Raw genomic sequence first — 57671 nt, forward strand, 5'->3', positions numbered from 1 at the left:
TCATTTTTGTCTAAAGGGGGCTAGGCCGACTGGCTTTTCTGCGCACCACGCATCTCTTATGGGTCTTTTGTGAAATAAGCCTTAGCTTAATGAGCTGAAGAAAAAGTGCTGGTATGCCACTAAGCGCCGAAGAAAAGCGTAACTCGTGTTGGCCCAGTATGCCTAGAGAGAATCATTAAGCGGAAATGATAGATCAGGTGATGAGAGGAATCATCGCCTGCGCCAAGTGCAAGAGCCGGCTTGCTCATAAAGCAGGATCTTCGCTGACTTGTAACAATCATGCGAGAGGATAGAAGATTTATATTATATAATGTGAATATATTCACAAACAATACGGTCGTTCGCAAGACCTGTTCTTTTCATCTGAAGTTTTGAGACCCTGCCCTATCGATTCAGCTGGAGAAGTGCTGTCCTTTTAGTAAATGCTTTTTATGCTTAGACAAGGTCAGCTGGGGGAAAAGAGCTGGAGAGGAATCCATTTATAGGATTAGTCGAGGGGCTAGGAAAGGAGAAGTACAAATGAAAGAGACAATCGATGCCTTTGCAAACACAGCCGTTTTAAAAGTTCAGAACTTGAATGCAAGCAAAAGCAAATCCATCACGATGTCGATGCTGGCAGGAGCTTTCGTCGGTATAGGAATTATCTTTATTTACTCAATCGGCGGCTTATTGGCGCCTTCTCAATTTGCCGGAACCAAAATTGTGATGGGGGCATCGTTTGGAATTGCCCTTAGCCTCGTCCTTATGGCAGGAGCCGATTTATTCACCGGCAATAATATGACGATGACCATTGGAACGATGATGAAGAAGACGACATGGCTGGAAACGCTCCGTGTCTGGTTTTATAGCTATGCAGGAAATTTTGCAGGCTCTGTCCTGATTGCGTTCTTGTTTTTCTATTCTGGTTTGGCGGCAGGCGGGACGGCTGATTTTATTACAAACGCAGCCGATGCAAAAATGAATGCTCCCTTCATGGAACTATTCGTGCGCGGAATTCTATGCAATATTTTGGTATGTCTGGCTGTTTGGAGCTCTGTAAAATTAAAAAGTGATACTGCAAAGCTGATTATGATTTTTTGGTGTTTATTCGCTTTTATCACATCAGGCTTTGAACATAGTGTAGCGAATATGACATTACTGTCGATCTCACTTCTTGTCCCGCACCCTGAAACAGTTACGCTTATGGGTATGGCGGCCAATTTAATTCCCGTTACATTTGGAAATATTGTAGGAGGGGCAATCTTTGTCGGTGCTGCATATACATACGGCAACACCGTTATTAGAGAAACAAAATGAAAAGGTCAGGTAGACAAAGGGTTGGAAATCGAATCGATTTCCAACCCTATTCTATTTAGCGGTCGTTCCGAATACGCCGTCTGGTTGGTTCGCTGAAAGATCGCGAGGGCACTTGAATTTTAAATAATCAAATAAATGACTAGACTTTTATATTTATATGAATATATAATTACTTTAGCAAACGTTACAACTTTTTAAGTAAATCAGCTCTTTATAGTCATCATGTCTACTTCGCTCATAAAATGGAAGGGCTTTCTTCGGGAGGTGTGCAACAGAAAAAACGAAAAATTGACGAAAGGGGAGAGCAGGTATGAAGAAATTCCGGAAAGGTTTTATCGTGTTCGCAGTGTTCTTGCTGCAGCTGTCAGTAATCATGCCGGCCTTTGCTGATGGAGAGCCGGCCAATAAGAGCAACAAAAAGTTAGAAGTTGATTTGGTAGACCGGAAGGCCACGGACCGAACAAAGTCTCTTTTTGCTTATTTGCAGAATGTGCAGGGGAAAGCAATTTTATTCGGGCATCAGCATACGACAACCGAAGGAGCAACCATTACGACAAATGACGGAACCGAATCTGATGTAAAAAATGCCGTCGGTGATTTCCCTGCCGTTTATGGTTGGGATACGCTGAGCCTTGAGGGAAAAGAGAAGCCTGGTAAATGGGAAGGGTCCATCGAAGAAAACAGGGATGCTCTTGTGGACGTCATGAAAAAAGCGTACGAACGCGGAGGAATCCTTAACTTGAGCGCCCATATGCCAAACTTCGTCACTGGGGGAAGTTTTTATGATACGAGCGGCGATGTAGTTCCGGCGATTTTGCCCGGAGGAGACAAGCATGAGGAATTCAATCAATACTTGGACATGATTGCTGATTTTGCTCACCATTTAAAGGATGATCAGGGAAAGGACATTCCTGTCGTCTTCCGCCCATTCCACGAAAATAACGGAAGCTGGTTCTGGTGGGGGGGCCGCGTTTACTACACCGGCTCAGTATAAAGAATTATTCCGGTACACGGTTGAGTATTTAAGGGACAAAAAAGAGGTTCGAAACTTCTTGTATGCGTTCTCACCGGGCAGCCCTTTTAACGAGGATAAAGCGAAGTATCTGCTTACCTACCCAGGCGATGAATATGTAGATATTCTCGGTTTTGATACGTATAACAATGGGGAAGGGACAGACCAGTGGTTGAAGCAGGTCGTCCAAGATGCCAGCCTGATTTCAAAAATCGCCGATTCAAAAGGGAAAGTTGCAGCTTTCAATGAATTTGGCTATAGCAATATGCAGGTTTCAGGAAACAAAGATACCGAATGGTTTACCAAATTGTTGAACGCACTGAAGTCGGATCCGGATGCCAAAAGGATGGCTTTCATGCTGACATGGGCCAACTTTAAAACGGAAGAGGCGTTTACGCCATTTAAGGGTCATGCAACATACGGCGACCATGAATTGCTTCCAGACTTTCAGGATTATTATAACGACAGCTATACAGCCTTTCAGAAAGATATCCGTGGAGTATATGATCTGAAAGTGAAAACAGTGAAGGAAACAGGCGTGATTCATACTGTATCACCAACAGAGGATGAGATAATTAAAACAGCCAATACGACGATTCGTGTCCGGGCGGTAAATCAGCCGGTTTCAAAGGTTGTCTATTCTATTGAAGGAAGCGCTGAAGAAAACGAACTGGTCTACGATCCGAAAGTGAACTATTACATGGCTGACTGGAAGCCGCTACCAAACCAAAATGGGAAGAGTATTGTGCTGACAGTAAAGGCGTACCTCGGAAATCAAGTGGTCTATGAAGAACCTGTCACCGTTCATGTTGAGGCAAAGGATATCCCGGTCAAGTCTTACTCTTTCTCGTCATCGATAGAGGGAATGGAATCAATTGGAACGTATCCTGATTCCATTTCCATGTCAATCGGGCATGCAAAGTGGCAGGAGGAGGGTGCAATAAAAATTAATGTTTCTATTCCAGATTCGAGTCAATCATGGCAGGAGCTAAAGCTAAAAGTAACGAATGCCGACTTACAGCTTGTGAATAAGCTGAAATACGATGTCTATATCCCGATTGAAGGAAACGAAAATGCATCCATTCAAGGCATTGCCATGATCCCGCCAAATTGGGAGGACAAATACGGTTCGGGACAGCCGGAAACTTTATCGGACTTGGAAAAAGTGACGATTGGCGATACTGTATTCGGGAAATACACGGCTGAAGTGGATATGAGCTCATCTAAAGTGCTTCTTGAAGCAGATGAGTTGGCCTTTTCTGTTGTCTTCAGTCACTTACGCTATACCGGTCCTATCTATATAGACAATGTCCAACTGCTGAATAGTTTTGAAGAACCTATTTTGGATCCGTTCGTGGTAGACAGCTTTGAAATCTACAACGGGAACCAGTCTAAGCTGAAAGCAAAATATACTGTAGCTTCTCAAGGAGACTCCGTCAAAGTTTCACTAGATGAAGAGAATAAATCCTCGGGTGACTATGGACTGAAATATGAATATGAACTGGGGGATTCCGGGTATGCCGGGGTAACCAGACAGCTTGGCGGGGTTGATTGGTCCAGTCAGAATACATTGAATTTCTGGTATGTGCCGGATGGAAAAGATCAAAAGCTTGTCATTCAAATCAAGGCGAATGATATTGCTTTTGAGGCATACCCATCATTATTGGGTACGGAACCGCAAGTAGTGGAGATTCCATTCAGCGAATTTACTGTTGCCGCATGGGATACGTCTCATGCTGGTTCGCAATTAGATGCGGATAATGCAAAAAAGGTACAAGAGTTCTCCATTTACGTGAATGCAAAACAACTAGGAACACGATTATCAAGTGTCCTTCATTTTGATGACATTCATGTCAGTCAATAAGGAGCTACCTTAGCAGAATATCGTAAATACCAAAGGACTTCACCGATCACGGCGAAGTCCTTTGGTAATTATAGACAGGGTTACAGTGGGAGAGGATGTGTTTTTACTTTCGATTCATTTGATTTAACATATTTTCATTTTACATATTCATTTACATAAATAAGTATATACATTATAATGAAAGCGGATAATTAAATAAGAGGTGTTCTCATGCAAATAGAACAAATCGTCGACCAATATAAGAATTATGGAGGAAGCGGAATCAAGCCCGTTGATTTTGACGACTTCTGGGACAAAGAGCTTAAAAAGCTGGAAAAGCTTCCACTGGACTATGAATTGGAGAAGGTTGAAATTCCTTCCCGTGTGGCCGATTTTTATAATCTGTATTTTGTGGGGGATGGCGGGGCAAGAGTCCGTTGTCAATACGCCCGTCCGAAGAATGTCAAAGGGAAATTGCCGGGAATGCTCATGTTTCATGGTTACCATGGGGATAGCGGCGATTTTGGTGACAAGGCCGGCTGGGTTGCCGAAGGATTTTCCGTTTTGGCAATGGATTGCCGCGGCCAAGGAGGGCTCTCCGAGGATAGGACTACCGTCAGAGGGACAACAATGAAGGGATTGATCATCCGCGGCGTGGAAGAAGGCCCGGAAAGTCTGTATTTCCGCTCCGTTTTCCTGGATACCGTCCAAGCTGCCAGAATCCTGATGTCGATGGATGAAGTGGATCAGGAAAAGATTTATGTGCAAGGAGCCTCACAAGGGGGCGCTTTGTCACTCATCTGCGCAGCATTGGAGCCGAGGGTGAAGAAGGTGGTCACACAATATCCGTTCTTGAGCGATTATCGCAAGGCGTTTGATTTCGATATAACGACTTCTGCTTATGAGGAGCTTCATTATTGGTTCCGCTTCCGTGACCCTATGCATGAGAAGGAGAAAATGTTTTTTCATACGCTCGAATACATTGACTTGCAGCATTTTGCGCCGAGAATCAAGGCTGAGGTAAAGTGGGCGATCGCATTGGAGGATACCATTTGTTATCCAGCCCAGCAATTCGCCGTTTACAATAATATCAATTCCCCGAAAGAGATGATTTTCTTTCCGGAATACGGACATGAGTATTTGCCGAAGTTCGGGGATAGGGTAAAGGGGTTTTTGTTAAATGAGTAATTTGATCTGTGTTAACGAAGACAAGTTGGAATTCCATTTAACAAATGGAAAGGTCAGCTATTTGTTTAGGGTAATGGAGAAAATCAATCAGTTGGAGCATCTTTATTTTGGAAAAAGCATTCAGCACCGCAACAGCTTTGAATATTTGATTGAGCGTGAGGTCCGGCCATCAAATAACCAATTTGAAGGTGATCATACTACCTCACTGGAGCATATCCGCCAAGAGTATCCGACCTTCGGAACGTCAGATTTTCGTTTTCCGGCTCAGCAGGTCCGTTATCCGCTTGGGGACCGCATCTCAAATTTTGTATATGACAGTTACCGGATCCTGGATGGGAAGCCGACATTGGAAGGATTGCCGGCCACATACACGGAAACTGCGGATGAGGCCCAGACACTGGAAATCATTTTGAAAGATACGTACTCGGAGCTCTCCTTGCACTTGTTTTATACGATTTTCCGGGGGCGTCCGGTAATTGCAAGAAGCGCACAGTTTAAAAACAATGGCCAGGATGATTATCAGCTTGAAACTGCGATGAGCATCAGCATTGATTTCCCACATGACGATTTTGAGCTCGTTCATTTAAACGGAGCTTGGGCTAGGGAGAACCATGTCGAGAGAAAACCGGTCATTAGAGGCGTCCAATCGGTTTCGAGTGCACGCGGAGCGAGCAGCCATGCTCATAATCCATTTATGGCATTGGTTCGTCCGCAAACAACGGAACATAGCGGTGAAGCATTCGGTTTCAGCTTGATTTACAGCGGCAATTTCTTGGCGCAGGTAGAAGTGGATACATACAATGTCACCCGTGCAATGCTGGGAATCAATCCGTTTCAATTCAGCTGGAAGCTTGAGCCGAACGGCAGTTTTCAGACACCGGAAGCTGTGCTTGTTTATTCGGAGGATGGCTTGAATGGGATGAGCCAGGCATTCCACAGCTTATACAGGAACCGTTTGGCAAGAGGAGAATGGCGCGATAAAGAGCGGCCGATCCTGATTAATAACTGGGAAGCGACCTACTTCAGCTTTAATGAAGAGAAAGTCGTCGAAATCGCCCGGACAGGTGCAGAGCTGGGAATGGAATTATTCGTCTTGGACGACGGCTGGTTCGGAGATCGCCAGGACGATACTTCTTCTTTAGGTGACTGGTTTGTAAATACGGAAAAACTGCCGAACGGAATGAAAGGCTTATCCGATAAAATTCATCAGCTGGGGCTGAAGTTCGGGCTTTGGTTTGAACCGGAGATGATGTGCAAGGATACCGCCCTTTTTGAAAAACATCCCGATTGGCTGATCCAAGTTCCAGGCAAAAGACTTTCACACGGCCGCAACCAATTTGTGTTGGATTTTTCCCGTGAAGAGGTTGTCGAGAACATCTATCAGCAAATGGATGAGATTCTATCAGAATGCCAAATTGACTATATTAAATGGGATATGAACCGTTATATTTCAGAAGCCTTTTCCGCAGCACTGCCGGCAGATCAGCAGGGTGAGATTTGGCACCGCTATATATTGGGTGTTTACTCCCTTTATGAGAGATTGATAGAAAAGTATCCGCATATTTTGTTTGAATCATGTGCCGGAGGCGGCGGACGCTTTGACCCGGGTATGCTGTATTATGCGCCGCAAGCATGGGCAAGCGATGATACCGATGCGGTGGAACGCCTGAAAATCCAGTATGGCACGTCAATGGTCTACCCATTGTCCAGCATCGGCAGCCATGTATCCGCTGTTCCCAACCATCAGGTCGGTAGAACGACAAGCATGGAAATGCGGGCAAATGTCGCCTATTTCGGTACGTTCGGTTATGAACTGGACATTACACTCCTGTCAAATGAGGAAAAAGAACAGATCAAGAAGAACGTCGCCTTTTTCAAAGAGTATCGTTCTCTCATCCAGCAAGGCATATTTATTCGCCTGAAGAGTCCGTTCGATGGGAATGAGACAGCGTGGATGGTCGTTTCTAAGGATCGGACAGAGGCGATTGTCGGCTATTATGAAGTTCTTTCAAAGCCGAACCGTCCATATGAACGTTTATTATTGAAAGGCTTGGCTGAGGAAATGCAATATCAAATCAATGGGAACGGCGTAAGATTTGGTGATGATCTCATGCAAATCGGCTTATTATTTGGCGAAAACTTCACCGGAAGAGCCGATGAATATTGGGCGAAAGAGAAAGTCAAAGATTACAACAGCAAATTGTTTTATTTACAAGCAATCGATAAAGCGTAATAGGAGATGCAATCATGAAAAAGTTTCCAGAAAATTTTTGGTGGGGAGCCGCAACGTCCGGCCCCCAAAGCGAAGGGCGTTTCAATAAAAAGCACGCCAATGTATTTGATTATTGGTATGAGATTGAACCGGAAGAATTTTACAGCCAAGTAGGACCGGATACTGCTTCGAATTTTTATAACAGCTATGTAGAAGACATCCGATTGATGAAGGAGATCGGTCTCAATTCGATAAGGACATCCATTCAATGGACAAGATTAATCGATGATTTTGAGACGGCTTCTGTCAATGAAGATGGCGTCCGTTATTATAATGCGATCATTGATGAATTTATCAAGCAGGGAATCACTCCAGTTATGGCACTGCATCATTTTGACTTGCCGGTCGAGTTGTACCAAAAATACGGCGGCTGGGAATCGAAACATGTCGTCGACCTGTTTGCGAAGTTTGCCGGCAAATGCTTCGAGTTATTTGGGGACCGCGTCAAGCACTGGTTTACGTTCAACGAGCCGATGGTGATTGTCGACGGCCAATATTTATACGAATTCCATTACCCAAAAATTGTTGACGGAAAGAAAGCTGTACAAGTAGCATATAACCTCAATCTTGCTTCTGCGAAGGCGATCAAAGCTTTCCGGGAGATGGATATGCAAAAGAAGGGAGCGAAAATCGGGACCATCCTGAACTTAACTCCTTCTTATCCTGCAAGTGACAGCGAAGAGGATGTTAGAGCAGGCAAAATTGCCGACCTATGGCGCAACGAAATGTTCTTAAATGTCGCGGTTAATGGTGAATTCCCGGCGGAGCTTGTTGAACTTCTCACGAAAGACAAAGTAATTTGGAATTCAACAGAGGAAGAACTGGCAATCATTAAAGAGAATACGATTGATACATTGGGCGTCAACTTCTACCATCCGTCCCGTGTCAAAGCACCAGATATTTCACCGAACAGTACAGCCAATTGGATGCCAGACCGTTATTACGACAACTATGACATGCCGGGCCGCAGGATGAATGTTGACAAGGGATGGGAGATTTATCCACAGGCAATCTATGATATTGCCCTCAACATCCGTGACAACTATAAAAATATTGAATGGTTCGTTTCCGAAAATGGGATGGGCGTTTCACGCGAAGAGCGTTTCCTGAACGATAATGGCATGATTGAGGATGATTACCGGATCGATTTCATTCAGGAGCATTTGGAGTGGCTGCACAAAGGAATTGAAGAAGGTTCCAACTGCTTTGGATACCATCTTTGGACTCCGATTGATTGCTGGTCATGGAAAAACGCATATCGCAACCGCTATGGCTTCATTTCCAATGAAATTCATACACAAATTAAAACAATCAAGAAATCAGGTTATTGGATCAAAGAAGTGGCTGAAAACAATGCTATAAAGTAAAACGGAAGCAATTGTCCACAACAGCACCTATTTTGTGAGGACCTGTTCGTCAAGTCCTTGCAGGGTAGGTGTTTTTTCAAATTCAAGGTTCAAGGGGTGGCTACATCATGTCATTAGTTGTATTTGACATCGGCGGATCATCAGTAAAATATGGAGTCTGGCATCAGGAGAAGCTCGAAGATAAAGGGGCGTTTGCAACGCCGGCAACATGGACGGAGATGAAGAAGCAGCTGCTGAAGATAAAAGAGGATTTCGCTTCGAAGTATGAAATTGACGGGGTTGCCATCAGTTCCCCGGGGGCTGTGAACCAGGCAACGGGTATTGTCGAAGGGGCCAGTGCCATCCCATATATCCACCATTTTCCGATTACCTCAGAGCTTACAAAACTGTTTGGCTGTCCAGTTTCAATGGAAAACGACGCCAACTGCGCTGGACTGGCGGAGGTCTGGAAAGGAGCCGCGAGCGGGCTGAAAAACGTCATCTTTGTCGTTGTTGGTTCAGGGATTGGCGGAGCTTTCATTGTAGACGGGAAAATTCATCACGGGAAGCATTTGTTTGGCGGTGAATTCGGCTATATGCTTTTGACCGATGAAGGAACGTTCAGCAGTTTAGGGACTCCTGTTCATATGGCAAGACGTTATGCTGAAAGAATGAACCTTCCTGAAAATGAAGTGAGCGGCAAGGATGTGTTTGATCGGGCTGAGCAAGGAGATCCGACTGCGAAGGAGGAAGTGGGAAAGTTCCACCGTTATTTGGCGCAAGGAATTTACAATCTTCAATACAGCTTTGACCCTGAGAAAATCATTATCGGCGGAGGGATATCGAGCCGGCCTGATTTGATTCCGGAATTGCAGCGGAATCTTAAGGAGATTGTCAAGCAAGTGGAGATTGCCCCGTTTATTCCCGAAATTGAAATCTGCAAATTCCAAAACGACGCAAACCTTATCGGAGCTGTTTACAATCATCAGCTTAACTATGATGAGTAACGAAAAGTCCCTGCAGCAAATCGCTGCAGGGACTTTTCGTTACGGCCGCCGGTTATTTCGGCAGTCTTTTAATCATTTCATAGCACATTCTGCCATTGTGATAGAATCCCTTCCAAGGGTCGGCTATGTTTTCCGGGGTCAGATGATCGGGATTACGCAGCGATGAAATGACTTCCCCCTCCTTATCGATCCGGGAATACCATTCTCCATTCGGGCGAGGATCATGGAATTTCTCTTGGATATAGGTCCATACCCTCTCGCTGAGGCGGATAAAGTTTTCATCTTCCGTTAATTGGTATGCATTATAGAAACCAACGACCGCTTCTGCCTGTGCCCACCAGACCCTTGTCTTTCGTACAACTCCATCTGCTTTTGCATCATAAATGGAGCCGTCTTTGTCAATTCCTTCATTGGCAACCTTATACGCCATCCTTTTGTTCATTTCCACAATATCGGGCCGGTCCAACCCGGTTACTTGCAGTGCTTCCGTCAACAACCAGCTTGTTTCTATATCATGCCCATAAGAGAATGAGTCCCTCAGCGGCTTCCAGTCGGCACTAAACGCCGTTTGGCAAAAATGCTCCTGATGATGATAGATTTTTTTCGAAAATAGATCAAGTAGGTGCTCAATCCTCTTCAGCAAATCTGCATCCGGCCAAATGCTGTACAGGTTCGTATACGCCTCCAATAGATGAAGATGGCTGTTCGTTGTAAAAACCGTTCCAGGTCCTTCATTCAGCAGCTCATTGTCCTTTGGCTGCCAATCGACCGTGAACTCTTCCATATACCCGCCTAATTCGGCAGCGTAGCATTTGTCTTCTATCAAGTGGAAAATATCAATTGCCCGCCTCTTTGCCTCGGGATCTTGCGATGCTTTCGCAAATTCACTCAACCCGTAAAGGGCAAAGCTTTGGGCATAAATATGTTTGGCATTCAGCAGCGGGTTTCCTTTAAAGTCCACAAGCCAGTAGATTCCGCCATTTTTCTCATCCCAAAGGGAGCAGATTAAAAACTGGTAGGAATGTTCAGCTGCTTGTAAGTATCTTTCCTCTTTGGTCAGCAGATAGGCGCCGGAGTAACCCCATAAATGACGTGCGCCGACGACCCCGCCTTTCGGGCTTTCCGGGTGCACGGTTAAGTGATAGTCTACCTTCCCGTAAGATCCGCCGTTTTCTTCATCCAGCAGCTTTATCCAAAAGGGCAAAATGACCTCTTTCAATTCCTGCAAAAACTCTTGTTTGTTCATAGCGGGACAACCTCCTTTTTTTCCTCGACAATATTGCGGATCCACTTTTTCGTCAGTGTTCTTTTCACTCCTAGAACAGCACGGATGATATCATGCGAGTTCGCAAGGGCATAGACGGCGAATAATGGGAAATGCAGATAAACGGCAAGAGCGGCAAGCGGCAGCCCCCATAGCCAAACCCCAAGCGTATCGAGCCACATGACATACTTCGTGTCCCCTCCGGCCCTCAGGATGCCAACATTATTTATATAGTTAATATTTTTGGCGATTGAGAATAAGAGATAGACAAAAATGAGCTGATTGACAAGCTGTTCGACATTGCTCGTGATGTTATAGAGAGACAACACGAACGGCATCGAGACAAAGATCAATATACCTGTAACGATGGAAAGAACTATGGTGATTTTTAGATACTGCTTCGCATATTGGAATGCCTTCGATTTTTGATTGGCGCCAATTTCATTGCCAATCATTACGGCTGAAGCATCACTGATTCCTGAAAAGACGCAAGTAAAGATAAAGATGATCGGATCAATCAGTGAAATGGCAGCGGTTTGTCCGGTTCCCATCGAGGCATACAGCCAGAAAAACATCGTGTCGCCCACACCCCAGGTTGCATGATTCACAATCGATGGAAATGTGATTTTAAAATAATCCCTGCTGAGATTGCTGCGGAACACATCGGTATTTTCCTTCAGGATCTTCCACGAGATGAACCCCTTTTTGATTAGCAGCTGAAGAAGAAGCCCAGTCTGCAGAACACGGGCAATCAGTGTGGCAATCGCTGCCCCTTCAACGCCTAAAGCAGGGGCGCCGAAATTCCCGTAAATCAGGCAATAGTTTAAGAGTGTATTGACCGCTAGTGCGAGCACGCTATAGAAGGTCGGTCTCCGCACTTCACCTGTCGTTTTTAAGGCGACAACGAAAATCATCGATAAGGCAGTGAAGATATACGTATAGCCGATAATCTTCAGGAATTCACTCCCGATTTGCTTCACGTTCAAATCGGAAGAAAAGATACCGATAATCTGAAACGAAAAGAACTGGGTGATTAGCGTGAAAAGAAGGGAGAATAGAGAGGCTACAACGGTCACATAAATAACAGATCTGCTGATCCCCTTTTTGTTTTTTGTTCCCCAGTATTGTGCACAAAAAATAGTGGCACCGCTTGCAAATCCTTGAAGAATGATAATGAGAATTTGCGTAAACTTATTGCTGACACCCACTGCGGCAATGCTGTCAACACCCAAACGACCGACCATGACGGAGTCGACCATATTTAAACTGGAAGTGATGAGCAGCTGGATCGTAATGGGGACCGTAAAGTAGAGCATTTTTCGATAATACTCGCGTTTGTTATCCATTTATTCACATTCTTTCAACTATTAGTTTACGAAACTAGCCCCGGAAGATATAATTAATTTACAGCAAAAGTATATACATTTCAATAATATATGTATTACTTTGTGATAAAAATGTTAGAACAAGGGATGGGAGAGAGCAATGGAATTCATTAAGGGTGCCAGTTTTGGCTTTATGAGCAAGCGGGGAGAGTGGAGGGACCCGAGAGCGAAAGAATCTTTAAGGCTGGCTAAAGAGAGATGCGGCCTTGACCATGTCATTTTAACTGTGGTGGCAGAACAAGATCATCCACAAGCGACAACGATTAACTGGAGGGACCACAAGGATGTGGTAAGCGATGAGGAAGTCATCGAGATGGCAGAGTTTGCTAAGTCTTTGGGTTTGTCTGTCATCCTAAAACCGATGGTGAATGTATCCGACGGGACGTGGCGGGCACACATCAATTTCTTTGACACCGATGTGCCATGCGAACCGAAGTGGTCTGAATGGTTTGCTTCTTATAATGAATATATCCTTCATTATGCAAAGCTTGCCGAAGAGACAAACTGTATCATGCTGGTTGTCGGCTGTGAAATGGTTAATGCCGATCGGCGGGAGCAGGAGTGGCGCTATTTGATAGACGAAGTGCGCCAAGTATACAGCGGTTTGGTAACTTATAATTGCGATAAGTACCAGGAGGATGTCCTGAAATGGTGGGACGCAGTGGATGTTATTTCTTCCAGTGGCTATTATCCGATTGATCAATGGGAAGTACAGCTGGACCGAATTGAGAAAGTGATCCGCACCCACAATAAACCATTCTTTTTCTGTGAAGTCGGCTGTCCAAGCTGGGAGGGCGGCGAGATGCTGCCGAATGACTGGACGTTAAGAGGAAGGCCGGACGCCCAGGTTCAAGCGGCATGGTACGAAGAGATGTTCCGAGCAACGAGCAAGCGGGATTGGGTTAGAGGCTTTGGATTATGGGATTGGAAGGCGCATCTTTATCCGATTGAAAAGGCGCCGGATGATCAGGATTATGCCGTCTATGGGAAACCGGCAGAAAAGGTGGTTCACCGTTATTTTAGCAGCATCCGCTAACCAGTTTGTGTATAGGTTTCATAAAGTAAGTTGACAAATGGTAAAGGTTCACTATGTATTTTTTTAGTCAAGTATATTTTTTAAGAATAAAAGACTATACAAATTCAAAAAGCGGTGCTAAAATGAACTCTGTAAACGTTTGCTGAATATTACCTTTGGAGGGAAGCAAAATGAAGAAGTTATTCCGTATAGGCGTCATGGCAAGTGCTCTGGCCCTTGCATTGGCAGGATGCAGCGGTAGCTCTGAAAAGTCGGGAAAGGATGCCGGCAAAGACTCAGAGGGCAAGGAAACCATCACATTTATCAACCATAGAACAGATTGGGCCGGTAATGGAAAGTGGGATGAGTACATTTCAGCTTTCAATGAAAAACATCCGGATATCAACGTGAAAGTGGAAACCATTACAGATTACGTAACAAAAATGCAAATCCGTATGAATTCCAAAGACTATGGCGATGTGTTTATGATCCCAACTACGATCAAGCCTGAAGACAATGCGAATTTCTTGGAGCCGCTGGGAAATCTGGACGAGCTGTCTAAGAAATACATGTTATTGAATGACCGTGCTTATGATGGTGTTGCTTACGGTGTACCAATTATGGTCAACACTTCTGGCATGCTCGTTAATATGAAACCATTCAAAGAAGCAGGGATTGACAAGATTCCGACAAACCCTAAAGACTTTATTGCTGCTCTTGAAAAGGTTAAAGAAAAAAATCCGGATGTCATTCCTTTGTATACGAACTATGCTTCCGGCTGGGCTCTGACTGCCTGGGATAATGTTCGTACCGGTGCATCTGGCGACCCGGATATCACAAACAAGATTGTTGCTGACAAAGAGCCATTCGCTGACGGAAAAGTCATGAATACAACGTACAAGGTGTTGTATGACGCGGTGAAAGACGGCTTAACAGAGGCAGACCCATCTACAACAGACTGGGAGCAATCCAAGCAGGACTTGGCTGATGGGAAAATCGCTGTTATGGTTCTCGGCAGCTGGGCGATTGAACAGGTACAAGCGTTAGCAGAGAATCCGGATGACATCCAATTTGCAGCCTTCCCGATCACAGCAGAAGACGGTGAGCAATATGCCGCAATTGGCGGAGACTACAACCTGGGAATCAACGTAAACAGCAAACACAAAGAAGCTGCACGTACTTTCTTGGACTGGTTTGTCAACGAATCTGATTTTTCCGCTGAAAATGGAGCGATCTCTCCTCTAGTAGGAAAGGAACTGCCTGCACCTCTGAAATCAATGGAAGATGCCGGCGTGAAGTTCATCGAGGCCAATCCGGCTCCAGCAGGAAAAGAGTCGCTATTGGCCAACATCAATAACACTTCCGAAGTAGGGCTTGATACGACAGATGCTGTCAAGCAACGAATTATTGACGCTGCAAAAGGCAATACGAAGGAATCCTTCAATGATATTATGGACGACCTGAACACCAGATGGGCCAACGCAATAAAAGAAGTAGGCGAGTAATCAATTTCAAGCTGGGGTGTTTACAGTGATTGCTGGTAAACACCCTATTTCCTCTAAATATAAGTAGAACGGAAACAGTTCTTATTTAATTAGAGCCAGCTAATGAAATAAGAGGAGTAGAAACGATGCGTAAATTCGATATGAGCTATAAGGCACAGCGGCGATTGATCATTTTTTTATTTTCTGCTATCCCGATATTTTTATTGCTGCTATTTTCATATTATCCGCTTGTAAAAATGCTGCAGTACAGTTTTACGGATTGGAATGGAACCAGTCCCACAAGCAAAAATGTAGGATTGGATAACTATATTAAAGTGTTCACGAATCCGAATTACTTTTCAGTATTCAAAGTCAGTCTTTATTACTTTTTGGCTACGTTTTTCCAATTGGCCATCGCTTTGTACTTTGCTACCATTCTTACCTTCAAAGTGAGATTTGCGAACTTCTGGAAAGGGATTTTATTCTTCCCGTATCTTTTGAACGGGGTAGCGATCGGTTTTATCTTCTTGTATTTCTTTAAAGGCGGCGGCACGCTGGATACGGCCCTGACCTTTTTTGGAATGGAAGATCAAATACGCCTATGGCTTGGAGACCGTTCATTCAATAACTTCTCATTGGCCTTTACATCAGTATGGCGCTATACCGGATTCGGCTTCATCGTTTTCTTAGGGGCTATGCAATCTATTGATACTCAGATTTATGAAGCTGCGGAAATTGATGGGGCAAACAAGTTCCAGCAATTCAGATACATCATCATGCCGAGCATTAAAGAAATCTTCTTCCTGAATGTTATTTTGGGAATCAGCGGCTCACTAAGCGTGTTTGAGATTCCGTATATCATGACAGGCGGTTCGAATGGAACGAATACGTTCGTCATTCAAACGATTGATACGGCCTTCAAGTTCAGCAAGGTAGGATTGGCCTCCGCCATGGCCGTCATCTTATTGGTCATTGTCATCATCGTCACAGTGATCCAAAGATTTATTACAAGAGAGAGGGGAGGACATTAAGATGGCAACCAATGTTAGTGGAGCAAAGCCTGCGCAACCTGAAAAAGATGTAACCATCACCTTAAAGAAGCTGCTCGGCAGAATTATCAAATATGGAAGTTTAGCAATTGGCGCAGCGGTTGCACTCCTTCCTATCCTTGTCGTTTTCTTTGGCTCATTTAAGACGAAACAAGAGTTCTTGACTACAGGGGTTCTGGCCTGGCCGCAAAATTTTACCTTCGAAAATTATACGAGGGCCTTTGTTGAAGGGCAAATGGTTACAGGATTCAAAAATACAGTCCTAATCTTCGTCATATCGATAGCGGGTAAGCTATTGCTGGGCACGATGATTGCATACGTGCTGAACCGATTTGAATTTAAAATGAAAAAAGTGATTTTGGGGCTATTCTTGTTGGCTACTTTGATTCCTGGCATCACGACACAGGTAGCGACGTTCCAGATTATCAATGGCATGGGGCTTTTCAATACGATTTGGTCGGTCATTCTGCTCAACTTGGGCACGGATGTTATCGCAGTTTATATCTTCCTCCAATACCTGAATAATATTTCGGTGTCTTTGGATGAAGCGGCGATCATAGAAGGCGCCTCCTACTTCCAGATTTACCGCAAAATTATTCTGCCTCTACTGAAGGCACCGATGATTACAATCCTGATCATCAGCGGGGTGGGCATCTACAATGATTTCTATAATCCATTCCTGTATATGCCGTCGCCTGAACTGAAGGTGATTTCAACTGCACTGTTCGCTTTCAAAGGACCATACGGAACGGACTGGCCTGTCATCCTTGCGGGTGTCATTATTGTAATCACACCGATTTTAATCGTCTTTCTCGCCTTGCAGAAATATATCTATAACGGTGTTTCTGGCTCAGTAAAATAACTTTCCGTTTTAGTTGGATTTAGAGGAAACAAAAAAACTGCTTAGAAGAGAAATGTTTCTCCTCTAAGCAGTTTCTATTTGTACAACACTTGGGGAATATAGATTAATCTCTTCGTCGCAATGATAAAGAGTGGCGGGGAAAGAAAGATAAAAGCGACGAAATTAAGCTTGGCGAGCAGGCTGATGGCAACAATCATGACAAAAACAAGCACGCTTCGTAAAGGATGGCGGATGGAAGTATCAAACGCCAAGGCATAAATCCACTTTGCCTCATGCCCGCTTTTTTTATCCATTGCTAGAAAGTAAGCACTATAGATGGTAAAAACCAAAATAACTGCAGTCCAAATCAGAAGAGGCATTTGCAGGAGAGCCAAAAAAGGATATTGGTTGTAGAGCCGAGGGTAGACGCTCATGAGAGAGAGACCGGCAAAAAGGAACAATAAGAAGGAGAGCCCTTTGTATTGGCGATTCTGTTGATAAGACCGATGAAATACCGTTCGGATGAATTGATCATCGTCACTTTGAATGGACTCTACACTTTTTATCAAGCCAATGGCCGCCGGTACAAATCCATAGATGACCCCGCCTCTTATCATATAAACCCAGAAATAAAAGCTTGCGATTGAATATTGAGAAACACGGTCAATAAAAAGTATAATCAATTTTTTCAAAATGCCCACCCTTTTGTAAGGAATATACTATATATATACCGTTAAGTGATTAAGAGTTCAAGTATATATCAAATAAAGTATAGTCTTTTGTTTAAAAACTATAAGCCAAATGGTAGTTGATTGAAAAGGAAGACTAAGATTTGTATGGTGTTTTTATAAATAAACTTTATAATGGGGATAAGAGCCTTCTTGTTGTAAAATGCCGACAGACTCGTTTCCGATTGTAAAAGGATTGCTCAAATGATGGGGAAGGTGTTTTTAATGAATAAGTATGAAGTAATATCGAACGAAATGAGACAAAGAGTGAAAAGTGATTACTATCCACAGGATCAACCCATTCCTGATGAGTACACCCTTGCGAAGGAATTTGAATGCAGCCGTGTGACATTGAAAAGGGCTTTAGATATACTCGTAATGGAAGGTTTGCTCTACCGGAAGAGGGGGCATGGCACGTTTATTATTAAACCTCCGATGGATGATGATAAAGTAAATATTATCAGTGAGGAAAATATCGGGTTATCCAATTTAGCAAAAGGGCAAGAAATAACGAGCAAAGTCATCACATTTGAGATTCAATTTCCGTCAGAGGCGGTTGCAAAGCAGCTCAGGATCGACCTGGATACCCCTGTGTATCATATCATCCGGCTGCGGATAGTAAATAAGGAGCCGTATGTTATTGAAGAAACATACATGCCTGCCAACTTGATTCCAGGCATTAATGAGCAGGTACTGCAAACATCCATTTACAAGCATATAAAAGAAAATCTCGAGCTTAAAATGGGTGGTGCACATCGTAAAATCAGAGCTTCCAAGTCGAACGAGCTTGATCAGAAATATTTAGGGTGTAAAGCAGATGATCCAATATTGGAAGTGGAACAAGTAGCCTTTTTAATTACGGGTATCCCATTTGAATATTCTTTCTCGCGCCACCACTATGATAAGTTTGTTTTTACGACGGTGACGGTAAATCGCTAAAAGAAGTTTCATGCAATTCTTACGTGTTGGAGGGTAATTATGTATAACAACGAACCAATTTTTTTGCAGCCTGTTTTCCAAGAAAGAATTTGGGGAGGGCAAAAGCTTAGAACAGAGTTTGATTATCAGATTCCGAATGACAAGACTGGCGAAGCATGGGTAATTTCAGCCCATCCTCACGGCCCAAGCACTATCACAAATGGCCCGCTGAAGGGAAAAACATTAGCTGATGCCTGGAATGATCATAAAGAACTGTTTAATAAGCGGTCCAATGAGCAAGGGGAATATCCATTGCTCGTAAAAATTTTGGATGCTGCCGATGATCTATCCGTCCAGGTCCATCCGGATGACCATTTTGCCAGGGAAGTGGAAGGTGTTCCATATGGCAAGACTGAGTGCTGGTATGTAGTCAGCGCGGAAGAAGGGGCAGAGCTTGTGCTGGGCCATTACGCCGAGACAAAGGATCAATTGGCAGAGATGATTGATCAAGGCGAGTGGGACAAGCTTCTCCGCCGTGTGGAGGTGAAGGCCGGTGACTTTGTCTATGTGCCAAGCGGTACCATCCACGCAATCGGGAAAGGGATTGTCATCCTTGAAACACAACAAAGTTCAGATATTACCTACCGTGTTTATGATTACGACCGGGTAAACGATGCCGGTGAGAAACGCGAGCTGCATCTTGAAAGATCAAAGCAAGTGTCAACGGTTCCTCATCAGGATGCAAAAGTGGAACAGGCTGAAAAGGTGAATGGCGGCCTTATTGAAAAGAAATTGGTGGAAGAGCAGTATTTTACCGTTATCCACTGGGAATTGAATGGTCATGCCGATTGCAAAATGGAGAGCAACTTCTTGCAAGTAAGTGTGCTGGAGGGGAAAGCTGTTCTCACAACCGACGGAAACAAGTTCGACATCGCCAAAGGAACCAACTTGATCCTTCCTCATGGGATTCGCCAATTTTCATTAGAAGGCAAGGCTGAATTGATTGTTTCACATGAATAAGACAAAGAGGTCCCGTTAGGTTCATAGACGCCGAGTGATTAGGGCCTGTTGATGTTGAACATCATAAAGCTCTTTCACTTGGCTTTTTGTCTGTGTTTCGAATGGGGCGTTAAGACGATACGGAGGGGATTGGTATGTTAGGCGCAATTGAAGCTGGAGGAACAAAGTTCGTTTGTGCGGTAGGGGACGAAAAAGGCCGTATTAAAGACCGGATCAAGATTCCAACTACGGTGCCGGAAGAGACGATGGCAGAGGTTATCGCTTTTTTTAAACAGCATGAGCTGGATGCGATTGGAATCGGTTCATTTGGCCCCATTGATGTGAATCACGAAAGTCCGACCTATGGAAACATCACGTCCACACCGAAACTGCCATGGAAGGATTATCCGTTTGTCCAAGCGATGAAGGACGCTTTTCAGGTGCCGATCGGTTTCAATACCGATGTGAACGCGGCTGCCTTAGGAGAATCCGTCCACGGCGCAGCGAAAGGGCTGGACAGCTGTTTGTACATTACAGTGGGAACTGGTGTCGGAGCAGGGGCGGTTGTACAGGGAAATCTGCTGCAAGGCCTGTCACATCCGGAAATGGGCCACATCCTTGTGAGGAGGCATCCTCAGGATGAATATCAAGGGAAATGCCCTTATCATGGAGACTGCTTGGAAGGACTGGCGGCAGGTCCCGCGATTGAAGAACGGTGGGGAGCAAAAGGATTTGATTTAGTGGACCGGCAGGAAGTGTGGGAGATGGAAGGCTATTATATTGCCCAGGCACTCATGCAGTACATCTTGATCATTTCTCCGAAAAAAATTATCCTTGGCGGCGGCGTCATGAACCAGAAGCAGGTCTTCGCCAGCATTTATAAGCATTTGCCCGAGCTGTTGAATGGCTATGTTACTTTGCCGGATCTCCCAGAATATATTGTGAGTCCGGGCCTCGGAGATGACGCGGGAATCACCGGTTCCCTTCTGCTGGCACACCAAGCATTAACAGAGAAAAACTGATTTTACCTAAAGCGGGCTGTCCAGTGAGCGGTGAAAACTGTTTACTGTTACAGTCTCTTCCATCTTTATGGATAAGCCTGGACAAAGCATGATTAAGAAGAATCAAAGCCCGCTTGAGAACATCGGTAAGCGGGCTTTGTAGTTTGAAAGAAAGCTAGTTCGGTTTTGAGTCGTCAATCCACAATCCGGATACTGAGCGGTTTTATGCTTTCCCATGCATAGCCGGCCTGAAGCAACAGTTTTTCTGAAAGGTGATTGCCGATCAGCTGCATGCCGACAGGAAGTCCGTTTGAGCACAAACCCATCGGTACAGTTAGGCTCGGTATGCCGGTCAAGTTGACAGGGGAGGTAAATGGCAAGCTTCTCCTAACGACTTCAAGGTTTTGACCGACCCAAGCCCGGGCGAATGCCGGAGTGGTGAACGGAATGGCAGGTGCGAGAATGATATCGACACCTGTAAAGGCATTACGAACGGCTTCCGACATTTTCCGGCGGGCTTGCTGAGCTTTGACATATTGCGGTGCCTTTGTCAAAGCACCGGCCAAAAGGGAAATACGAATATCTGCACCATACTCCTCCGGTTTCTCCTGCAGCCAATCATAATGGAAGGCGGATGATTCTCCTCCGACAGTCGCATAGCCTGAAAAAGTGGTCATCGACAATTCAGGTATGCTGATTTCTTTTACCTCTGCTCCTAAACGCCCCATATTGGCAATCGCATTTGCAAATAGTTTCTCTACATCCTTATCCAAACCTTCAAGGTAGTACTGTGGGATTCCGACTTTTATTCCTCTCATCCCTTTGCCCAGACTTTTGCTGTAATTAGGAACGGTAATAGGGAGACTTGCCGGGTCTTTTGGGTCAAAACCGGCCATGATGGTAAGCATACTGGCAAGATCGGCAACTGACCGCGCCATGGGTCCGGCAGTATCCATGGACCAGGCTGAAGGGAAAATTCCATAAGTGCTAACGAGCCCGTTAGTCGGTTTTAAACCATAGACACCGCACATTGCTGCAGGCAGGCGGATTGAACCGAAAGTGTCCGTCCCGGTCGCCAGCACAGTGAGCCCAGCAGCCAGGGAAGCGCCGCTTCCGCTGCTTGAGCCGCCTGGCATATAGCGTGTGTTCCAAGGATTTCGTGTATCGCCAAAAAACGGGTTCGTTCCCGTTGAACCAAGGGCAAGCTCATGCAGGTTGAGCTTGCCTAGCATGATAACCCCTGCTGCCAATAATTTTTTTGCGGCAGTCGATGATTTGCCGGGAACGAAATTTGCAAAAAGCTTCGAGCCTGCGGTCGTCCGAATGCCCTTTGTGAAATAGTTGTCCTTTATACCAATCGGGATTCCATGCAGGGGTCCTCTGTACCGGCCGGCCATGATGTCTTTTTCCGCAACTGTTGCTTGTGAGATTGCATGTTCATGAAGAGGGGTGATATAGGAATTGATGGTAGGATCGATTGTGTCGATGCGCTGGAGATAGTGTTTCGTCAACTCGACTGGGGACAATTTCCTCGATTTAAGCAAGGGGGCAAGTTCGGCAGCTGTCAGAAAGGAGAGTTCCGCCATAGCCTCACCCTTTCATCAAAAATGGTGATGGGCACTTTTTCGAATAGGCCAGGAAATCTTTTAAGCGAGGCTTGTGCCGACTGAACTGTAAACAGGATGCTCTGTACGTACGGAATATCCGCCTCAATGACTGGCAGGCCCTGTTCATATAAATCTTTTTTTATACAATTTTCATCCAACCATTTTCCCTCCTCTAACAGGACATAGGGAAATAACCATTGTTATTTCCCTACAAATTGTCCTATGTTCGATCCCAGAAACGCTGCTGCGCGATAGCGGAAAGGAAATCAGCACCGAAATTCGGGTTGTTCTCGGCAAAGATGACGCCGGCCAGATTGTTTTTATCAGAAGCAATAATAAAAGACTTTCCGGTTGGAGCGACGCCAATCGGTTTGAAATGCTTATAGGCGACATGGACATATTCTGTCATGTCCGCATTCGCTCTATCTTTATTATGGAACGTACCTCCGACCACATAAAGTGAGTCAAAGAGATATGGACTCGCAGTAAGGAATGTTTGGTCAACTGTCAGCGTCGTACCATCAGACCCGGTCACGATGCCAAGCCTTTCACTTACAATTACGACAAAAACGCCGCTCTGCTGCAAATGGTTAAGTATATTAGCAACCTCAGTTCCATTAAAGCCATTGCCGATCAGTACGCCCACCTTTTGGGTAGCTGCATATTTAGGTGTGCTTGCCTGGCTCAATGAAGCATAGCTGGCTGAAACGGGGACATGGTTTCCGGTGGGCCGCTCGATACCGATGTTATCGGCAACAGTACACGCAAGATCCCGGTCGACATTTACCAATAAGTCGATATTCATCTGACGTACGAGTTTGCTTTTCACTTTTCCGAGCTGGTAGCTGAATGCTTCGATTGTGTGTTGCTTTTCAACAGGGGTCAAGCTGTTCCAAAAGATTCTCGGCTGTGAGAAGAAGTCATCAAAGGACTTGCTTCTTCCCCGGATAACATGGCCTTCCACTTTCTTCGGGTAGTGTACATAGCCGCCCTCTGCAGGAGGCGTTGTGTAAGGTGTATTGTTTGCGAGAGAATTGTTACGATAGTTCACTTGATCCACATCAATCCGCTCTCTCATAAAGCCTCGGCGGGTATTGTTATGGAACGGGCAAATCGGACGGTTGACCGGCAAATCGACATAGTTGGCGCTGCCAAGACGATGTTGCTGGGTGTCCCTGTATGCGAGCAGTCTTCCCTGCAGGACGGGGTCATTAGAGAACCCGATCCCCGGAACAACGTTTGCCGGGTTGAATGCCACCTGTTCCAATTCCGCAAAATAATTATCAACATTTCTATTTAATGTCATCTTGCCGATGATTTGGACAGGGACAATCTCTTCCGGCCAAAACTTTGCCGGGTCGAGGACATCAAATTCAAATTTGAATTCATCCTCCAGTGGAATCAGCTGGACGCCCAGTTCATATTCAGGATAAGCGCCATAATCTATCGCCTCGCGCAGATCACGGCGATGGTAATCCGGATCAATTCCGCCGATTTTCAGTGCCTCATCCTGAAGCAAAGAGTGGGCGCCCAGGAGAGGTTTCCAAACAAACCTGACGAACGTCGCTACTCCTTGTGCATTCACAAAAAGGTACGTATTGATGGACCATGATTCCATCATGCGATAATTTTTGACGATTCCTCTGTCAGACATGATCCATGTGACCATATGAAGGGATTCGGGGTTGCTGGCGACAAAATCCCAGAACCGGTCATGGGCACCGGTCGCCGTAGGGATGCCATCATCCTGCTTATTTTGGTACGCATGCATCGAATCGGGAAACTTCATCGGGTCTTGAATAATCAGTACCGGCATGGCAATGGTCGTAAGGTCATAATTGCCTTCTTCCGTATAGAATTTTACACCCTTACAGCGCAAATCCCTTGCTGTATCGTAGGATCCTTTCGGTCCTTGTACGGTTGAGAAGCGGACGATCAAGGGGGTTTTTTTACCGGCCTCCTGTAAAAATCCAGCTTCCGTCACATGCTGCATCGATTGGTAACACTCAAATTCTCCATACGCCCCGTATCCCCTGGCATGTACAACCCTTTCCGGGATCTCTTCATGATTGAAATGAGACATTTTCTCTAAAAACCAATAATCCTCATGCAGGGAGGGCCCCCGCACGCCGGCTTTTAATGTTTCCGAGTCGTTTGATATTTTTCGACCTTCTTGGGTTGTCAGAGGATTGCCAGTGTCTCGGACACGGTATTGATCTAATTGATCTTGCTTGGCATTTTGACTAACGGGCCTGTCGTTTTTTGGCGGCTTCTTGTCCATCGTATCACCCATCCTTTAATTAACTATTTACCCCCGCTTATCTATATGTAGGTAACGCTATGAATATACATCTGTTACCAGGACTAGAGAGGGGCTGCTATTGTTTTTATAAAAGAAAAATCCGCCTAAGTGGGTAAAAAGAAAGTTGGGTGATGCAGGCGCAGAGTCCAGCAATTCAGTGACTTCAAGGAGTATTCACGGTCCAATGCGTTATCAATCGTTTTTTGTCATCTAACCAAATTCGTAAAGGATAATTTTCTGCCAAACGATTTGGCGAAAGAATAAGGAGATAAATATTTGTGAAATCAGTCCTAGCATGCCCAATCTTTTTTTCTTATAGGGCACGGAGAGGTGAGGGATGGGCGGGCGGAAATGGCATATTATTAGCGATTTGGCAGTAAAGAAGAGGACAAACAGAAGCCCGGTGTACGAGCAGGAATTAGGAGATATGGTATGATGGAGTGAACGGGCGGATTGTTTATAGACCGTTTTGCTAAATTGTTGCTTTCCACATAGTACGTACCTCTGAATCGTAGTAAAATGGAATTAATATGAATGAATAGAATCAGATTTAAATAGGGAGGCAAGGAAGAAGAATGAGTGGGTTTCCTAAAGACGCTATGCGCATGCTGAAAGAAACGAGCCGTACATTTTATATCCCGATCACTTTTCTGCAAAAGGAGCTAAAGCATTCGGTTGCCTCCGCTTATTTGGTATTTCGTGCAATTGATGAGATTGAAGACCATGAAGAACTAGCCAATGAGGAGAAATACTCCATATTAATGGAAATCAGCGAACTGTTTAAGCAGCCGTTTAATAATGAAGAGTATGCAAGGATACTAGGGCGGACGAAGATCCAGCTTCCAGAAGTCACTCTCCGTCTGGAGGAATGGCTGCAGGCATGTCCGGAAGAAGCGCTGCCGATCATAACAGACGCTGCCAGTGAAATGGCATTCGGCATGGCGAAATGGGCGAAAGATAATTGGGTAATTCATACGCGTGAAGATTTGGATGACTACACTTATTATGTAGCTGGATTGGTTGGCGTCTTGCTTTCAGATCTTTGGGAGCTATATGGTGAAGAGAAGACTGACCGAGAACTGGCGATTGGCTACGGGCGCGGTCTTCAGGCTGTCAATATTTTGCGCAATCAGACGGAAGATCTCGTCGAACGCGGTGTGAGCTTTATACCCGATGGCTGGGGACGAGAAGAACTCTTCGCTTACGCAGAGGAGAACTTAGCCAAAGCTGATGAATACATGAAGTCGCTTAAAAAGAAAAGCATCCTGCTTTTCTGCCGCCTGCCGCTCGCTTTAGCCTATAAAACGCTGAATGCACTAAAAGAAGGACGCGAGAAAATGACTCGTAAAGAGGTTGAACAGACGGTTGAAGAGGTTCAGGTTGATTGATCTTTTGATTAAAATATATTTGTTAGTTCGAGGATTATCCAAGGCTAACAGAGCATTTTCAGCAAAGACAGAGTCCGGATACAGGAAGGATAAACTTCCTGTATCCGGACCTTTTACTGTGCTTGATCGCTCATTGTTTTGTCAATGATATCTCTTAATTGATCGGCCGTTTCAAAGATTTCCTCATGCTTCTTGCTGACGAGCTGATCAGCATATGTTTTGATCGCATTTGTCCTCTCGAACAATAGATCACGGACTTTGGTCTTTACTTCATTCTCTATTATTCCTGCTTCAGAGAGCTGATTCAGGGCAGCGTTCATTCGCTCACTTTCCCTGTTCCTTGCAGTAATCTCATTATTTTGAAGATCCCTCAACTTATTCGACATCGCAACAGAAGCCCAGTTGATATCATTGTGGTTATGGACACCCCAGAACATCCATGTAACCTCCCCGATGTTTTCTCTCCAAGTTTTCGTGATCAATTCATCGAGCTGCTGCTTACTTTGGGCAGTAGAATACTCTCCGCCGCCTTCCTTAGCCACTTCCTTTAATTGGCGATTCGCTTCGTCATCAACATCAAATCCAATAATATTGATTTGGAGTCCGGTGACAGACTTTTTTGCGCTTTTTGCCGCTTCAACCGGGTTCCCGTCACAAGTCTCAATTCCGTCGCTGATGATGTAGATAAATGTTTTTTTCGTTTTTTCAGCCGTTGTTGTAAGATCTTTTTCAGCCTTTTGAATCGCTGCAGCAAGCGGGGTCCAACCGCTCGCTTGAAACTGGTTCATGGCGGAGGAAAACTCGTCTTGATTGTATGATTTTAAAGGATATACGGTTTCAATACTGCTGCATGAAAGTCCTTTATCCGCATCAGAGCCTGTTCCTTTATGCCCGAATACAGATAAAGAAACATGGACATTTTCAGGCAGGCTTTCAGAGAATCTCTTTAAGCTAGACTTCGCGAGCTCCATTTTATTGCCGCCAGCTACATCTGCCTTCATGCTGCCGCTCGCATCCAGCAAAATCGCTACATTGACTGGGTATGCCTTTTCATTTAGCTCTTCCTCTGTAACATCCTGCAAAAGACGCCCGTCCGGAAGCTTCAGCTTGTCGTACAGGACACTGAAGTCTTTAATCGGCTGAATTGTGGCGCTATGGTCCGACCGCAAGTTGGTAACGAGAGATCTTGCCCATCTTTCGGCATCCCAATCGGATGCATCCTTCGCCTCTATATTGTTCACGTATTCATTCACTGCCTCATCCGCCGCCGTTTCATATTCTTCTTTTCCGGCGAGTTCCTTGCCATCAAGGTGTTTTTTGAAAAGCAGTCCTCCTGGTTCTTGCTCTATTTCTTCCCCGACTATACTATACGAGGTCTCTGCGGATTCTGTTTTTTTCGGTTTGTCCGCTTTCTCTGTGTTGATCGGTTTGCCTGCAGGTAATTCTTTATCCTGATTTGCCTGGCATCCGATTAAAAGCGCGCAGCTTAAAATCGGAATGAATAAATGCGCCAACCTCAACCTATATCCCCCTCTTTCCTCGCTCGATAATTCTCATAACTACAGTATAAAAGAGTTTCGACGGGAAAAGAAGGGACCTTGTAACTGGGGGATATGACGTGTTCGCAGCCTCTTCATTCCTCCCTAAATACGGGTACTGCATTTTTTCCAATCTGTTTTCGTGGAGATGCTTAGATACGTGAAAAGAGCAAAATTCTATTCTTCCGGTGTGAAGAGGCGATAGACACCGGAAGAAGGCTGTAAGAGAAAGTTTCAGGTGCGAAAGGGGTGGATAGGCACCGGAAGAAATGTAAATTAGAAAAGTTCTGGTGCCAAAGAGTCGTGCAGATACAGGAGCATCCTTTTCTGCTCTAAAAATGCTTTTAGTTGCTTGCGGGGGAGCGGGAGTGGATCCCTACCTGTTTCTATCAATGTAGTAGGCGCTTTTGCCAGTCCCGACAGCTGTGAAGTGCCGCCCGAGTACCCTGGCGACAATTCTTTTTGCTATCATTTCCCCACACCACTCAAATATTTTACCGGTCGTCAGCTTTTTCCCAGGGAAGAGCTGGCGGAACTCCGTGATGCTCCTTTCTACAGCGGACGTTGTACGCTCAAAGCCATGGCAGCTTTTACAGCGGATGGTTCGATTCTCTAGAATGGTCGCCAGAGAGAAGCATTGACCGCAAGTGATTCCCTTGCTCAGCATCTCAAAGGTATAATCAGGCAACTGGTGGTCAAAAAGTTCGGGTGCCAAATTATTAAGTATAGAAAATCTAGTTCGGTAAAGGAAAAAAAACCTGCCCACGATTTTTGGGACAACATCGCCAATTAATCTATGATTGGCTCATAGAGAATGAAGAAAAGCTCAATTCTGAAAAATATATACAATTTTGTTGGATTGCGTGCTAATATGGTAAATAAGATCTGGTGCCTTCTGCCCAACAGCAAAGGAAGGAGAAAAATGAGCAGGATCATTTTTCACCTATCAAACGATGAAGGAGTGAAAATTATGGGATGGCTTCGATCCCGGAAAAAAATTCAGGAGGGAAAAGAAGGACGATCGAGGGTACAAGGCAAGAGAAGTAGATGGATGTTGTTCAGCAAGCTGAACAATGTAGGAATTACTTATAAAATCGGCCTTGCTTTTGCGATTATCATTTTAATTTTTGCGGTTTCTATTGGAGTCGTCTATCAACAGGCATCCCAGATCAAGGGCAATTTGAGTGAGATGTCGTCTGAGAGGGAAAAGGCCCAACGTATTGCTGATATGACGAATTTATTCCGCTCAAAGGACATGGAGGCTGCCAATTTGATTTTACAAAATCAAAAGGCGGCAAAGAAAGAATATGATAAGTTAAACGAGCTTTTCGCAATCAGAGCCAAAGAGGTTGAGGCGATCATATCCGGTGACAAAACAATGAAAACGCTTTACGATTCGTTGCTGTACTATAACGAAAGGATGGATCTCGTCTTTACAACAGAAATTTTGCCTGCGGTAGAAGCAAAAGAGATCCAAAGCGCCAACCGGAGCTTGGCTAAAATCAATAATATCACGACAAGTGCGGTTGTTTCTTCGGACCAGATGAATAAACTGATTGAACAAAAAAACAGCAAAATTATGGAAAGCGCCAAGAAAAGCCTGAACCAAAGCATAAATATAATTGTGATCTTCCTGATCATTTCGATTGCCATCAGTATCTTAATCACATTTATATTGAGCAAAAATATCAAAATGACATTGGGCAAGGTGACGGCGACGGCAAGGGAAATTGCGAAAGGCAAGCTTAGGAAAGAAGAGGGGCTGGTTTATGGAAAGGATGAAATCAGCGCCGCACAGGAATCGATAGCGTCCATGAGAGAAAGCATCCGATCGGCTATTCTCGAAATTGCCTCTGTCTCTGATATCGTCCATACGAGCAGCCAATCCTTAACCGAAACAGCTGAAACCGTAAAAACAGATACTGACCATATGGCGGTTGTATTGAATCAGCTATCACTTGGATCAGAGTCACAGGTATCTTCGGCGGACAATCTGCGAACCTTTATGAATCAGCTGAATGAGAAGGTTGAAATAACAAACGGCGAGGGTGCGGCTATCAATCGCATTTCTGACGAGGTAATGAATTTAACGAATAAAGGCCATCAGTATATGGAAGAATCTGTGGAACAAATGAAACAGATCAACGAGTCCGTTTCCAGTGCAGTCGGAAAAGTGGAGCATTTTAATGAGCAAACGAAGAAGATTACGAGTTTGACTGCGATTATCCAAGAGATCGCAAGTCAAACCAATTTGCTTTCGTTAAATGCCGCAATCGAAGCGGCAAGAGCAGGAGACTCGGGAAAAGGGTTTGCTGTTGTGGCAGCTGAAGTTGGAAAGCTTGCACAAAGGGTGACAGAATCTGTCCACGATATTAAAAGAATCATAGAGAGCATACAGCATGATGCTTCTGAGGTGACGGCATCACTGAAGGAGAGCTATGGACAAGTCCAGATGGGAACGGACCAAGTCATCACCACTGGTACAGCATTTGATGGCATCCATTTCACCTTCACAGAGATGCGGAGCAGAGTCGAAAAAGTCATCTCATCTATTGACGATATAAGCCAGGAGTCAAAAACGATGCGTTATGCGATTGAAAACATTTCTTCCATTTCACATCAGTCTGCAACAAGTGTAGAGGAATCATCCCGGATCATCCAACAGACCGAATCAACGATGGAAAATCTGGAAGGAAGCGCGAAGCAATTAAACGAGTTTGCGAACAGACTGGAAACCATTATTCGTAGATTTGAAGTTTGACAAAATATTTCGATAAGTAGTTGACTTTTTTGTGGGCGGTACGCTATTGTATGTATAGACAACTGTACAATCACTTTTTGAAAAAAGAGGGGGAAGCAAGATGAAAAGGAAGTTTGGTTTGTTGTCGCTATTTTTGAGCCTTACACTCGTCATCGCAGCATGCGGTGGAAAGGAATCAAGCGGCGGCGATTCGGGAGGAAAAGGGGACAAGAAAGATACGGTTAATATTAAGGTCGTTACAACGATGGCCGGAACAGACCCTGCCGGTGAAGTATTCGAGGAACTGCTGAAAGAGTTCCAGGATGAAAACAAAAGCGTCAAAATAACAAATGAGTCCCAATCTGCCGATGCAGGAACAATCAGGACTAAAATCAACACAGATTTCTCGTCTGATAATGAACCGGAGCTAATGTTCTACTTCAACACGGTAGACGCAGAAGGCATCATTAAAGAAGGTAAAGTCATAGACTTGGAGAATGCAGAAGGCGTTGACCTGTCAGGCTACAATTCTATGCTTGAACAACAGCGAAATGCAGACGGAAAGATTTATGCTGCCCCACAAACTGGATTCTATGAAGCGATCTTTGTAAACAAGAAATTGTTCGAGGAAAACAACATCGAGCTGCCTACTACATGGGAGCTGTATGAAAAGGCAATTGAGGAGTTTGCCAAAACGGATATCATTCCACTTGCGGCATCCACTGAGGATTCCTACTATGTTGTTGAGCATTACGCTTTGGCTGCAGGAGGCATGAAGAACTACCGTGCTGAATTGAAAGATCAGAACCAGGCATGGGCAGAAGGATTGGATCTGATTGCTAAGCACGCTGAAATGGGAGCGTTCCCAAAAGATGCTGCAACAATTGACCTTTCAATGGCTGCGAATCTGTTCCAGCAAGAGCAAGCTGCCATGCTGATTGAAGGTTCATGGGCATGGGGCAGCATTAAGGAAGCGGGAATTGCTGATAATGTAACTGTTTTACCAATGCCGAACAAGAACGGCGGAGAAACAGGTGAATTGGTCGGAGGGGCATCCCAAGGCTGGTTTATCAGCACAAAGGCATACGAAGATGAGAAGAAACGCGATGCAACTGTAAAACTATTCAACTTCTTGACTTCAGAGAAAAACCTTCTCCGTCTGGCAGCGGCTACAGGCCAGATCCCGGCTAAAGGTGAATTGGAAGATGTCGATCCGAACATCGCGGCAGGGCACAAGTTGGTTGCAGATGCACCAGCAGTGGAGTTGCCGATCAATGACCGCATCACTCCAGAGGCATTTACACATATTAGAACGAGTGTTCCTGAAATTGTAAGCGGTTCTAAGAACGGAAAGCAGGTTCTTGAAGAAGCAGCAGCGATGGAATGACGGAAAAATGAGAAGCTTGCATTGCCGACTGGCAATGCAAGCTCTTAATAAGCTGTAAGAAAAGGAGCTTCCTATGAAAGGCGATAAACTGATCATCACTTTGTTCTTGGCTCCGGCCGTTTTGGTCACAGGGATCTTTTTATATTATCCTTTTTTTGAAAACATCTTTCAGAGTTTTTATAAAACGGACGGTTTCTTCAATTCCACATTTGTGGGACTGGATAATTATAAGAGACTCTTCACAGACGTAATTGCCAGGGGCGCAACATTAAACTCGCTTGAACTCATGCTATACGTAGCAATATTTCAAGTTGGAATCGCACTTGTATTGGCTGTCATGGTCGATTCCATTAAGCATGGTGCCCGTTTCTTTAGGACATCTTTTTTCTTTCCAGTCGTTATTTCGGGAGCTGCAATCGGTCTGTTGTTTACACTGATTTACAACTATAGAAATGGCTTGTTGAATGAGCTCTTGGTCCGTTTCGGATTTGAGCGGGTGCTATGGTTGACAGAGCAGTCTTCCTTATATATGGTTGCCATTCCGACGATCTGGAGTTACGTCGGCTTCTATTTCGTTATTTTCCTGACAGCGATTGGTAAAATACCGAAAGACTTCTATGAAGCGGCGGATTTGGAAGGTGTCACAGGTTTTCAAAAACTTACCCGGATCACAATTCCTCTAATTGTCGGGGATATCAAAACCTGTCTAATCCTCGCAATAACAGGGGCATTGAAAATTTTCGAGCTCGTCTACATCATTACAAGGGGCGGACCAGCCAGATCGTCAGAAGTGCTCGGAACCTATATGTACCAAAAAGCATTCGTCGATGCGAACGTTGGCTATGGAGCTACACTTGCAGTTTTAATGGTAGTGATTGGCCTGCTCCTCGCTTTCTTGACGAATAAACTATTGAAATCGGAAGAAATCACATACTAACGCTAAAGAGTGGTGAGCACTATGGAATCAGGGCAACAAAGACTTACGTATTGGGAGAAGTTTCAATCCAAGTATTTGATTAAATCAAAAATCGGAAAGTTATTCGTTTATATCATTCTATCAATCTGGGCAGTTTCCACGATCTTTCCGTTTTTATGGGTGGTTATGAACTCGTTCAAGCCTTCCCGCGATATTATCACGAATACGTTTAGCATTCCGACAGACCCGACATTTCAAAACTACATCAATGCCTTCGATAGAATCAACATCGGAAAAAGCTATTTAAATAGCCTGATCATATCAGGATCAGTCGTGCTGCTTGTTCTTTTCTTTGGGGGACTGGCCGCTTTTGTTATGGCCAGAATGACCTTCAAACTTAGGGCATTCCTGCAAACCGCATTGATCGCTTCATTGCTGATCCCTGCATTTGCCACCGTCGTGCCTGTGTACAGAATGATGATCGAGTTGGATTTGGTCAACACCTACCTGGGGCTGATCATCCCGCAAACTGCCGGTAATTTGCCATTTGCCATTTTGGTAATCAGCGGCTACATGGCCACAATACCGAGAGAGCTGGAAGAGGCTTCTGTTATCGATGGCTGCAACCGGTGGAAAATGTTTGCGAAGGTATTTTTACCGATCTCTTTACCGGCATTCGGAACGGTAGCAACGTTCGTTTTCCTATGGTCCTATAATGATCTGTTCAGTTCTCTTGTGTTTGTTGAGCATGAAAGCGTACGGCCAATTGTCGTGCTTCTCTCTCAGGTGAGCTCTCAGTATGGAACGGATTATGGACTGATGACTGCAGCTATTACAATGACGGTCATCCCAATTGTGATCTTTTATCTGTTGGCACAAAATACGTTTGAAAAAGGCGCAACTGCAGGATCAGTAAAGGGTTAACACTATGAATAAGGGGGACTTTGAATTGAATCTTCATTTGACAGGCAATATTACCGAGTTGAAACAAGGGATAGAGGAACTCCGCGAAACGGCGGGTTTCTCCATCTCTGAGAGCGGAATCCCCGTAGAAGTCGACAGGCAGACTGAAAACGGAATCCATGTTGTTTACAAGGATGGAAAAGCAAGGATCGCTTATGGGGAGAAAGTTCAGTTTTACCGAGGGCTTGGCCTTTTGGCGGAGAAGCTGCAGGCCGGAGAAGAAGAATTTGAACTGACGGAATCACCGCAGTTTTCTACTGTCGGGCCAATGTTTGATCTATCGAGGAACGCAGTTACAAAGCTGCCGGCATTCCGGGATATCATCCGCAGGTTAGCGCTGATGGGTTTCAATGCCTCCATGCTCTATATGGAAGATACGTATGAAGTGAACGGCGAGCCCTATTTTGGCTATATGCGGGGAAGGTATAGTCAAGAGGAATTAAAGGCTTTGGATGATTATGCCGATCTTTTCGGGATTGAACTGATTCCGTGCATTCAGACACTTGCCCATTTGGAAGAATTTTTGAAATGGAGTGCAGCAGCACGCTATAAAGATACGAGGGGTGCTCTGCTTTTAGAAAGTGAAGATACATATACATTTTTAAACAATATGATCCAAGCTGCTTCCGAACCTTTCCGAAGCAAAAAAATCCACATTGGCATGGATGAAGCGGAGGAAGTGGGCAGGGGCATTTTCTTGAACAAAAACGGGTATAAACCGCGGTTTGACCTGATGGCAACGCATTTGCAAAAAGTGCTGGATATTTGTGAAGATAAGGGACTCGAAGCGATGATGTGGAGCGATATGTTCCTCAAGCTTGCCTCTGATACGGGAGACCGGTACAGCAAGGAGACGGAAATTCCACAGCATATTATCGACAAGACACCGAAAAATGTTCATCTGATGTATTGGCAATATAATTCATCAGATAAAGATCACTATACTAGTATTTTAAAAAAGCATAAAGCCTTCGGCCGTACGCCTGCTTTTGCCGGCGGAATCTGGGTGTGGAATACATTTGCGACCAATTACGGACTTTCATTGGCTGCAAGCAAAGCCGCTTTGACCGCGTGCAAGGAAGAAGGAGTCCAAGATGTATTTGTTACATTGTGGGGGGATGACGGCTACGAGAACAATTTTTACTCTGCACTATTGGGTCTCCAACTATATGCCGAGCATACCTATGCTAGGGAAGTAAGTCCAGAGAAGTTGAAAAGACGGGTGAAGTTTTGCACAGGAATCGACGAACAGACTTTCTTGCTGCTGAATGAACTGGATACACCTCCGGGAGTGGAACAAGGCAATAAGGAGCAGACGAATCCTTCCAAATTCCTTCTTTGGCAAGATCCGCTGCTCGGTCTGTTTGATAAGCATATTCATGGGCTGAAAGTAGATGCTTACTATGCCGGCTTGGAAGAGAAAATCCGGTCAATTAGAAACCCTGAGGCTGAACTGGATTTTATTTTTGATGTGCCTGAAAGATTGGCAGCCGTCTTGTCCTTAAAAGCGGAGATCGGCCTTAAATTGAAACAGGAGTACGACGCCGGTGATAAGGAGAAGCTGCTTGAGCTTGCAGATAAAGATTTGCCGGAAATATCGAAAAGGGTAAAGGCGCTGCGTGATGCACATAGAAATCAATGGTTCCGAATCAATAAGCCATTCGGCTGGGAAGTGATTGACATCCGCTACGGAGGTCTCGTAAACCGGCTTGACACGGCTCAAGAGAGAATCCGGGATTATGTTGAAGGACGGATTGAAGAGATAGATGAACTTGAACAGGAACGCCTGTATTTTACGCCGGGAATCGAGGACTCCACAGGTCTCGGATGGTGCAGTTATTATTATCGCATGGCTTCACCAAATGTATTTTTCCACGTGCTTCCGATTTATTGAGTTTGGCTTATTGGGAAAGGAGCGGCAAATTGGCAAATCAACAATATGATATTTTTATCGGATGTTATGGCGATGAAAAGGAAGAGCTGATCCATTGGTATAATTTTGACTCCACCGGCAGATTCACCGAAAGGGCTTCCTTCTCGGGGATTGCCAATCCATCATTCCTAGATATTCACCCGTCAGAGGACTGGTTGTATGCCGTCAGTGAAACAGAAGAAGGCGAAACGGTCAGCCTTCAGATCGGTTTTGAAGATTTCAGCATGGCAGAAAAGAACAGACAGCCTGCTAAAGGCTGGGCTCCCTGTTATATCGAGGCAAGTCCGGCGGGATATCTGTTCACTGCAAACTTCGGCGAAGGGAGCATGATTATCCAGCGCTTACTCGCTGACGGAAAAATCGGGGATGCCACTGATGTGAAGGATTATTCGAAACAGGCGGAATCACGCGGCCGGGAGTCCCATCCGCATTCCCTCAGAAATGTGCCGGGCACCAATAAATACATGGCGGCAGATTTGGGGATGGACAGTTTATACCTCTATGAATTTAACGAAGAAAAAGGCGAATTAACTTCAATAAAAGAAGTCAGCAATGGTAGCGGGACAGGGCCGCGGCATTTTGACTTTCACCCAAGCCTTCCGATCGTCTATGTAATAAATGAGCTGAATTCATCTATTATAGTCTACCGATTTAACGAAGAAAAAGACGACATGGCATGCATTCAGAAGGTCGGCACGCTGCCTGAAGGGTTTTCGGGCGAAAATTACTGTGCGGATATCCATGTGGCACCTTGCGGGTCCTTTTTATACGGCTCCAATCGCGGGCATCACTCGATTGCAGCATTTGCCATTGGCGAGGATGGGACATTAGAGCTCATCGGAATCACGCCTTCCGGCGGAGAATGGCCGCGAAACTTCGCAGTTACACCGGACGGAAAGCACATTCTTGCCGCAAATGAACATTCAAATAGTTTGAATGTATTAGAGATTCGAGAGGACGGCTCTCTTCAGGCAACAGACGAGAGCATCTCGGTCAGCAGGCCCGTTTGCGTAAAGGTCATAGATAGAACAAACCGACCATAACAAAAGCAAGGCGCCAGCTCGGCGCCTTGCTTTTAATTGTTGTGCATCTGCACCATAAAGAGGTTTTGATGACACCCATATAGGGTTCGCTTTTGGAGTACTTCCAGGTGTTTACCCGTTTACATATGCTCTGGAGCTGTCCCAAGCGTACAAGCCGGTGTCCACTCCTGTACTGCTAGATGTGCTGCCGGAAACGAGCAACCAGACATCTGCTTTGCCCGGTATTTCGTTTTGTGTCCACCACTTCGCCTCATAGACTGCATTGTTGTATGTGACTCTGTCACCTTTTAGATAAACGGTTGAAGCATTCCAGTTCGCAGGGCCATCTCCTGGATTTTCTGGATCAACTGGCACTTCCGGTTCTGGATTTGGAGCAGGGTTTGATCCATCAAAGTTAACATCAATTACATTGTAAAAAGCATTCGCTGTATCAAATACTTCCCAGTAAGCCAAGATTACATGATAGCCAGAACGCTCAGGCACTTTACAAGTATGGCTTAATTCGAACGGAGGTCTTTTTCCGCCATCGTTGACCGTGCAAAATAGCTCAAGGTCCGAGCGCTTAAGGGGCTTGTTAGGATCCCAATTTGCTTTCGTAATATAGTAATCCCACTTCTCTGTTGCATGTGCTGCAGTTATTTTCCATGTAAACGTATTTTGACCACTCTTCATCGCTACTTTAGACCAGCGATCGGCAGACTGTTCGTCAAGCTTAGGGAAAGCGCCGCCTGCACTGGCAATCTTCCCATCCGGCACGCCGGCAGAAGGGAAGTTCCCTGGTCCTTCAAGGCTTTGAGGCTCGTATACGATTGCTCCGCAGTCTTTATTGACGCCTTTTGCACAAAGAGCTGCCCTGCTTTCTGGAGAGGTAACATAACCATGGGCAGATGCCTTGGATACAAATGCCATTGAAAGCGCTGCCAAGATAATGGAAGCAAAGAGTACCAGTATAAATTTTTGTTTAGGTAAGTAGGTTGCCATTTACAATCTCCCTTGTCATTTATTAGACAGGCGATGGATATAGTTTACTAGTTATCTATACCTCCCTTTCGACAAATTGCCCGCCTTTGTCACTAAATTAAACTGAAAATTCATCCAAGTCAACCGAAAAGATTAAAATATTCTAAATTCAGGCATTAATGCCTATGATATGCCTTTTCTTACAAGAGAGAACAAAAACTGCAAAAATTTTAAATAGTGTTGACAATTTCAAAAGACTGCTGGTATAGTCATCTTAATGACAAGTCAACAAAGAAATTAGGGGGAACGGAGGGATCATTGTTGCAGCAGGTCGAAGTAAACAAACCGCTGGAGGCTCCTCATCTGGAGGAAAAGCGGAAGAAAAGCTTGATCAGACGTTATTTTAAACAGTTCGATTTGCAAATGTTTGTAATACCCGGGTTGATTTTTGTATTCGTTTTCAATTACATCCCGATGTACGGAGTCTTGATGGCATTTCAGGACTACAATATTTTTGAAGGTATGGCGAAAAGTGAATGGGTCGGCCTAAAGCATTTTAAAACATTCTTTACGGATGCAAGGTTTCCGGAAATTTTGAGAAATACGCTCGTCATAAGCGGATTGAAAATGCTGATATGCTTCACGGCGCCGATCATTCTTGCTCTCATGTTGAATGAGGTCAAAAATATGATGTTCAAACGGACTGTGCAGACGATAACATATTTACCGCACTTCTTATCGTGGGTAATCGTCGCCGGCTTTGCCACATCGATTTTAGCCACGGATAATGGCAGTATGAACATCCTGCTTGAGAAGCTGAAATTGATAGACGAGCCAATCAGTTTCTTGTCAATACCCGAATATTTCTGGACCGTCATTATCGCTACGAATCTCTGGAAAACAATCGGCTTTTCTTCCATTGTGTATATCGCTGCAATCGCAGGAGTTGATCCGCAATTATATGAGGCCGCCGCTCTTGACGGTGCAGGCAGGCTCAAGCAAATCTTCCTGATCACGATTCCATCCATCATGCCGATCATCATTATTTTCTTTATCCTCGAAATCGGAAACTTGATGAACGCAGGTTTTGAAGATCTGCTCTTGCTCGGATCGGATGCGGTGCTCAGGCCGGTATCAGATGTTATTGATACATATGTATACCGCGTGGGGATAAGCAACTCTCTCTATTCTTACGCCGCGGCCGTTGGGCTCTTTAAAGCAGTAATCAGTGTATTATTGCTGACAATCGCAAATCAGCTGGCCAGAAGAAGCGGGAATAGCCTATGGTGAGAAAAGATAAGACGGAGGTCCATATACGATGATGAAAATGAGCTTTGGCGATAAAGTGATGTCGGTGTTCATTTATACATTTCTGGCATTGCTTGCCTTCGTATCCTTCTATCCATTCTGGAATTCACTTGTCATTTCTTTTAACAGTGGACAAGATACGATGCTTGGAGGCATTACCTTCTGGCCGAGGGATTTCACCTTGGCAAATTATGAGCTGGTCTTTCAAGATAAAAGACTTGTTAACGCTTTCTTTATTTCGATCCTGAGAACAGGAATAGGTACTGTGCTCTCAGTGCTGGCAACTGCGATGCTGGCATATGGGATGTCGAAGAAGGAGCTGATCGGCCGCAATTACTTCATGGTGTTTCTGATCATCACGATGTTCTTCAGCGGCGGCTTGATTCCGACATTCCTGCTTATCCGCGGTCTCGGCCTGATGAACTCATTCTGGGTAATGATCATTCCGACACTTATATCAGTATGGAATATGATTATTTTCCGAACGTTCTTTAAACAATTGCCTGTAGGGCTTGAAGAATCTGCAAAGATTGACGGGTGTGGCCATTGGGGTATCTTTTTCCGGATCGTCCTGCCGCTTTCAGGTCCGGTTATTGCCACCCTGTCCCTATTTACGGCAGTTTTCCACTGGAATGATTGGTTCTTCCCAAGCATCTATATCACCTCGGAGAATCTGATCCCCATCCAGACACTGCTGCAGAAGGTTTTGAATGCGAACACCGTCAGCCAGTCAATGGGCCAGCTTGATGCAGGTGCTGCCTCCCATATGGCCAGACTGACCACTGTAACTGGAAAATCGCTTTCGATGGCCATCATGATGGTGGCAACCATCCCGATCATTATGGTATATCCTTTTGTTCAGAGATACTTCGTAAAGGGTGTTTTGATCGGCTCGCTGAAAGAATAATAAATCCGGTTTGAAGCGAAAGCTTTAAATATATTTAAATATGCATTAAGGGGGAAGAGTGAAGATGAAGAGAAAGTTTTGGCTTTTGTTTGCCGCGCTGATTCTTGTTCTTGGTTTAGCGGCGGGCTGCTCAAAAGGTGAAGAGGCTGGAAGCGCGCCAAAAGACAATGATGGGGGGAAAGATAAGCCATCTGCTGAAGAAGGCAAGCCGTTTGTTCTGGGCGATGAGCCACTCGATATCACCATGTTCGGCAACTATGACTGGTATACAATGGATCCATGGGGTGAGGATATTTCAACTGCTTGGATCAAGGAAAACAAGAAGGTAAATGTCACAGCCATTGATGCCGGCGGTAATGCAGAAGCACGTCTGAGCACTATGATTGCAAGTAAGGAATTGCCGGACTTTATCTGGACGGACAAAGGAACTGATGTGGAAAGATTGCGCAAAGGCGGCGTCCTGGTGCCATTTGATGACTATTTGGATAAATATCCGAATCTGAAGGAATGGTTTGGAGAAGAAGGCCTGAACATGCTCCGTTCAGAAGATGGAAAACTGTATCAGTTCCCGAACTGGTATAATTCTAAGCCGTTTGGCAATGCCGGCTACGTTGTACACAAAGGGATCTATGAAGAGTTGGGCTCTCCGAAACTTGAAACGACTGATGATTTATATGAATATTTGAAGCTTGTCAAAGAAAAATTTCCTGATGTAACTCCGTTTGAGACACATGTTGAAGGAGCAGGAATCAAAACATTGTACTCTGCTTTCAAAGAGGGGCACTCAATTAATGATATCCGTTACCATGCAGTGCCAAACGGCAATAAACTTACATCGATTTTCGAGGATAAAGATTATGTTGAATCACTTAAATATGCGAATAAGCTCTTCCGTGAAAAGCTGATTTCACAAGATACATTGACTCAGGATAAAGATATGGTAGAAGCAAAGGTTGTAGGCGGAAAAGTGGCTGTCTATTCTTCTTCGAGCCCTACAGAGCTGGCGAGCGAAGGACACTACAATATGATCAAGGAAGATCCGGACAGCGGTTACTTCTATATTTGGCCGATTGCCAAGGAAGGTTTGGATAAAAATAAGATTTATCCGGGCGACTTCAGCATGATGGGATGGAATGTAAGTGTTATCACGACAAGTGCCAAAGATCCAGAAAAAGTCTTCGCTTTCCTCGACTGGCTGACTGGACCTGAAGGACAATCATCATTGATTTTCGGCCCTCCAGGGAAGTATTGGGATGGATTTGATGAAGAAGGACTGCCGCAATTTACAGAGGATTACGTAAAAGATGCTGAAGGTGCAGCAAAAGTTGACGCAGATACAGCGAACTTCCAGTGGAATGGAAACTCTAACTTCCTTGATTCGGCAAAAGCGAAGTTCACCGCTACTCTTCCAATGGAGCAACGTAAGTGGGATACTCACTGGCAATATGAAATCACTTGGAAGACGCAGTTAAACGCTACAGAATTTGAAAACATCAACCCTCTGCCAGAAACCGATGAAGGAAGAATTTTGCAGAGTATAAATGACATTGCAGAGGAGACAAGAGCACAGGCGCTTCATGCCAAGAGTGAGGAAGAAGTAGAAAAGATTCTTGCAAACGCAGCAAAGAATGCGAAGAACTTGGGCCATGAAAAGCTATTGGAATACCAAACAGAGAAGTGGCAGGCGAACTTGAAGAAGATGAGCGGTAAGTAATATAGGAATGGAAGGGTATCCCATCTACTCTTTGGGATACCCTTTATGAACTGATGAAGACTCAGCTAAACATGAAGGAGAGAGACATCAAGTGGGCTTATCAGGTATTGTGGGGAAACTTTTTTCGCTTTCTGAGCAAGTCATGTTTTTTTGGCTCGTTAATATCGTTTGGATGGTCTTTAACGCACCGATCCTGTATTTTTCTGCCGGTCTGTTATTTGCCGGATCCGAACAGGAATTGTATACACAGTTGGTCGTTATTGCAGTCCTGGCACCCTTTGTTCTCATGCCTGCAACAGCAGCCATGTATGGGGTCATCCGCAAGAAAGTGATGGGCCGCTATGAGGGAGGCATGCTTTCCCTTTACTGGAGGTTCTATAGGGAGAATTATCGCAGAAGCCTGGCTGGGGGTCTTCTTCTTACCCCACTTTTGATTTTCTGGGTAGTGAATTTTACGTTGCTCCCTACAGAGACAGGTTCACCCTTGTTTTATGTGTATCTGCTGCTAACAGGGTTTTTGTTAACCTTTATTGGTTACTTTTTTTCGGATACCGTTCATTTTTCATTAGGGTTGTTTTCTTCTTTAAAAAAGTGCTTGCTCATGGCTATCGGATATAGCCATTACACAATTGGTTTATTGGTGGCCTCTGGGGTTTTCACATCATTATTGTATGCTCTCCACCCAGCATTGCTCGTGTTGTTTCTGGGTTCTGTCCTTGCGTATTTTAACTTTTTCAGTTACTACCAGATTTATCGACGGTCTCTGGCCAAGATGGACAATCAAATAAACCTCGATTAGGTATAGCTGGCTAGACCATAACGTGATAATATTAATACATATTTGTATTAACGCTTTACACTGTTAAAATATTGTAAGGCCGAGAGGAGAACAGACCATTGATTGATAAAAATTCCCCAATTCCTATATATTTTCAATTAGAAAAGAATATAAAAATGCAAATTGAAAAGGGACATTTAAACCCCGGAGATCTTCTCCCTTCAGAGCGCGAATACGGAGAGAAGTATGGAATCAGCAGAATGACAGTTAGACAGGCAATAACGAACTTAGTTAATGAAAGGGTTCTATACCGTGTGAAGGGAAAAGGAACCTTTGTCATGGAACAGAAGCTGGAACAAAAACTGCAAGGGTTGACCAGTTTCACAGAAGATATGAAGGCGCGTGGCATGAAAGCGGGCGTTAACCTATTAAGTTTTCAAATTGTCCCTGCAGATAAGAAGCTTGCAGAACAACTAGGAATCGAAGAAAAGGATCCTGTTTATGAGGTGAAACGAATCCGTCTTGCTGAGGGCACGCCAATGGCATTGGAAAGGACCTATATATCAACTAAGACAATCGAAGGACTAAATGAGGAAATCGTAAAAAATTCGTTATATGAACATATTGAAAAGCATCTGCAAATGAGAATTGACGGCGGCGTTCAAGTGATTGAAGCAGCCATCGCAAACGAAGAAGAGGTGATGTATTTGGAGATTGGGAAGAACTCGCCTATACTCCTTATGCAGCGTGCTACATCCCTTGAGGACGGCACCGTTTTTGAGGTCGTCAAATCATCCTATCGGGCAGATCGCTATAAATTTATGATTGACTTGAAGAGATTCTGACAGATGAGGTGGGGTAAAGTTGGATAGAACGAGGACAATTGTTTTCACTGAAAAAGTCAATGAACATACGAAGCATATTGATGAGCTGCAATCTGAGGGGATTGTAGATCTCATGCTAAAAGAAGAGAAGAAAGTGCATGATCAGGTAGCACAGGCTCTGCCTGATATTGCACGGGCTATCGACCTTATTGTCGAACAGTGGAATAAGGGGGGCAGAGTCTTTGTCGTTGGCGCGGGAACGAGCGGCCGTATCGGTGTGCTGGATGCAGCTGAATTAGGCCCGACTTTTTCAATTGATGGCTCTCGCTGGACCGGCATGATTGCCGGCGGTTATGAAGCCATGTGGAAGCCGCTTGAAGAGCATGAGGACGATGAAAATTTATATGAAGAACTTGACCGCTATCATTTTAATGAAAATGATGTACTGATAGGCCTTACGGCAAGCGGCTCAACCCCATATGTTCTATCCGCAATTCGCTATGCGAATGAAAAAAACGGTGTTACCATTTCAATAAGCTGCAACTATCATACGCTCTCCTCACAATTGAGTGACTGTGCCATTGAAACAGTTGTAGGGCCGGAAGTGATCAGAGGATCCACCAGGCTGAAGGCAGGAACAGCACAGAAAACAGTTATGAATATGCTTTCGACAGGTGTAATGATTCAACTCGGCAAGGTGTATGAGAATCAGATGGTCGATATGCAAATCATCAATAAGAAACTATATAAGCGGGCCGAACAGACCATTGTCGAACTCGTAAAAGTTACGGATGCGGAAGCAAGCCGGCTGTTAATGGCTGCAAATCAAAACTTGAAGGCTGCCATTTTCATGGGTATCACCGGTTCGACCTTGGAAGAGGCGGAGGAGTTCATTGAGGAGGAAAAAGGCCATTTAAAAGGGGCAATTCTCCGATATAAGAAGCTTCAGGCACTTTGAAGAGTAAATATGAACAAAGAAGATGGCTGCGGAAGAATGATTTCCGCAGCCATCTTCTTTTTGTTTATAGCATGGATTGCAGTTTTTCAATGATTGATTTGATTGTTTCCTTGTATTGCTCCGGAGCCTTGCCGTCTTCTTTATGGGCTGGAAGACCAAGCTTCGAGGAGATCGTATTGAGGAGTGTGCTCTTGCTGTCATCCTGGCCAACCTCCCAAATCATTGCCCCGGCCAATCCTGCTTGTTTCAGATAATCAACTTTATGGCTGATGGATTCAGCATCATCATAAGAGACAATCTCGCCATTTTTGTGGTTGTAAAGGTAAGGTACTTTCGCCTCTTCATTCCAATAGCGGGCATAGCCATTTTTGTTGATCATGTTTTCTGATAAGTATTTAAAGTCGTACATGCCTGGCTCCAAGTTTCCGCCTGCTTTTCCAGAGGTGCATTTTTGGTAACCTCCGTTATCGATAAGCTTTCCGCCATTTTCTGCGTTACATCCACCCCAGGCACGTCCATAAAAAGGCATCCCTAGGACGATTTTGTCGGCAGGTACGCCGTTTTTCAGAAAGCCTTCGACCGCCGCCTTTACATTATGCGGATGGACATCAGCCTCAAGAGCTTTTGGATCCTCGTATAGCGGAGCGTTGTGTGCGCTTGTCTCTGACCAGCCGCCGTTGAAATCATATGTCATGATATTGACGGAATCAACGATTTTAGCGATTTTCTCAAGTTCATTGTTATCCAAGTATGAGAAGCTTACGCTTGAAGCGATTGTCAGTAAGTATTCTTTTCCGTCTTCCTTTCCTGCTTTGTCCAATTCTTTCCGGATTTCAGACAGCAGAAGAGTGTGGTTCACTTTATCTTCAGGACTGTTATGATTGTTCGCCATCCCGCCGCTGACCGGATACTCCCAATCGAGATCAAGTCCGTCCATCTGATAGGTGCGAATAAAGTCGACCGCAGATTTTGCGAATGTTTCTCTTGTCTCTTTCGATCCGGCAACAAGAGACAGGTTCACAGACCAGTTCCATCCGCCTACAGAGATCAGGGTTTTTAAATCGGGGTTTACTTCCTTCATTTTCACAAGTTGATTCAGACTCCCGGCAAATGGCTGTTCTTTTGTATCACCGGGGAATAACTTGTCGGTATCCAACTTCGGATCACCCAGGACGATTGTGCCGTTTGGCGCGTCAATGACTTCTCCGCCCTGGCCTCTGCATGACCAAGTGTTTTGATCCCCTTCGGCCACCCATACCTCCGGATTGCCGTGTTTTCCTTCCCAGCAAACATCCGCAAAAGCATAATTGATATGGGTCAATTTATTGGGATCCAAGTTCTTTGGAGGAGCCCAAGAAGTATAGTAGCCTACTACTTTATAATCTTCCTTTCCTGATGCTTGCGCACTTGACTGAAATGAGGCCATAATTAGAATAGTAATGATCAATGTTGTAAGCGCAATCATAATGAACCGTCTTTCTCTTCTTTGACTAAACAGAACCATCCATCTTCCTCCTTTTTTATTAGATTGAAAGAGACCGATCATTCCGATATCTTTCAAAGTGAAACCAGTTTTGAATTGCTCTCTTCCTTTTATAAGTCTATACTATTCGTAATATACAACTATATGTCTATACCAGTATATCGTGAATTGCAGAATAGTCAACCGTCCAAACTGAATTATTAGAAAATTACCCGTGCTTGAAGGGAAGTGACAGAGATGGCTGGAATCGTGCTGTCCAATGCCTTGTTGCTGAATGGAAAATCTGTAGATCTTTTAATAGAGGAAGGACGGATCAAAAAGATAGGGAAAGCTTTTTCAATGAGTGATAGTCAGGCTATCGACTGTTCAAATATGTATATTTCCAGCGGATGGATTGATTTGCATGTTCATGCGCTGGACAAACTGCATCCTTACGGTGATGAAATCGACAAGATCGGTGTAAACCAAGGTGTCACTACGATTGTGGACGCGGGAAGCTGTGGGGCGGATGCGATAAGTGAATTATACACGAAGGCAGAGAACAGTATGACAAACGTCTTTGCGTTGTTGAATATTTCAAGAATCGGTCTGCGGCGGGTAGATGAGTTGTCCGACCCTGCTTGGATCGATAAACGGAAAGCGCTCGCGGCAATTGACAAATATCCGGATTTCATCGTCGGCCTTAAGGCAAGGATGAGCGCAAGTGTCGTTGGTGAACAGGGTATCGAACCACTATATCAAGCCAGGGAGCTCTCCAGTGAAAGCGGGCTTCCTCTTATGGTTCATATTGGATCAGCTCCTCCGCAACTTAGTGAAATTCTTCCTCTTCTGCAAGACAGGGATGTCGTTACTCACTATTTGAATGGCAAAAGCAATTCCATTTTAGATGATGACGGGCATCCGATTCCTGCTTTGCGAGAGGCGTTATCCAGGGGGGTTCAGCTTGACGTAGGACACGGGACAGCAAGCTTTTCATTTGCAACAGCGGAAAGGGCCAAAGCGGAGAACATACCACTTGGAACCATCAGTACAGATATTTACCGGCAAAACCGCCTGCGCGGCCCGGTATTCAACATGGGTCTCGTGCTCTCGAAATTTTTAGCATTAGGTTACACATTGGAGGAAGTAATCAGCTCGGTTACGGATAAACCGGCAAAATGGCTGGAGCGTCCGGAGCTTGGCCGGATTGAAGAAGGACATCTGGCTAATTTAACGATATTTGAGGTAGCAGATCAAGCGTTTGAACTGATTGATTCTGAAGGCAAGGTTCGTATAGGGGAAAAAATAATCATACCAAAAGGAGTGGTCATTAAAAATGAGTTCATTGAATGCTAAATATGGGTTGAAGCAGGTAGTCAATGCGAGCGGAAGGATGAGCATTCTTGGCGTGTCTGCTCCTACCGACAGTGTAATGGAAGCAATGAAAACCGGAGGACAGAATTATGTCGAGATGGCCGATCTGGTTGATAAGGCTGGTACGTACATAGCTGAGAAGTTGGGGGCGGAAGCTGCAGTTGCTGTAAACTCCGCCTCAAGCGGAATTGCCCTATCTGTAGCTGCTGTTGTGACAAAAGGGAAGGAGCGGGCGAGCTTACGCCTCCATCAGGAGCCTATTTTAGATAATGAAGTGATTATTATGAAAGGGCATAATGTCCAATACGGCGCACCGATTGAAACGATGATCGCTTTAGGTGGAGGGAAAATTGTCGAGGCAGGCTATGCAAATGAAGGAAAACCGAAGCATCTGGAAGAATGTATAAGTGAAAGAACAGCGGCAATCCTGTATGTCCAGTCCCATCACTGTGTACAAAAGAACATGCTGTCCGTTCAGGATGCATGGCAGGTAGCGAAGAGAGCACAAATTCCATTCATTGTTGATGCTGCGGCCGAAGAGGATCTCCGGTTTTATGCAAGTTTCGCTGACCTGGCCATTTACAGCGGCTCGAAAGCGCTTGAAGGGCCGACGTCCGGCATTGTGGCAGGCAAGAAGAAGTATATCGACTGGCTAAAGGTTCAGCTCCACGGGGTTGGGCGCAGCATGAAGGTCGGAAAAGAGTCCGTATTCGGTCTTCTGCAAGCACTCGACGAGTACGAAAACAAGCAGGACAATAGCGAAAGGGAGAAGGAAATGCTCCACTTGCTGATGCCGCTGGAAGAGCTGGAAGGCGTGCGAGTGTCCATCGTCCAAGATGAGGCAGGCAGGAAAATATTCCGGGCCAGGGTTCAGATTGATCCAACGCTTGCCAAGTGTAATGCTGAATTTGTCGCTGGCCAATTGCAAAATGGAAACCCTGCAATTTACACAAGAGACTATGGAACAAAACAAGGTTTCTTTGATATAGATCCGCGTTCCTTAAAAAATAATGATATCGCTGTCATTACACAAAGAATGCAGGAAATTCTAGGGGGGATCGAAAATGGCAGAGCTGAATAATTTTTTGTATAAAGAACGGGCCGGCCTTAATGTTCTTGCGAACAGTATCCAAAACGCTAAGAAGGTTTATGAGGCTGCTGAGGGCTGGGTGGTCATTGGGGTTTTGTCAAAAGATTATCCGGATGTACAAGCAGCTGCCGCAGGGATGAAAGAATACGGTGAGGCGATCGGCGATGCTGTCTCAATCGGTCTTGGAGGGGGCGATAGTCGGCAATCCGCGGTAGTCGGTGAAATTGTAAAGTCTTATCAAGGTGCACATATCAATCAGGTGTTTCCGGCCGTCGGCCTGACAAGAGCGAATGCGGAGAGCAAAGAGTGCTGGATCAACGCTCTTGTATCCCCGACGGGAAGACCTGGTTTTGTCAACATTTCAACCGGGGTTAACAGTGGAAACATCGAAGAGAAGGGAATTGTACCGGTCAAGGCTGCAATTGCTCTTATAAAGGACATGGGGGGAAATGCCATCAAGTTTTTTCCTATGAAAGGGACGGAATGCTTGGATGAATACCGGGAAGTTGCAAAAGCTTGCGGAGAAGAAAAGTTTGGCCTGGAGCCGACCGGCGGACTGGACCTCGAAAACTTTGAGGAAATTCTCCGGATTGCTCTAGAAGCGAATGTTCCGCGGGTCATTCCTCATGTGTATTCCTCCATTATCGACAAGGCGACAGGAGAAACACGAGTTTCTGATGTTCGTAAACTGGTAGATGTAATGAAAAGATTGGTGGATGCGTATGAGTAAAAAAATCCTGGCATTCGGTGAAGTAATGATGAGGCTGCAGGTTCCTGGTTATGAATTATTGGAACAGGCAAACACTTTGCACTATACGTTTTCAGGTACAGGTGTAAATATCGCATCTGCCCTCTCGCGTTTTGGGTATGAAAGTCACCTTATGACCACTTTGCCAAATAATGCAGTAGGGGACGCTGCCGCCGCCTATTTGCAGAAGCTGGGGATCCGTCCTGATTTTATCGAGCGGGGCGGGAGCGGGGTGGGGATGTATTTCCTTGAGAATGGTTTCGGCCTTAGGCCAAGCCGCGTCACCTATTCTAACAGAAGCGAAAGCAGCTTTAATAATGCGCCAATCGATTCCTACCCATTTAAAGACGCTGCAAGGCAAATGGATCTCACCCATTTTTGCGGTATAAGTCTATCAATGAATGACGAAGTCCGGCAGCAGATGAAGACATTGGCCAGGCATGTAAAGGAAGAAGGCGGCATGGTACTATTTGATTGCAATTTCAGACCGCTGAATTGGGGAGAAAATGGATATGAAGCGGCAAGGAAGCACTATGAGGATATGCTTCATTTGGCTGATATCGTCATGATGAACGAAAGGGATGCCATTCATCTGCTGGGTATGCACACAAAAAAGACAGTTCGGCAAGAGCAATTGATTGAACTCATTCCCCAGGTTGCGGAGCGTTTTCATATTCAAGTGATTGCAGGAACTCATCGAACGATTCTTAACGAACAATCCCACTCCTTACTGGGATATATATATAAAGACGGGCAATTTGCCTTTTCTGCTGTTAAGGAATTTTCGGTATTGGATCGGATTGGCACAGGAGATGCGTTCACATCCGGAATTGTCCATGGGCTGATCCAGGAATTTCCGAACGAAAAAACAGTCGAATTTGCAGCGGTCTCAAGCATGCTTTCTCATACTACTGTAGGGGATACACCAGTAGTGTCTGAAAGTGAGATTATGAGAACGATGAGCGGTATGGTTAGTGATGTTATCCGCTGATCAGCTCAATTATTCACTATAGGTGCGGAAAGGTTTTGGCTGCTGAGCGGTGCTATACATTTCATTCGGTCTCTGAACTTGAAGTTCAGGGGTCTTTTTTTGTGGTTTTTCGATGCTTCATGCTGTGGTTTTAGGTCGTTAGTTTGGGAAACGGTGAAGTAGGCTATAGAGTAACAATATATATTGGGTCGTTTGATAGCGGCAGCCATAAGAGGAAGGAGTGTGACAAGGAGTTGGTTAAGAAAAGCGAAGAAGAAACACAGACGTTGGCGATCATCGACTTGTTGAAGGAAGAAAAATACGCCGAAGTGGACGAAATTTTCTCAGAGATGCGGCCGTATGATATGGTTTCTGTTTTCCAAAGTATCCCGGACCGGCATACGGGAGGCATGCTGCATCATTTAGATGAAAATACGCTTGCAAGTATGCTGCAGAAGTTGAACTCAATACAGCAGCTTGAACTATTGGGCAAAATAGGTCCTGAAAAGGCGAATAAAGTCCTCGCTCTGCTTGACACATCTGTGGTTACAAGGCTTTTGAGGAAGTTCCCCAAAGCCCAGCTGAAGACATTCCTTTCCGAAATGGAAGGTGCGAGTGCCGATTACGTCCGTAAAATGATGGGATATCCGGAGAATACAGCCGGAAGTTTAATGACGAACCGCTTTGTATCAATTAGTGCGGAGTGTAAGGTCAAGGATGCAATCGAAAAAATTAGGGAGCTTGCCTTATATACGGAAAGTATTAACCACCTGTACCTTGTTGATGGCCAAGGGCGTCTTTCGGGTACCGTTCCTTATCGGGACTTGATTTTAGCAAAGCCGGATGAACTGTTAAAGAACATTATGCTTAAACAGGTCATCTGTGTCACGGTCGGAACAAAGCGCGATGAAATTGTAAGATTGCTTAAAAGATATGACTTTACCGCGCTGCCTGTAACGAATGATGCGGGTCATTTGGTTGGGATTATCAGCTTCGATGATATGGTCGAGGCGGTAATTAGTGAAGCGAGCGAAGATTACGGTAAGCTGTCCACAGCCAGCAAGGAAATCGATTTTAATACGAAGCCGTTTGTCGCAGCATACAGACGTTTACCTTGGCTAATTGCACTTTTATTTATTGGGCTTGTATCGGGCAGCATTATTTCAAGCTTTGAGGAAACATTGGATAAGGTAGTGGCACTGGCGTTTTTCATGCCGCTCATTGCCGGGATGACAGGGAACACAGGCACCCAGTCGTTGGCTGTTGTCGTAAGGGGATTGGCAGAAAATGAAGTGAACGCAAAAACGGTTCTCAAGCTCGTTGTCCGTGAATTCTGGGTAAGTTTGCTAATCGGGACAACATGCGGCCTGCTCATATCCATTATCGCTTTTGTCTGGCAAGGAAATATTTACTTAGGAATGGTTGTCGGATGTTCGCTGTTTATGACGCTGATTTTGGGTACATTGGCAGGAACCGTCATTCCATTGCTTCTATATAAATTGAAGCTGGATCCAGCCGTTGCGTCAGGACCGCTCATTACGACGGTGAATGACATCTTTTCCTTGGTCGTGTATTTTTCGATTGCAACACACTTTATTTCCAAGCTTACTTAAAAAAGGCCCCCCTTTCCGTTTTGGAAGGAGGGCCTTTTCGATTTCGGCTGACGTAGAATCGCTGTGCTTAAAGGCTGAATCGTTTTACCTGTGACTGCAGAGACTCAGCCAATGAAGCCAATTGTTCAGTGCTTGATGAAATTTCTTCCGAGGTTGCAAGCTGTTCTTCTGTCGCTGCGCTTGTTTCCTGGGCACCGCTTGCGGCCTCAGCTGCCAATTTGCGGATTTCAGCCGCTCCCGTGGATACGTTAGACGTCATAGAGTCGATTTCTTCGATTGAGGCGGCGACTGTTTGAGTGATTTCCGCCACATTCCGAACTGAGTCTTCGATTTTTTTGAAAGCATCAAGCGACTTTTGCGATGCTGCCAACCCCTCCTCGGCCTGCTTGCTTCCGCCTTGGATGGAGAATGCCGCTTCTTTTGCATCCGTTTGGATCCTTTTCACGAGCTGCTCAATCTCGGCTGCGGAAAGCTTTGACTGTTCCGCTAGTTTCCGCACTTCATCCGCGACGACGGCAAAGCCTTTGCCGCTCTCTCCAGCGCGTGCCGCTTCGATGGCTGCATTCAGCGCGAGCAGATTTGTCTGTTCTGAAATCTCGCTGATCAAAACTGTGACCTTCTGGATCCTTGAAGAGTGATCGGCCATCACATTCATGATGGAGGAAGATTCGGCAATTGTGCTGTGAATTTGTTTCATCTGTTCAGAAACTTGATTCACTACCGAGGAACCTTCATGTATTTCCTTTTGCATCGTTACAGTGGAATCGATCAAATGGTCATTGTCCACAGAGATTTTGCTTACCCGCAATGAAACAGTATCCATTGCCTGAATGGTGGACTCGACAATAGCAAGCTGTTGCTCGCTGCCCCTCATATGAGCTTCCGCTGCTTGAGCAACGAGCTGGCTGGATGCCATACTCTCTTCTGTGCTGGCGGATAATTCTTCCGATTGGGCTGCTAGTTGGACGGCTGATCCATCCATCTGGCTGATCACCGAATTCAGGTCTGTGACCATTGAGTTGAAAGCCGTTGCCATCTCTCCAATCTCATCCTTGTTTTTCACATTGATCGGAGAGAGTGCGATGTTTCCGGCAGCTACCTGATTGATCCCTGTCGTCAGCTTTTTTACCGGGCTGACAATCGACCTCGCTATAACAAAAGAAATGATCATCCCAATCACTATCGCTGCTCCTGTGAGAGAAAGGAGGAAGGTACCTGTAGCCTTCTCGAATGTGTCCAGCTCTTTTCGCGCCTTTGTTAATTCTGTCTCCTCGTTATTTATTAACTCTTCAAACTTTTCTTTCAGCAAGTCATTGTCTTCTTTTGCCTGCAGAGTGAGGATTTTGGCTTGGTCAGTGTCATTTCCCACTTTTTTTGCAGCTTCCCGTGACTTCTCATAGTAAAGCTTTTTTACAGAGATGACTTCATCCAAAAGTTGGCTGTTTTTGTTATTGGCAAGCATGGGTTTCAACTTTTTGATGTTTGCCTCGAACTGCTCATTGCTCTCGTCCATAACGGTGGTGTAATCACTAAATCCAAAAAGAAGGTAGCTTCGGAGCGCTTTGTCCTCCTTCTCCTGCAAACGGATCAATTCATTCGCCAAATCGACTTTCACCTCAATGTTATCAAGTAAAAATCGATATTCCTCAGCTAAACGTGCTTGCGACATTTTGCTTAATCCCCCGACGCATACTGTCAATAAGAGAAGGGAGATAAAGCCCAACCACAACTTTCTGCCTACACTTAACCTCAATAAAGCACCAACTTTCTTTATGTTTACATTGCATCAAGACTTTTCGCCTAATTATACTTCCGCTAGAAAAGACTGCCAATATTCCACAAAATAATTTAATTTTTGACAACTTTCGACATTTATTCTTCTTTGCAAGAAAGAGACGTGATTGGGCATGCTATGAAACGAGAACTGACAAGGGTTTCCGGGAAAATGGCAAAGATTTAGCGTTGGCCGGAAAAATGCACGCAATGTAAAATGGGTCTATTTACCCAGCTTTTCTGAGAGGAGCCTGGCTGTGAATAATGTGACTACCTTTGAGGATAGGAGAAGGAAAAAGCAGTTGAATCATGAGAAAAAACTTCTCCATGACCTGTCCATCCAGTCATTGAAAAAAAGTGTTTTACTGCATTTTAATGAGCAGAGGATCGGCCTTGCCGGTATGAATGAAAATCTTGAAGAAGCATGCATGGATGTGGCGATCGAGGCATACTTGAACGGGGGCCTTTACAGCCGGTTCTCTCTTTACGGAGAGTCGGCGGATCAAGTAAAGATCCGTTGTCGCGAGGAAAGGGAGCATTTTATCGACACACTATACCACTTTTGGCTGTATTGGGATTTTGAACAGTCTAACTTGAAAGAAACCACCTTTGCTGCATGCTCCCACTTTGTCGATTATTGGTGGAAAGAAGGCTTTAAAATAGGTGAACGGCACCGTAAGCTTCGTCTCCATTGATTGTCCGTTCTAAATGGCGGGGCTGTCCCATATGCTGTCTTTGAGACAAGTGTGAAGGGAAGATGCCGTATGGGACAAAAATGGAAGTTCTCTCTGTTTGCAATAGGCGTTGCCGTTCTATTTTTGATCATACAATTTCAATTTGTTCCAAAGGACTCCTTCGAACCATGGAATCTCCCCCTTGCAGGAAAGATCATTTATCTGGATCCCGGTCATGGCGGTCCGGATGGGGGGGCAGGAAGCGAGGAGGCCTTGGAAAAGGATATTGCGCTAAGTGTTTCGCATGCGCTCCGGGACTATCTCCAGGAACAGGGAGCCCTTGTACTGATGACGAGGGAGACGGATACAGACCTGGCGGAGCCGGATGTACGCGGCTACAGCCGGAGAAAAACGGAGGATTTGCGCAACCGTCTGAAGATCGTCAATGAATCGGAAGCAGACCTTTTTTTAAGCATTCATCTGAATTCCATCCCATCAAGCCGCTGGCGAGGAGCGCAGGTATTTTATTCTCCTCATATAGCAGAGAACAAGCGGGCAGCGAAGTTCATCCAGGAAGAGATGCGGGTCAGCCTAGAGAATACCGACCGCGAGGCAAAAATCATACAGAATGTGTATTTGATTAAGCATGCAGAGAAGCCGGGTGCACTGGTCGAAATCGGTTTCTTGTCAAATCCGTCAGAGCGGCAGAATTTAAAAAGTGAAAGCTACCAGGAAAAAGTGGCCGCAGCCATCTACCGGGGAGTACTTCGCTATTTTACTGAGGAAAAGACAATGGAATGAAGAGAAGGGGCAAAGCCGTTTTGAGGTTTTGCCCCCTGCTATTTTTAGAAAAGCGGCTATGACTTCATAAGAGTGAAAATATGGTATACTTGAGTAGACAATATCAGTGAGGAAAGAGGGTGCGGACTGTTGACAGAACAGCAGGTTCGAGAACTACTTGAAGAAATTAAAGATCCTTTTCTACATAAAACATTGAAAGAAACAAATGGAATTTTGGAAATTAAGACGAAAGAAGAGAAGTCTCATGTAAGCGTTAAGATCGGTCTGGCGAAAACAGGGACGCCGGAGCAGCTGCAGCTGCAGACAAAGATTGTTGACATGCTCAAGCATGCCGGCGCTGCGACTGTGGGCATCCGTTTTGCTCCGCTTCCGGAAGAAGAGCTGGAGAAGCACCGTGCTGCGGGAGACCTGCCGGAAGAAGGGGCAGGAACGCTCCTTTCGCCGTCAAGCAAGACAGCATTCATCGCGATTGCGAGCGGTAAGGGAGGCGTCGGAAAATCGACTGTCTCAGTAAACCTTGCCATTTCCCTTGCCCGGATGGGTAAAAAGGTAGGCCTGATCGATGCCGATATTTATGGATTCAGCGTTCCGGATATGATGGGGATTACGAACCGGCCGCAAGTGCGCGGGGACAAGATCATTCCGGTAGAGAGATTCGGAGTAAAAGTGATCTCTATGGGCTTCTTTGTGGAGGACAACTCTCCGGTTATTTGGCGCGGGCCGATGCTCGGAAAAATGCTGAACAATTTCTTCACTGAAGTGGAGTGGGGGGATATCGATTATCTGCTGCTCGACCTTCCGCCAGGTACGGGCGACGTCGCGCTTGATGTGCATACGATGCTGCCAAGCTGTAAGGAAATCATCGTAACGACTCCACATCCGACTGCTGCATTTGTCGCTGCCAGAGCTGGTGCTATGGCTTTGCGGACGAACCATGAAATTCTTGGCGTAATCGAAAATATGTCTTATTTTGAAAGTCAATTGACCGGCGAAAAGGAATATGTTTTCGGCCGAGGCGGCGGAGAAAAGCTTGCTGAGGAACTGAAAGCACCTCTTCTGGGGAAACTGCCATTACAGCAGCCTGACTGGAACGAGGAAGACTTCGCTCCCTCCGTTTATGATGAGGAACACAGAACCGGCAGGATATACGGACAGATTGCAGCAAAAATTGCAGACATTCTATAAAAAGAGATGGCGCACTCCTGCGCCATCTCTTTTCTCTCATCAGCTGCCCCCGGCTCCGCCGCTGTCGTCTTTTTTCTCTTTGTCCTTCTTCTTTCCCTCTTTCATTTCCGTAGCCGCCTTCAGCAGGATATCCTCAATCTTTGCCTTATAAAGCGGGCTGTCCATCGTATCTCCGACAATCTCCTGCATATGCTGCCGCATCTCTTTGCTTTTGAGTGTTTTCGTTACTTCTTTCTGGTATTCCGGGTCGCTCATAATGTTGAGCATCAAGCCCTGGTACTGTGGATCCTTCATCAGGTCTTTCATCACCTGTTCATGTTCTTTTTTGAGACTCTTTCCGACAGACTTGGCGAATTTCGGATCCTCCATCGCCTTCTTCCAAAATTCTTCGCCTTTATCGGAAACGATCGTTTGCTCAACTGCATCCTTGACTGCGGTGTTATCCAAAATGATATGCTGCTTCATTTCTTCATCGGCCATCAAATCCTTAATCGCCTTCTTGCCATCATCGGTTTGCAAAATATCGACAACCATCTTTTTTGTCTGGTCGTAATCCATCTTCGGGGTGCCTGACTCGTTGCCCCCGCAGGCAGTTAGTGATAGAAAAGATAAAAACAGGAGCAGCAGAACTCCCTTTTTCATGGAAAACGCTCCTTTCCATAGTCAATGTTCTATATATTTAATATGGAACTTTGTGAAGAATTTATGCACTTATCCCATTGACATGGATTTTTCGGGACAACATTGATAAAATCGGTTTGATATGAACATTCAGCTACTGGGGGAGTCGTAAAAGTGTCAATTCGCTATTTAATAAAGTTTTTATTTAATTCGCTGATTCTGGGCGGGGTTATTACCGGCATCCTCGGCTTTGTTATTCGCTGGGGAGAGTTTTCTCCGTATTTTACCAATATGAATGTCGGAGCCATTTTTTCCACCTTTATCTGGCTTGTCGGTGTCGGCTTCATTTTCAGTGTAGTCAGCCAAGTCGGCTTCTTTGCTTATCTCTTCATCCATCAGTTCGGTCTCGGCATCTTCCGTTCTATCTCCCTTTGGAATGCCGTTCAACTGGTGCTTATCGTATTTGTTCTGTTCGATCTCGTCTATTTCCGATTCCAGGCATTTGCCGGGAAAGATGAAAACCTGCTTCCATATATCATGCTGGCGATTGTCATCCTTGCATTCGGTCTTGTTATTGCCTTTTTCAAAGCAAGAATGACAAACCGGTCAACATTCGTTTCAGCGCTGTTTTTCATGGTAGTCGTGACGATTCTCGAATGGCTGCCTGTCCTTAGGCCAAACGATGAGAGCTGGATTTATTTGATGATCTTCCCGCTTTTGGTTTGCAACGCCTACCAAATCCTGATGCTGCCGAAATACAACCGGCTTTCCGCCGAAGACAGGGAAAGAAGACACCCCACTCCTCCGCCTGCGCCAGCAGGAAAGGGGAAGAAGAAAAAAGCGAACCGCTGAGGTTCGCTTTTTTCTTCATCAAGGGACCAATGTTGTTTTCACCTTTCCGTTTGCAATCATGTTTGACACGGTCACCAACTCCCCTTTTTTTTGCAAAGAATCAATAATGGAAGGAAGAGCTTTGGCGGTTTGGGTTGCAGCATCAGAAGCATGGAGAAGCACGATGTCTCCGTCCTTCGCTTTTGAAGCCGTTTCAATGATGATCTTTGTGCCGGGGTTTTTCCAATCCTGCGAGTTGATGCTCCAATGTACAACGGTCAATTCGTATTGATTAGCAATATTGAGACTGCGTTTATCAAAATCTCCTGTAGGCGAACGAATCAGTTTCACATCTTTAATGTCCATTTTTTTAAAAACCTCAATCGACCTGGCCATATCTCTGCGGATTGCCGAATCCTCAATTTCCGTATAATCTTCATAGGCATACCCAAGGCTTGCAATTTCATACCCCATGTTCTTGATCCGCTTTACCGTATCGGGATGCCGTTCTGCCCAAGCGCCGGAGAGAAAGAATGTCGCAGATCTTACGTCCTTCTCTTTCAAAACATCCAATATAGGAGCTGCTTGCACATCGCCCCAGCCGATATTAAAGGT

47 protein-coding genes and 1 pseudogene (1 of these 48 running past the window's edge) are annotated in these 57671 nt (G+C 45.0%); 36 read left to right on the top strand and 12 right to left on the bottom strand.

Annotation, left to right across the window (positions count from 1 at the left end):
- Positions 1 to 519 precede the first annotated feature (519 nt).
- From AC0TWI_RS14725 to AC0TWI_RS14755, 7 genes and pseudogenes are all read left to right on the top strand, one after another.
- The gene (locus tag AC0TWI_RS14725; protein ID WP_488127095.1) at positions 520 to 1296 is read left to right on the top strand and encodes a formate/nitrite transporter family protein; all 777 of its coding nucleotides are present in this window, start codon (positions 520 to 522) and stop codon (positions 1294 to 1296) included.
- A 373-nt stretch (positions 1297 to 1669) separates the two neighbouring features.
- Positions 1670 to 2570: pseudogene (locus AC0TWI_RS14730) on the top strand (glycosyl hydrolase); the annotation flags it as partial.
- A 438-nt stretch (positions 2571 to 3008) separates the two neighbouring features.
- Entirely contained in the window at positions 3009 to 4172 is a 1164-nt protein-coding gene (locus AC0TWI_RS14735; protein ID WP_488127140.1) for a carbohydrate binding domain-containing protein, read from the top strand.
- Positions 4173 to 4382: 210 nt separating this feature from the next.
- A complete protein-coding gene (locus AC0TWI_RS14740; protein ID WP_488127096.1) occupies positions 4383 to 5339 on the top strand; it encodes an acetylxylan esterase in 957 nt (318 codons plus the stop codon).
- Entirely contained in the window at positions 5332 to 7572 is a 2241-nt protein-coding gene (locus tag AC0TWI_RS14745) for an alpha-galactosidase (protein WP_488127097.1), read from the top strand. The genes AC0TWI_RS14740 and AC0TWI_RS14745 overlap by 8 nt, the downstream gene beginning before the upstream one ends.
- Positions 7573 to 7586: 14 nt before the next feature.
- Positions 7587 to 8978, top strand: coding sequence for a glycoside hydrolase family 1 protein (locus AC0TWI_RS14750; protein WP_488127098.1), 1392 nt, complete (start codon positions 7587 to 7589; stop codon positions 8976 to 8978).
- 107 nt (positions 8979 to 9085) lie between these two features.
- Positions 9086 to 9964 carry an ROK family protein gene (locus AC0TWI_RS14755; RefSeq protein ID WP_488127099.1) on the top strand — a complete coding sequence of 293 codons (879 nt, stop codon included), beginning with the start codon at positions 9086 to 9088 and terminating at the stop codon, positions 9962 to 9964.
- A gap of 52 nt (positions 9965 to 10016) precedes the next feature.
- Here the strand turns inward: AC0TWI_RS14755 and AC0TWI_RS14760 are convergent, their stop codons facing one another.
- Positions 10017 to 11210: an AGE family epimerase/isomerase gene (locus tag AC0TWI_RS14760; protein WP_488127100.1), complete on the bottom strand. Its 1194-nt coding sequence runs from the start codon at positions 11208 to 11210 to the stop codon at positions 10017 to 10019.
- Positions 11207 to 12574 (bottom strand): MATE family efflux transporter, encoded by a 1368-nt coding sequence (locus AC0TWI_RS14765; RefSeq protein WP_488127101.1) that lies wholly within the window; start codon positions 12572 to 12574, stop codon positions 11207 to 11209. The genes AC0TWI_RS14760 and AC0TWI_RS14765 overlap by 4 nt, the downstream gene beginning before the upstream one ends.
- A 139-nt stretch (positions 12575 to 12713) precedes the next feature.
- Between AC0TWI_RS14765 and AC0TWI_RS14770 the strand changes: the two genes are divergently transcribed.
- From AC0TWI_RS14770 to AC0TWI_RS14785, 4 genes are all read left to right on the top strand, one after another.
- The gene (locus AC0TWI_RS14770) at positions 12714 to 13649 is read left to right on the top strand and encodes a glycoside hydrolase family 113 (RefSeq protein WP_488127102.1); all 936 of its coding nucleotides are present in this window, start codon (positions 12714 to 12716) and stop codon (positions 13647 to 13649) included.
- 170 nt (positions 13650 to 13819) lie between these two features.
- Complete coding sequence (locus AC0TWI_RS14775) at positions 13820 to 15133, top strand: ABC transporter substrate-binding protein (protein WP_488127103.1); 1314 nt, start codon at positions 13820 to 13822, stop codon at positions 15131 to 15133.
- A 125-nt stretch (positions 15134 to 15258) separates the two neighbouring features.
- Positions 15259 to 16143, top strand: coding sequence for a carbohydrate ABC transporter permease (locus AC0TWI_RS14780; RefSeq protein ID WP_488127104.1), 885 nt, complete (start codon positions 15259 to 15261; stop codon positions 16141 to 16143).
- A gap of 1 nt (position 16144) precedes the next feature.
- On the top strand, positions 16145 to 17023 hold the full coding sequence (locus AC0TWI_RS14785; protein WP_488127105.1) for a carbohydrate ABC transporter permease: 879 nt from the start codon (positions 16145 to 16147) through the stop codon (positions 17021 to 17023).
- A 74-nt stretch (positions 17024 to 17097) separates the two neighbouring features.
- Here the strand turns inward: AC0TWI_RS14785 and AC0TWI_RS14790 are convergent, their stop codons facing one another.
- Complete coding sequence (locus tag AC0TWI_RS14790) at positions 17098 to 17694, bottom strand: hypothetical protein (RefSeq protein ID WP_488127106.1); 597 nt, start codon at positions 17692 to 17694, stop codon at positions 17098 to 17100.
- 261 nt (positions 17695 to 17955) lie between these two features.
- Here AC0TWI_RS14790 and AC0TWI_RS14795 point away from each other — a divergent pair, with 261 nt between their 5' ends.
- The 3 genes from AC0TWI_RS14795 to AC0TWI_RS14805 all read left to right on the top strand — a co-directional run bounded on the left by AC0TWI_RS14795 (position 17956) and on the right by AC0TWI_RS14805 (position 20669).
- Entirely contained in the window at positions 17956 to 18669 is a 714-nt protein-coding gene (locus tag AC0TWI_RS14795) for a GntR family transcriptional regulator (RefSeq protein ID WP_488127107.1), read from the top strand.
- A gap of 39 nt (positions 18670 to 18708) precedes the next feature.
- Entirely contained in the window at positions 18709 to 19668 is a 960-nt protein-coding gene (manA, locus tag AC0TWI_RS14800) for a mannose-6-phosphate isomerase, class I (protein WP_488127108.1), read from the top strand.
- A 134-nt stretch (positions 19669 to 19802) separates the two neighbouring features.
- Positions 19803 to 20669: an ROK family protein gene (locus AC0TWI_RS14805; RefSeq protein WP_488127109.1), complete on the top strand. Its 867-nt coding sequence runs from the start codon at positions 19803 to 19805 to the stop codon at positions 20667 to 20669.
- A gap of 173 nt (positions 20670 to 20842) precedes the next feature.
- Here the strand turns inward: AC0TWI_RS14805 and AC0TWI_RS14810 are convergent, their stop codons facing one another.
- The 3 genes from AC0TWI_RS14810 to AC0TWI_RS14820 all read right to left on the bottom strand — a co-directional run bounded on the left by AC0TWI_RS14810 (position 20843) and on the right by AC0TWI_RS14820 (position 24536).
- Positions 20843 to 22234 (bottom strand): amidase, encoded by a 1392-nt coding sequence (locus AC0TWI_RS14810; RefSeq protein WP_488127110.1) that lies wholly within the window; start codon positions 22232 to 22234, stop codon positions 20843 to 20845.
- On the bottom strand, positions 22213 to 22413 hold the full coding sequence (locus AC0TWI_RS14815) for a hypothetical protein (RefSeq protein WP_488127111.1): 201 nt from the start codon (positions 22411 to 22413) through the stop codon (positions 22213 to 22215). The genes AC0TWI_RS14810 and AC0TWI_RS14815 overlap by 22 nt, the downstream gene beginning before the upstream one ends.
- 62 nt (positions 22414 to 22475) lie before the next feature.
- Positions 22476 to 24536: a catalase gene (locus AC0TWI_RS14820; RefSeq protein WP_488127112.1), complete on the bottom strand. Its 2061-nt coding sequence runs from the start codon at positions 24534 to 24536 to the stop codon at positions 22476 to 22478.
- A gap of 596 nt (positions 24537 to 25132) precedes the next feature.
- Here AC0TWI_RS14820 and AC0TWI_RS14825 point away from each other — a divergent pair.
- Entirely contained in the window at positions 25133 to 25945 is an 813-nt protein-coding gene (locus tag AC0TWI_RS14825) for a squalene/phytoene synthase family protein (protein ID WP_488127113.1), read from the top strand.
- Between the two features lie 113 nt (positions 25946 to 26058).
- On the opposite strand, the gene AC0TWI_RS14830 is transcribed toward AC0TWI_RS14825, so the two are convergent.
- Positions 26059 to 27465 (bottom strand): vWA domain-containing protein, encoded by a 1407-nt coding sequence (locus AC0TWI_RS14830; protein ID WP_488127114.1) that lies wholly within the window; start codon positions 27463 to 27465, stop codon positions 26059 to 26061.
- Between the two features lie 940 nt (positions 27466 to 28405).
- Here AC0TWI_RS14830 and AC0TWI_RS14835 point away from each other — a divergent pair.
- The 6 genes from AC0TWI_RS14835 to AC0TWI_RS14860 all read left to right on the top strand — a co-directional run bounded on the left by AC0TWI_RS14835 (position 28406) and on the right by AC0TWI_RS14860 (position 36465).
- Complete coding sequence (locus AC0TWI_RS14835; RefSeq protein ID WP_488127115.1) at positions 28406 to 30244, top strand: methyl-accepting chemotaxis protein; 1839 nt, start codon at positions 28406 to 28408, stop codon at positions 30242 to 30244.
- Between the two features lie 100 nt (positions 30245 to 30344).
- Entirely contained in the window at positions 30345 to 31610 is a 1266-nt protein-coding gene (locus AC0TWI_RS14840) for an ABC transporter substrate-binding protein (protein WP_488127116.1), read from the top strand.
- Between the two features lie 73 nt (positions 31611 to 31683).
- Positions 31684 to 32547 (top strand): carbohydrate ABC transporter permease, encoded by an 864-nt coding sequence (locus AC0TWI_RS14845; protein WP_488127117.1) that lies wholly within the window; start codon positions 31684 to 31686, stop codon positions 32545 to 32547.
- Positions 32548 to 32568: 21 nt separating this feature from the next.
- Positions 32569 to 33450 (top strand): carbohydrate ABC transporter permease, encoded by an 882-nt coding sequence (locus AC0TWI_RS14850; protein WP_488127118.1) that lies wholly within the window; start codon positions 32569 to 32571, stop codon positions 33448 to 33450.
- A gap of 25 nt (positions 33451 to 33475) precedes the next feature.
- A complete protein-coding gene (locus AC0TWI_RS14855; protein ID WP_488127119.1) occupies positions 33476 to 35383 on the top strand; it encodes a family 20 glycosylhydrolase in 1908 nt (635 codons plus the stop codon).
- 29 nt (positions 35384 to 35412) lie between these two features.
- The gene (locus AC0TWI_RS14860; protein WP_488127120.1) at positions 35413 to 36465 is read left to right on the top strand and encodes a lactonase family protein; all 1053 of its coding nucleotides are present in this window, start codon (positions 35413 to 35415) and stop codon (positions 36463 to 36465) included.
- A 111-nt stretch (positions 36466 to 36576) separates the two neighbouring features.
- Here the strand turns inward: AC0TWI_RS14860 and AC0TWI_RS14865 are convergent, their stop codons facing one another.
- Positions 36577 to 37446: a lytic polysaccharide monooxygenase gene (locus AC0TWI_RS14865; protein WP_488127121.1), complete on the bottom strand. Its 870-nt coding sequence runs from the start codon at positions 37444 to 37446 to the stop codon at positions 36577 to 36579.
- A 300-nt stretch (positions 37447 to 37746) separates the two neighbouring features.
- Between AC0TWI_RS14865 and AC0TWI_RS14870 the strand changes: the two genes are divergently transcribed.
- The 6 genes from AC0TWI_RS14870 (at position 37747) to murQ (ending at position 43914) form a co-directional block, all read left to right on the top strand.
- The gene (locus tag AC0TWI_RS14870; RefSeq protein WP_488127122.1) at positions 37747 to 38715 is read left to right on the top strand and encodes an ABC transporter permease; all 969 of its coding nucleotides are present in this window, start codon (positions 37747 to 37749) and stop codon (positions 38713 to 38715) included.
- Between the two features lie 28 nt (positions 38716 to 38743).
- Entirely contained in the window at positions 38744 to 39640 is an 897-nt protein-coding gene (locus tag AC0TWI_RS14875; RefSeq protein WP_488127123.1) for a carbohydrate ABC transporter permease, read from the top strand.
- A gap of 64 nt (positions 39641 to 39704) precedes the next feature.
- On the top strand, positions 39705 to 41354 hold the full coding sequence (locus tag AC0TWI_RS14880; RefSeq protein ID WP_488127124.1) for an extracellular solute-binding protein: 1650 nt from the start codon (positions 39705 to 39707) through the stop codon (positions 41352 to 41354).
- Positions 41355 to 41445: 91 nt separating this feature from the next.
- Positions 41446 to 42153 (top strand): YesL family protein, encoded by a 708-nt coding sequence (locus AC0TWI_RS14885; protein WP_488127125.1) that lies wholly within the window; start codon positions 41446 to 41448, stop codon positions 42151 to 42153.
- A gap of 98 nt (positions 42154 to 42251) precedes the next feature.
- On the top strand, positions 42252 to 42977 hold the full coding sequence (locus AC0TWI_RS14890; RefSeq protein ID WP_488127126.1) for a GntR family transcriptional regulator: 726 nt from the start codon (positions 42252 to 42254) through the stop codon (positions 42975 to 42977).
- A gap of 19 nt (positions 42978 to 42996) precedes the next feature.
- Complete coding sequence (gene murQ / locus AC0TWI_RS14895) at positions 42997 to 43914, top strand: N-acetylmuramic acid 6-phosphate etherase (RefSeq protein WP_488127127.1); 918 nt, start codon at positions 42997 to 42999, stop codon at positions 43912 to 43914.
- A 64-nt stretch (positions 43915 to 43978) separates the two neighbouring features.
- On the opposite strand, the gene AC0TWI_RS14900 is transcribed toward murQ, so the two are convergent.
- Positions 43979 to 45418, bottom strand: coding sequence for a glycoside hydrolase family 18 protein (locus AC0TWI_RS14900; protein WP_488127128.1), 1440 nt, complete (start codon positions 45416 to 45418; stop codon positions 43979 to 43981).
- A gap of 207 nt (positions 45419 to 45625) precedes the next feature.
- Here AC0TWI_RS14900 and AC0TWI_RS14905 point away from each other — a divergent pair, with 207 nt between their 5' ends.
- The 5 genes from AC0TWI_RS14905 (at position 45626) to mgtE (ending at position 51171) form a co-directional block, all read left to right on the top strand.
- Positions 45626 to 46732, top strand: a complete 1107-nt coding sequence (locus tag AC0TWI_RS14905; protein WP_488127129.1) for an amidohydrolase/deacetylase family metallohydrolase — start codon at positions 45626 to 45628, stop codon at positions 46730 to 46732.
- A complete protein-coding gene (locus AC0TWI_RS14910; protein ID WP_488127130.1) occupies positions 46713 to 47831 on the top strand; it encodes a DgaE family pyridoxal phosphate-dependent ammonia lyase in 1119 nt (372 codons plus the stop codon). Before AC0TWI_RS14905 ends, AC0TWI_RS14910 begins: the two co-directional genes overlap by 20 nt.
- Complete coding sequence (gene dagF, locus AC0TWI_RS14915) at positions 47815 to 48570, top strand: 2-dehydro-3-deoxy-phosphogluconate aldolase (RefSeq protein WP_488127131.1); 756 nt, start codon at positions 47815 to 47817, stop codon at positions 48568 to 48570. Before AC0TWI_RS14910 ends, dagF begins: the two co-directional genes overlap by 17 nt.
- On the top strand, positions 48563 to 49579 hold the full coding sequence (locus AC0TWI_RS14920) for a sugar kinase (RefSeq protein ID WP_488127132.1): 1017 nt from the start codon (positions 48563 to 48565) through the stop codon (positions 49577 to 49579). The genes dagF and AC0TWI_RS14920 overlap by 8 nt, the downstream gene beginning before the upstream one ends.
- 233 nt (positions 49580 to 49812) lie before the next feature.
- Entirely contained in the window at positions 49813 to 51171 is a 1359-nt protein-coding gene (gene mgtE / locus AC0TWI_RS14925; RefSeq protein ID WP_488127133.1) for a magnesium transporter, read from the top strand.
- Between the two features lie 67 nt (positions 51172 to 51238).
- On the opposite strand, the gene AC0TWI_RS14930 is transcribed toward mgtE, so the two are convergent.
- A complete protein-coding gene (locus AC0TWI_RS14930) occupies positions 51239 to 52840 on the bottom strand; it encodes a methyl-accepting chemotaxis protein (protein WP_488127134.1) in 1602 nt (533 codons plus the stop codon).
- Between the two features lie 361 nt (positions 52841 to 53201).
- On the opposite strand from AC0TWI_RS14930, the gene AC0TWI_RS14935 reads away from it, so the two are divergent.
- The 3 genes from AC0TWI_RS14935 (at position 53202) to AC0TWI_RS14945 (ending at position 55604) form a co-directional block, all read left to right on the top strand.
- Positions 53202 to 53639, top strand: coding sequence for a DUF2521 family protein (locus AC0TWI_RS14935; protein WP_488127135.1), 438 nt, complete (start codon positions 53202 to 53204; stop codon positions 53637 to 53639).
- A 69-nt stretch (positions 53640 to 53708) separates the two neighbouring features.
- Positions 53709 to 54419 carry an N-acetylmuramoyl-L-alanine amidase CwlD gene (gene cwlD, locus AC0TWI_RS14940; RefSeq protein WP_488127136.1) on the top strand — a complete coding sequence of 237 codons (711 nt, stop codon included), beginning with the start codon at positions 53709 to 53711 and terminating at the stop codon, positions 54417 to 54419.
- Positions 54420 to 54545: 126 nt separating this feature from the next.
- Entirely contained in the window at positions 54546 to 55604 is a 1059-nt protein-coding gene (locus AC0TWI_RS14945; RefSeq protein ID WP_488127141.1) for an Mrp/NBP35 family ATP-binding protein, read from the top strand.
- A 39-nt stretch (positions 55605 to 55643) separates the two neighbouring features.
- On the opposite strand, the gene gerD is transcribed toward AC0TWI_RS14945, so the two are convergent.
- Entirely contained in the window at positions 55644 to 56246 is a 603-nt protein-coding gene (gene gerD / locus AC0TWI_RS14950; RefSeq protein ID WP_488127137.1) for a spore germination lipoprotein GerD, read from the bottom strand.
- Between the two features lie 153 nt (positions 56247 to 56399).
- Between gerD and AC0TWI_RS14955 the strand changes: the two genes are divergently transcribed.
- On the top strand, positions 56400 to 57077 hold the full coding sequence (locus AC0TWI_RS14955; RefSeq protein WP_488127138.1) for a KinB-signaling pathway activation protein: 678 nt from the start codon (positions 56400 to 56402) through the stop codon (positions 57075 to 57077).
- An 18-nt stretch (positions 57078 to 57095) separates the two neighbouring features.
- Here AC0TWI_RS14955 and AC0TWI_RS14960 read toward each other — a convergent pair whose 3' ends face one another.
- Positions 57096 to 57671 carry the 3' portion of a polysaccharide deacetylase family protein gene (locus AC0TWI_RS14960; protein WP_488127139.1) on the bottom strand. It continues 174 nt past the right edge of the window, so only the last 576 of its 750 coding nucleotides appear in the window; the start codon falls outside the window, past its right edge; the stop codon is at positions 57096 to 57098.

Source organism: Lederbergia sp. B243.17 (genome assembly GCF_057657925.1).

Coding starts and splice junctions, on each gene's coding strand:
- AC0TWI_RS14725 (WP_488127095.1), top strand. CDS start 520: ATGAAAGAGACAATCGATGCCTTTGCAAACACAGCCGTTTTAAAAGTT.
- AC0TWI_RS14735 (WP_488127140.1), top strand. CDS start 3,009: ATGGCTGACTGGAAGCCGCTACCAAACCAAAATGGGAAGAGTATTGTG.
- AC0TWI_RS14740 (WP_488127096.1), top strand. CDS start 4,383: ATGCAAATAGAACAAATCGTCGACCAATATAAGAATTATGGAGGAAGC.
- AC0TWI_RS14745 (WP_488127097.1), top strand. CDS start 5,332: ATGAGTAATTTGATCTGTGTTAACGAAGACAAGTTGGAATTCCATTTA.
- AC0TWI_RS14750 (WP_488127098.1), top strand. CDS start 7,587: ATGAAAAAGTTTCCAGAAAATTTTTGGTGGGGAGCCGCAACGTCCGGC.
- AC0TWI_RS14755 (WP_488127099.1), top strand. CDS start 9,086: ATGTCATTAGTTGTATTTGACATCGGCGGATCATCAGTAAAATATGGA.
- AC0TWI_RS14760 (WP_488127100.1), bottom strand. CDS start 11,210: ATGAACAAACAAGAGTTTTTGCAGGAATTGAAAGAGGTCATTTTGCCC.
- AC0TWI_RS14765 (WP_488127101.1), bottom strand. CDS start 12,574: ATGGATAACAAACGCGAGTATTATCGAAAAATGCTCTACTTTACGGTC.
- AC0TWI_RS14770 (WP_488127102.1), top strand. CDS start 12,714: ATGGAATTCATTAAGGGTGCCAGTTTTGGCTTTATGAGCAAGCGGGGA.
- AC0TWI_RS14775 (WP_488127103.1), top strand. CDS start 13,820: ATGAAGAAGTTATTCCGTATAGGCGTCATGGCAAGTGCTCTGGCCCTT.
- AC0TWI_RS14780 (WP_488127104.1), top strand. CDS start 15,259: ATGCGTAAATTCGATATGAGCTATAAGGCACAGCGGCGATTGATCATT.
- AC0TWI_RS14785 (WP_488127105.1), top strand. CDS start 16,145: ATGGCAACCAATGTTAGTGGAGCAAAGCCTGCGCAACCTGAAAAAGAT.
- AC0TWI_RS14795 (WP_488127107.1), top strand. CDS start 17,956: ATGAATAAGTATGAAGTAATATCGAACGAAATGAGACAAAGAGTGAAA.
- manA (WP_488127108.1), top strand. CDS start 18,709: ATGTATAACAACGAACCAATTTTTTTGCAGCCTGTTTTCCAAGAAAGA.
- AC0TWI_RS14805 (WP_488127109.1), top strand. CDS start 19,803: ATGTTAGGCGCAATTGAAGCTGGAGGAACAAAGTTCGTTTGTGCGGTA.
- AC0TWI_RS14810 (WP_488127110.1), bottom strand. CDS start 22,234: ATGGCGGAACTCTCCTTTCTGACAGCTGCCGAACTTGCCCCCTTGCTT.
- AC0TWI_RS14820 (WP_488127112.1), bottom strand. CDS start 24,536: ATGGACAAGAAGCCGCCAAAAAACGACAGGCCCGTTAGTCAAAATGCC.
- AC0TWI_RS14825 (WP_488127113.1), top strand. CDS start 25,133: ATGAGTGGGTTTCCTAAAGACGCTATGCGCATGCTGAAAGAAACGAGC.
- AC0TWI_RS14835 (WP_488127115.1), top strand. CDS start 28,406: ATGAGCAGGATCATTTTTCACCTATCAAACGATGAAGGAGTGAAAATT.
- AC0TWI_RS14840 (WP_488127116.1), top strand. CDS start 30,345: ATGAAAAGGAAGTTTGGTTTGTTGTCGCTATTTTTGAGCCTTACACTC.
- AC0TWI_RS14845 (WP_488127117.1), top strand. CDS start 31,684: ATGAAAGGCGATAAACTGATCATCACTTTGTTCTTGGCTCCGGCCGTT.
- AC0TWI_RS14850 (WP_488127118.1), top strand. CDS start 32,569: ATGGAATCAGGGCAACAAAGACTTACGTATTGGGAGAAGTTTCAATCC.
- AC0TWI_RS14865 (WP_488127121.1), bottom strand. CDS start 37,446: ATGGCAACCTACTTACCTAAACAAAAATTTATACTGGTACTCTTTGCT.
- AC0TWI_RS14875 (WP_488127123.1), top strand. CDS start 38,744: ATGATGAAAATGAGCTTTGGCGATAAAGTGATGTCGGTGTTCATTTAT.
- AC0TWI_RS14880 (WP_488127124.1), top strand. CDS start 39,705: ATGAAGAGAAAGTTTTGGCTTTTGTTTGCCGCGCTGATTCTTGTTCTT.
- AC0TWI_RS14900 (WP_488127128.1), bottom strand. CDS start 45,418: ATGGTTCTGTTTAGTCAAAGAAGAGAAAGACGGTTCATTATGATTGCG.
- AC0TWI_RS14910 (WP_488127130.1), top strand. CDS start 46,713: ATGAGTTCATTGAATGCTAAATATGGGTTGAAGCAGGTAGTCAATGCG.
- dagF (WP_488127131.1), top strand. CDS start 47,815: ATGGCAGAGCTGAATAATTTTTTGTATAAAGAACGGGCCGGCCTTAAT.
- AC0TWI_RS14920 (WP_488127132.1), top strand. CDS start 48,563: ATGAGTAAAAAAATCCTGGCATTCGGTGAAGTAATGATGAGGCTGCAG.
- AC0TWI_RS14930 (WP_488127134.1), bottom strand. CDS start 52,840: ATGTCGCAAGCACGTTTAGCTGAGGAATATCGATTTTTACTTGATAAC.
- cwlD (WP_488127136.1), top strand. CDS start 53,709: ATGGGACAAAAATGGAAGTTCTCTCTGTTTGCAATAGGCGTTGCCGTT.
- gerD (WP_488127137.1), bottom strand. CDS start 56,246: ATGAAAAAGGGAGTTCTGCTGCTCCTGTTTTTATCTTTTCTATCACTA.